The sequence below is a fragment of the Umezawaea beigongshangensis genome (genome assembly GCF_016464305.1).
GTDB lineage: Bacteria > Actinomycetota > Actinomycetes > Mycobacteriales > Pseudonocardiaceae > Umezawaea_A > Umezawaea_A beigongshangensis.
On sequence record NZ_JAEIOJ010000001.1, the window covers coordinates 674,633 to 732,303 of the forward strand.

Here is a 57,671-nt window from a genome sequence, read left to right on the forward strand (position 1 = left end):
GACTACCTTGTAGAAGCAGAAATCAAGGCAGTCGAATCGGCAGAGCCGACCCCGTTTGCTGTCCAGGTCATGCGTCACATCGTTGAGAGCGGTCGGCCTGTGGCAGTGGTTAGCAACAATTCGACAGCAGCCATCCACCGGTATCTGGTTAGGCATAACCTAGACAACATCGTCTCTTTTATATCTGGCCGCGTCCATGCCGATCCGGCTTCAATGAAACCGAACCCACTTTCCCTGACACTAGCCGCCGATCAGCTTGGTGTAAGTATTACCGACACTGTACTCATTGGTGATACTGCTACCGATATCGAGGCAAGTCACGCAGCGGGAGCCAAATCTATCGGATACGCAAACAAGCCCGGAAAACGCGAAACACTATCACGAGCTGGAGCTCATGCAATCATCGAGAGCATGACAGCCTTGCTCTGAGCGAACTACACTCCACTCTTCCATGGGCAAGTTAATCGATCCGCTTATTCATTCCCGAGCAAACTGCGCCGTTACACCGATAACCGAAGGTAGCAGATGATTGTAATCGATGCCAACGAACTGCGAGCCATTCCCAATGCGAACGACCGACGATGGCTCCTGCTTAGAGAATTGGCGCGAGAATCAGGTAACGTAATAGCCGTTCCAGATTTCACCTTCGAAGAATTTCGCGCAGGCCTTATGTCAGACATCAAGGATGCATGGCACAAGAGTGTCGAAGCGAACAGAAAACTCTCAAAGTACAGCGAATCCGCCAAGACACGCCCGCACGTAGAGAACCCCGAGCGCCCGAGCGAAACCGCCAATCGGCTAACCTCCGCTTTTCAGAGCGACATAACAGTACTGTCCACAGACGCCTCTATGCACACAGAAGGAATTTCGCGCGAAATATGGCGAAAACTGCCCGCTTCTACTTCATGGACGAAGTCGGGCTACGGGGCTCGCGACGTAATCCTATGGCTGGCGGCCAAGGACGCCTGCAGAACGAATCCCGGTAAGCTTTACTTTGTATCCAATGATGCAGCCGCATTTGGAGATAAAGAACTCCATCCCGAGCTGCGCATGGAACTTACGGAGGATCTCGGGGACCGCATCAACGACTTTATCTACTGCCGGAATGTCGGCACTCTACTAGAGCTAATTGCAGAAAAAACAGAACAAGAAGTCGGCTATCTATCGGTCGACCTGCTCGGAACTAATGATATTTTGACCTCAGCAGTTGGCCATGCATGCAAGAATACAGTTAGCAGGATGCAAAGTAACCTGGTAGGCGATTTGACTGCCGGTCTACGTATGTATCGAATGGAAACCTCCAAAAGCTTGGAACTTCTGTCTATTGATAAGGTTTCGACATACCGAATTGGTGGACGCGCATGGCTTGTAGTTGCAATGACATGGAATCTCACTGCTGCAGTACAACAAGTCTCAGCACTTACGTTCGATGAATCCGAAGACCCAGGATTGCTCGAATGGCCTATGGAGACAAAGCAGAAGCTCCACGTTACCGCCATGGTCGGGGTCCAGGATGGCAACCCTCCTGAAATCCTTACCGTAGATCTGCTTTCGGTTACTCTACCCTCAGGTCAGTAACAGGGAGCAGCAAGAGTGTCGCCCATCCGTCCTGAAGGGCGCGCCCCAAAAGTTACCGGCCTACGCGCCTCACCTCCAACCTGTCCCACCTGTCCCACCTGTCTCTCTTATGTCTCTGACCTGCTAATAGTTGATGAGACAGTACCCAGGAGAGCTGTCCCAGTGGTCTCTCTGGGCCGAGCAACCATCTTCCCCAAGGTGGCGACAATTACTCCCTACTGCGCAGTCCAACGGCCAGCCGGTTCTCCGATAGATCGACTCGATTTCCAAGCGAGGAAGTCAACTCCCACGATCGGGTGGATTATTCAAGATCATATCTCTATCGTTGATAGAATGTTATACATCATCCATCCAACAAAGGATGAAGACATGACCGAGGCAATCAACTTTCGAGAACTGCCCCACATTGATGATGTCGACAATCTGTCGTTGCAGGATGCGGACTGCCTTGCCGAGGTCGCAGCAGTTCTGAAACGGCATGGCGCATCTCAACGCTTTGGCGTCACCCTCTTGCACTCCCATTTTCCAATGGAGAATGACGAGGTGCTACTAGAGCATGTTGATGAAGAAAACCGAGTTCTCACGCATCGTGTCGTGACCCGAAGCGAGCTAGACGATGCGGAGACCATCGAAACAGCATGGCGACTGGATAGTATACCGACAGATGCAGCCCAATGGAGTGAAGAAACCATCGAGAATATGGGGAAAGTTTACTGCCGAAACGTTTGCGTCCCTGCCGAAGGCGGACACAAAGCGAAACACAAGCGTATCACTAACTAGCTGGACACCAAATTGACAGTGAATGGTCCCGTCGGACCGCGTGACGGCAAGGCCCCCGCACAGGGGTCCCGCAACCAACCACACTGCTCTTCGAGGGAGGCTGCAACAGCCTGGGATCGGGTGTACTGGTGTCCATCGACCTTCTCGCTTGCCTGGAGACCCTACTGGCTTGACGACAGCCGACTTCCATGCCGGGAAAACGAGTACACCATGTCGATCTCCGTACAGGGCCGTAAGCGCAACGCTGAGACGGCCGTAGAGCAGTGCACGGGCTACGAGTGACTGGAAGTGTCGCCCCGCAGAGGACAGCAGCGATGCCCAGGCCTCACCCCTGCTGCCCCTCCTGTTACAGCCGCTTGCGCTTGCTGGATCGACTCAAACGGCCAGCACGACGTCGACCTGCGCCAAATACGGGCCAAAGTTACTCTCACGCACAAGATCATTTTGCTGTTTACGCTGGTAGAACGCTCGGCGCGGCCGGTGACCGCACCGCCCTCCGGAGGCGGGAGCGCAGGTTCGAATCCTGCCGGGGGCACCATCCGGGAGAAGGGCCAGGAACGAGTTCCTGGCCCTTCTCCCGTTCTCGGACGTCGCCGGTCGCTGCGATCGTCTTCGCCGCCGGCACGTCCTTCGCACCGGCCGGTTCGTCCTCCACCCGCTGTTCGCGTTCCTGGCGCACCTGCCCCGTCGACAGCCCGTGCGACCAGCTCAGACCTCCGGGGTGACTGTCTCGGGGGGCGTCCCTCTCGCCCGACGACCGGTGAGCGACGTCCACGACGAGGTGCTGCGGCGGAATCCCGGCGAGGACGAGTTCCACCAAGCCGTGCGGGAGGTCCCGGACAGTCTCGGCCCGGTGGTCGCCGAGCACCCGGAGTACGCCGACGCGGCGCTGTTCCGCCGGTCGGGCGAGCCCGAACGGCAGAGCATCTTCCGGATTTCCCCCGGTGGACGACTCCGGAGCCGGGCAGATCAACCGCGGATTTCGGGTCGAGTTCGACTCGGCGCTCGGCCCCCACCGGAGTGGCCTGCGGTTTCACCCGATCGCGAACCTGGAATCGTGAAGTTCCCCGGTTTCCAGCAGATCGTCGAGAACTCGCTCACCGGAATGCCCATCGGTGGCGGCAGGGGCGGCTCGGACTTCGACCCCGGGTGCCGGTCCGACGGTGAGGTCACGCGCTTCTGCCAGACCCTCACGACGGAGTCGTCCGGGCACATCGGCGAGCACACCGGCGTGCCCGCGCGGGTGTGCACCGAGGCCACCGGCCACGGCACCGCGTTCTTCGTCGAGGAGGTGCTCAAGGTCGGCGGCGACTCGTCCGACGGCGAGAAGGTGGTGATCTCGGGCTCCGGGAACGTCGCCGTGCACGCCGCGGAGAAGGTCGCGCGGCTCGGTGACACGGTGATCACCTGCTCGGCTGCCCCGCGCGACGCAGAACGAGCTGAACGGGCGCGACGCCGTCACGCTCATGAGGAACGGGGGCGGGATCGTCGCCGAGGGCGCCACCGCGCCGTGCCCCCGGACGCCGTCCGCCTGTTCGCAGGACGGGTTCCGCGACTCGTGGAGCTTCGACCGCACCGAACGGCGGCTCGCGGACGTCGTGCACGGCATCCACGACCGCTGCCCGGAGGCGGCGGACCTGCACGGCGGGCCCGGCGACCACCTGACCGGAGCGACGTCGCCGGTTTCAGCCGGGTCGCCGACGCGATGCCCGCCCGTGGCGTGATCTGAGACGCCGGACCACGCCGAGGGCGTGGTCCGAACATCCGCGGAACAACGGTGGAACACTCCAGAACAACAGCTTGCCCCGATTGTCCGAACGAGGCCGTGTGCATCGTCCGAACCCAGCTCTTCGTTACGGCAAGAATCTTTCTTGACGCGACCTCGCGACTACTGCCAAGGTCTTTCCTCGTGCGGTTCTACCGCGCCAAATCCGTTGTGTGCAGTGGGGGAAGAGGGATTTTCGTGAAGAAGCAGTTCACTCGTCTCGCCGTCGTGGCGGCGGTCGGTTTTCTCGCGGCGAGCGGTGCGTTCTCGGCGTCGGCCAGCGCGGGGGCCCCGACGACCGGCACCGTCGACGACCCGAGGCTGTCCACCGTCGGTGAGGTTCTGGCGAAGACGGCGAAGGCCGAGCCGGGCGCGGAGTCGCAGCAGCGGTCCGCGGACGTCGAGGCGTCGGCGGCCATCACCATCATGCTGCAGAACGTCAACAGCGGGCGGTGCTTCGACGTCGTCAACGGCAGCACCGCCAACGGCACCGACGTCCAGCAGTACGAGTGCGCCGAAGTGCGTCAGCAGCACCTCACCCTGCTGACCCCGGAGCTGGAGTGGACGAGCATCCAGTTCAAGCACTCCGGCAAGTGCCTCGACGTGCGTGGCGCCGGTTTGAGCAACGGCACGCAGCTCCAGCAGTGGGACTGCGCGTCCGGCATCGCGGCCCAGCAGTTCGCGTTCTTCGAGCAGTCCAACGGCGCCCTCGCCCTGGTGTCCAGGACCGCGTGGGAGGGCAACGCCTTCCACACGAAGTGCGTCGACGTGCGCGGTGCCGGGATCGAGAACGGCGCGAAGATCCAGCAGTGGGGCTGCGGGACCACTCGTGACGACAACGAGGACGTCGTCGCCGCGCAGCAGTTCAACGCCTTCAGCGTCTGACGCTGACAGCACGAAGCCCCCGGCCCTCTTCGGGTCGGGGGCTTCGTCGTGCCGTCAGCGGCAGATGCAGGCGCGGGACAGCGCCGACGAGGTCGTGGCGGCGCAGAAGCGCCTGCCCAGGTCGTCGTGGTCGTCCAGCGGGTGGGGGCAGGCGGGGCACTCGCCGCTGCTCCTCGTGGGGGGCGCGAGATCGGTCGTGCTGCGCTCGGGTGCGGTCATCTCACCGGTTCCAACTCGTGTGGTGCAACGTGGTCGACCGGGGCTCGGGTGGTGCGCGTGAGGCGCGAATCCTGCGATCGTGCCGGAGGTGTCCGGCCCCCCGACGCTACGCCTGTCCGGCGCGGCGGGCTCGGTGGCGGTGCCTGACCGGATGCGGCCACCCCGGGCGTTGCCGGGGTCTCCCGGCCGCGGTAGAAACGACCGGCGCCGCCACGCAACGAGACATCCCCTCGTTCGTTGGAGGCTGGACAGATGCCCCTGAACCGCCGAAGGTTCGCCCGGATCGCCGCCGCGCCCGTGGCCGCGACACTGCTCGGTGTCCGTCCCGGAGCCGCCCTCGCGGCCCCGGACGTGCGCGCCGACACGATCAGCGCGATGAGACGCGCCGCCGTGCACATGGACGAACACGTGTCCTACCGCGGTGGCTACGTGTGGAACTACCTCCCGGACCTCTCCACCACGTGGGGGGAGATGGAGGCCAAGCGCACGATGTGCTGGATCCAGCCGCCGGGCACGCCGTCGGTGGGGCACAGCCTGCTCGACGCGTACCACGCCACCGGTGACGAGGCGTTCTACCGCGCCGCCGTGCGCACCGGGCTGGCACTGGTGCGGGCGCAGCTCCCGGTGGGCGGCTGGAACTACGTCCACGACTTCGCCGGGCGGGCGTCCCTGCTCGACTGGTACGAGCGGATCGGCGCGAACGGCTGGCGGCTGGAGGAGTTCCAGCACCACTACGGCAACGCGACGTTCGACGACGCGGGCACCTCGTCGGCGGCGCAGTTCCTGCTGCGGCTGCTCCTGGAGCGCGGTGACCAGCGGTTCCGGGGTCCGGTGGACCGCGCCGTCCGGTTCGTGCTCTCGGCGCAGTTCTCCGGCGGTGTCGCCGACGGCGGCTGGCCGCAGCGGTTCCCGTCGTTCGCCGGGTCGGTGAGCGAGACGCACTGGCCGGACGTGCTGCCGTCGTGGCTGCCGCCGGACGTCGCGCACGGCATGGAGGACGGCGAGTACACGCAGCACGTCACGTTCAACGACGACGTCCTCGGGGAGAACATCAAGTTCCTCCTGATGTGCGTCTCCGGGCTGGGCCGCCGCGACCTGCTGCGCCCGGTCGTCCGCGCCATGCGGTGCCTGCGCCGGATGCAGCAGCCGGGACCGCAGGCGGGCTGGGGCTTGCAGCACCTGTCGCGCGCGGCGGGCGGGCGGCCCGCCGGGGCACCGGCCGGCGCCCGCTCCTACGAGCCGCGGGCGCTCGCGACGCACACCACGCAGACCAACGTGCGGCAGCTGTTCCACTACTTCCGGCTGACCGGCGACCGCGCGTACCTGAGCCGGGTGCCGGAGGCCATCGCCTGGCTGGAGAGCTGCCCGCTGACCGCTCAGCAGATCGCGGAGAACCCGCTGCTGGCCGGGCGCACGCACCCGACGTTCGTCGAGCTGGGCACGAACCGTCCGCGCTTCGTGCACCGCTTCGGCTCCAACGTCAACAACGGCGCCTACTACTTCGACCACGACCACCGGGCCACGCTGAGCCACTACTCCGCGGGGCGGCCGATCGACGTCGCCGGTCTGCGAGCCACCTACGAGCAGCTCAGCGCGCTGACACCGGCCGAGGTCGCCGACCTGAAGGCCCGTTCGCCGCTGTACCGCGGCGAGGAGATCCCGCTGCCGCGCTACTTCTCGATCCGCGACCTGGAGCTGACCGACCTGTTCCGCGACGCGCCGTTCCCGCTGCCCGCGGTGACCGACGCCGAGGCGGCGGCGCTGGTCGCCGACCTGGGCACGAAGGACCACTGGCTCACGCCGGCCGACGCCGTCACCAACCCCTACCTCGGCCCCGGTCCGGCCACCCCGTACGACGGGAGGGCGTACGCGAGCAAGCACGTCGGCGACGTGTACGACACCTCCCCCCACGACCCGCGCACGCCTCCGGAGGAGCCGCCGTACGTGCCGCGCGACCGTCCGCTGGTGATCAGTTCGTCGGTCTTCGTGGCGAACCTCGGGAAGCTCGTCGCCCACGTGTCGCGATGAACCTCACGTGTTAGACGGGACGCCGCACGGGTAGCCGCACGGCGGCGGCGTTCGCCGGAGCACTCCGGGACGCGTCGCCGTCGTGCGCACCCGCGGGCGTCTTTCGCGAGGAGGATCGAGTGACAGAACCGGGCGACACCCCCGACGCACCCCGGGACACCGGGCTGCCGGACGCGGTCGAGCGCGACCCGGCCGCCCTCAACGCCGCGGAGGACCTCGACGAGGACCGCATGAGGATGGACCCGCTGGAAGCGGGCATGGACCCGCCGGAGCACTGGACCGGCGTGACCAAGTACGGCATGACTCCGCACGAGGAGGCAACCCCCCGGCCGCTGACCGACCGGCTGGCCGAGGAGGTCCCGGACGTCGGCCTCGAACCGCCGGTGTCGGCCGGTGAGGGCGGTCCGGACGAGCGGGACGCGCTGGACGACGAGAACGCGCCGCCCGCGGACGGGGTGGAGGAGGTCCTCGACGAGAACCTCACCCTCGGGATCGCGAGCACGTTCGACCAGGAGGTCGCGCGGGAGGCGATGGAGCGCGGTCAGCTCTCCGACGAGGCGGGCGGGTCCGTCCCGTCGGCCGTCCGGCAGCCCGGCTCGGCGTGACGCTCCCCCGTCACCCCGACGGGACAGCGCGACGCACGCGCCGCGGACGGGTCCCCGTCGCGGCGCGGCGAACGGACCGGCCCCCTACTTCCGACTGAGCCACTCGGCGGCGGCGACCACCAGGTTGACCACGCCGTCGCGGATCGTCGGGTCGAGCACGGGCGCGAAGCGCGTGTTGTGGTTGGACGCCACCCCGGCGGGCAGGACGCCGTCGTCGAGCCGCTCCAGGTCCTCCGGCGAGAACAGCGCGTGATCGGCGCCGCCGACGAACCAGTACACCGACGGGCACCCCGCCTCGGTGCCGAACAGGCCGAAGTCCTCGCTGCCCGCGAGGGGGAACCGCATCGGCCGCAGGACGCGCCCGTGCTCGCGCAGCGCGGTGACGACGCGCTCGGTCGCCCCGGTGTCGTTCACGGTGAGCGGGAAGGCGTTGAGCGGCACGATCTCCGGTTCCCGTTCCGCGCCGGACGCCCGCGCCTCGGCCAGCACGACGCGGCGCACGGCGTCGAGGACGCGCTGCCGCACGAGCGGGTCGAAGCTGCGCACGTTCACCTTCAGCTCGGCCTCGTCCGGGATGACGTTCGCGGCCTCGCCCGCGTGCAGGGAACCCACGGTGACGACGGCCTGCTCGTGCGCGCCGACCTCGCGGGACACGACGGTCTGCAGACGCAGCACGACGGACGCGGCCATCACGATCGGGTCGATCGTGCGCTCGGGCGTGGACCCGTGCCCGGCCCTGCCGAACAGCCGCACGGTGAACGTGTCGGCCGCGGCCATCATCGTGCCGGGCCGGACGGTGACGACCCCGGCCGGCAGAGGCCCGACGTGCTGCCCCAGGCACACGTCGGGGCGGGGGAAGCGGTCCAGGAACCCGTCGTCGAGCATCCAGCGCGCACCCGCGCCGATCTCCTCGGCGGGCTGGAGCACGATCAGCAGCGTCCCGCTCCAGGCGTCGCGGTGCCGCGCGAGCAGGTCGGCCGCGCCGAGCGCGCAGGTGATGTGCACGTCGTGGCCGCAGGCGTGCATGACGCCGTTGGTGGAGGCGTGCGGCAGACCGGTGTCCTCGCGCAGCGGCAGGCCGTCCATGTCGGCGCGCAGCAGCACCACGGGCCCGTCCCCGTTGCGCAGCACCCCGACGACGCCGGTGCGGCCGACGTTCTCGGTGACCTCGTAGCCCCGCTCGCGCAGCCCGGCGGCGGCGAGCGCGGCCGTGCGGTGCTCCTGCCCGCTCAGCTCGGGGTTGGCGTGCAGGTCGCGGTAGGTGTCGTGCAACTGGGGCAGCAGGTCGTCGAGCCCGTCCAGCAGCGACGTCATGTCTCACTCCTCCGGTCGTCGTCCTCGTCGCAGATCATGCCCGCGGGACAGGCCGTCCACCTCGCGGTGCGTCGGCACGCCGGCGGGCAGCGGGGTGTCGTCGCGCACCGCGAGCGCCGCCGCGGTCGTGGCGCGCAGGGCGGCGCGGAACAGCAGCGAGCCGGTGCTGATCCGCCGCACGCCCAGCGCGGCCAGGCGAGCGACGGTGGTGCGGCCGGGCAGGTGCAGCAGGTTCACCGGGACGGGCACGGCGGCGACCACGGCGCGCACGTCGCCCGGTTCGGCGAGACCGGGCACGAACACGCCGTCCGCGCCCGCCCCGGCGTAGGCCGCGACCCGGCGCACCGCTTCCGCGGTGGACGCGCCCCGGTCGCCCCAGTGGGTGTCGGTGCGGGCGTTGACGAAGAGTTCCGGCGCGCGGCGCTTCACCGCGCGGATCAGGTCGCACTGCGCGTCGACGCCGGCCAGGACGCCGCCGGGACGGCCGTCCTCCAGGTTGATCCCGGCCACGCCGAGGCCGGCCAGTTCGGCGGCCAGGGCGGCGACCTCGTGCGGGTCGTCGCCGAACCCGGCCTCGACGTCGACGCTGATCGGCACCGGCAGCCGCACCAGCCGGGCCGCCAGGGCGAGGGTCTCCGCGCGGGCCAGGCCCTCGGCGTCGGGCAGGCCGGAGGCGGCGGCGACGCCCAGGCTCGTCGTGCCGACCGCGGGGAAGCCCGCCGCCACGAGCGCGGCGGCGGAGGAGAAGTCCCAGGCGTTCGGCAGCAGCAGCGGCTCGGGGCCGTCGTGCAGGTCGTGGAACGTCACGACGTCCTCCCCAGCAGTCCCGCGGTGATGGCGAGGGCGTGCGCGCGGCCGGGGCACTCGTGCGCTCCCGCGCCGAACGGCAGCCCGGCGAGGTCGATCAGGTCGGTGCCGCGCCGGGTGTGCCGGACGGGCGGGTCGTGCGCCAGCGCCGCCTCGATCGACCCGGCGGCGCGCGCGGAGCGGACCAGTGCCGCCGTGGCGTCGCACGCCTGCACGAGCAGGCCGAGCAGGGCGGCCGCACGCTCGTCGGCCACTCCCCCGCAGGCGGCGACGAGGCGGTCCACCGCGGCGTCGGCCTCGGCGGTGATCGTGGTGTGCGGGTGGTAGGACGCGGCGACGGCGGCGACGTCCTCGGGGTCCGCGGACACCCCGAGCGCCGTCGCCAGCGCGCTCACCGGGTGGCCGCCCTCGCGGCGCGCGGTGCGGCGCAGCGCTTCCGGGTCGATCCGGGCGAGCAGGCCGACGGCGAGCGCGCGCCGCCGGACGTGGTCGTCGCCGTCGCTGAAGCGCGCCACGTGCGAGCGCAGCCACGCGACGCCGCGCGTGGCGTGCGGGACGGGGGGAACGGGCCGGTCGAGTGGGGTCACGCCGTCGATGCTGGACCCCGCACCCTTCGGCCGCGGCCGAAACGTCGTCGTGGGACTCTCCCGGCGTGAGAGGGGACGCGCTCGCCGAACTGGCCGCTCTGCTGGCCGACCGCACGCGCGCCGAGATCTGCCTGGCGCTGCTCGACGGCCGGGCCTGGACGCCGGGCGAGCTGGCCGCGCACGCGCGCGTCGCGCCGTCCACGGTCAGCGAGCACCTGAACCGCCTGGTCGCGGGCGGTCTGCTGGTGCGCCGCACCCAGGGGCGGCACCGCTACGCGCAGTTCGCGTCGCCCGGGGCGGCACAGCTCGTGGAGGACCTCGCCGCGCACGCCGACCCGGCGGCCGAGCGGCCGAGCACCCTGCGCGCGGCGACCGCCGCCACGGCGCTGGCCCGCGGCCGGACCTGCTACGACCACCTGGCCGGACGGCTGGGCGTGGGCCTCGCGGACGCGCTGATCGCGCGCGGCCTGCTCGACGACACGGCCGGGTTCGCCCTCACCCCGGCCGGAACGGCGTGGTTCGCGCAGGAGCTGGCCTTCGCTCCCGGCCCGTCGCGGCGTCCGGTCGCGCGGGCGTGCCTGGACTGGACGGAACGGCGCTCCCACCTGGCGGGGCAGGCGGGAGCGCACCTCCGGACGTGCTTCGCCGAGCGGGGCTGGATCACGGGCAGCGGCACGGGCCGCGCGGTGCGGGTGACCCCGCAGGGCCGCGCGGCCCTGTGCGACCTGCTGTCCGCGACCTGGTGAGTCAGACCGGGACGCCCGCCTGGACCACCCGGCGGAGGCGACGCGGGTCGGCCAGGACGCCGATGTCCTCCAACGGGTCGCCGTCCAGGACCAGCAGGTCGGCGTGCGCCCCCGGCTCCAGCGTGCCGATCTCGCCGGTCAGGCCTAGCAGCTCGGCCGCGTTCACCGTCGCCGCCCGGATCACGTCGATCGCGTCCTGCACCTCGCGGCGCAGCCGGAACTCGTGGCTCTGGTGGCGGTGCATCCCGCCGAGCAGGTCGCTGCCGTAGGCGAGCTTCACGCCGCCGCGCGCGGCCCGCTCCAGGCCCTCCAGACCGGCCGTGAGGACGTCGTCGACCTTGCGCCAGCTCCCCTCGGGCAGCCCGAAGTCGCGGCCCTCCTCCTTGAGCGCCCAGTACGTCACCAGCGTCGGCACCAGGAACGCGTCGTGCGCGAGGAACAGCTCCACGCTGCTGTCGTCGAGCAGGTTGCCGTGCTCGATCGACCGGACCCCCGCCTCCAGCGCGCGGTTGATGGCCCGCGCCGTGTAGGCGTGGGCGGCGGCGTAGCGGTTGGCGGCCTCCGTCTCCTGCACGATCGCCCGCAGCTCGTCCACCGAGTACTGCGTGGAGTCGATCCGGTCGGTCGGCGAGCTGACGCCGCCACCGGCCATGATCTTGATGTGGTGCGCGCCCTTGCGCAGCTCGTCGCGGGCCGCCGCGCGCACCGCGTCCACCCCGTCGGCGACGCGGCCGAGCCCGGCGCAGCACCGGTGGTCCTCCAGCGCGTTCGCCCCGGGTCCGCGCACGTCGCCGTGTCCGCCGGTCTGGCTCAGGCCCTTGCCGCAGAACAGCAGGCGCGGACCCCGGATGAGGCCCTCCGCCTGCGCGTCGGCCAGGCCGTGATCGGCCCCGGAGGCGTCGCGGACGGTCGTGAAGCCGCGGTCGAGCATCTGCCCCATCGTGCGGGCGCTGTGCGCGGCGACGTAGGACGGCGCGAACCGGGTGAGCGCGGCGAGGTCGGCGGTGGCCGCGGTGACGTGCACGTGCGCGTCGACCAGACCGGGCACCACGACCGCGCCGGCCACGTCGAGCACGCGGGCGTCCGGCGCGGACAGGCCGGGACCGGCCTCGACCACCCGGCCGTCCTCGCAGCGCAGGTCGCCCTCGGAGTAGTCGCCGCTGACGGGGTCGAGGACGCGCGCGTTGCGCACCAGCAGGCTCATGCCCGGCTCCCCTCGACGACCTCGCGCAGCGCGGGGGCGGCGAGCGGCGCGAGGCGCTGCACGGCCGCGACCGAGTCCTCGTCGTAGCTGCCCTCGGCGTCCAGGACGTTGAGCACGCCGAGCACCTCCCCGTCCTCGTCGAGCACCGGCACGTTGACGATCGAGGAGCAGCCGAGGCTCTCGATCAGCTCGTGGTCGGCGAAGATCTCCCGCACGGCGGCGGCGTCGGGACCGAAGTACGGCTCCTTCGCCTCGATGCAGCGGTTCAGCCACGCGGCGGCGACCTCGACGGTCTTCTCCCCGCCCACCGGGTACTCCTGCGGATGGCTGCTGTGCACGCGGCGCAGCGCGCGGCGCTGCGGAATCCAGGCGAGCACGGTGAACAACCGCACGCCCGTGGTCTCGCGGACCCGCTCCTCCAGCTCGGACAACGCGATCACCTCGCCATCTCCTTCGCGGTGTCGGCGGGGTCGCCCCGCTCGGTCAGGTCTTCCAGGGAACGCCCGGCCGTCGACAGGCCGAACACCACCACGCACACCACGCCGACCGTGAGCACCGCCGTGGTCAGGCCGAACACGCCCGCGAAGCCCAGGCTCGCGGCGGACAGGCCGATGATCGTGGGGGCGAGGATGCTGCCGACGCGCCCGAACGCGCTGGACAGGCCGGTTCCGCTGGCGCGGATCCAGGTCGGGAACACCTCGGGGGTGTAGGAGTAGACGCCCGCGTAGGTGCCGTTGAGGAAGAACGACAGCACCGCGCCCGCGATCGTGATGGTCAGCGGGGTGTCCATCTGGGACAGCCAGAACGCGCTGACCGCCGAGCCGGCCAGGTAGATCGCGATGGTGTTCTTGCGGTCCAGCCGCTCGCTGAGCCAGGCGGCGGAGAAGTAGCCGGGGATCTGCGCCAGGTAGATGATGATCGAGAACTCGAAGCTCTTCGTCACGGTGATGCCGCGCTGCACCAGCAGCGTGGGAATCCAGGAGAAGAAGCCGTAGTAGGAGAACGTGATGACGAACCACACCAGCCAGATCACGGCGGTGCGCTTGGCCATCGCCGGGCTCCACAGGAACTTCAGCGCGCTGACCAGCGTGACCTTCGGCGTCTCCACGACGGGCTGCGCGGCGGTCCGCGGCACCGGCGGCAGCGGCTCGCCGGTGGCCTTCTCCACGCGTCGCTCCAGGTCGGAGACGACCTTCTCGGCCTCGTCGAGGCGACCGTTCTGCACGAGGAAGCGCGGCGACTCCGGCAGCGACCGCCGCCACCACAGCAGCATCACGATCGGCAGCGCGGTGATGAGCTGCGCGATGCGCCAGCCGTCCTCGGAGATCGGCACGACGAACCGGCCGATGAGCGCGGCCATGACGAACCCGAACGAGAAGAACCCGGCCAGCGCGCCCACGAACCAGCCGCGGCGCTTGGCCGGGACGAACTCCGACAGGAACGGCGCGATGATCGCGCTCTCCGCGCCCGCTCCGGCTCCGGCGAGCACGCGGGCGCCCAGGAAGACCTCGTAGGTCGGCGAGAACGCGGCGATCACCGAGAACACGGCGTAGAAGGCCAGCGCGTACATCATGACCTTCTTGCGGCCGATGCGGTCGCCGAGCAGGCCCGCGGTGGCCGCGCCGAACAGGAAGCCGAACGGAGTCGCGGACCCGATCAGCCCGAGGTGGGCGTTGTCGAGTCCCCAGACCTGCTGCGCGCTGGGCAGCAGGAAGGCGACGACGGCGGAGTCCATGCCGTCGAAGGTGTAGCCGAGCCCGCCGATGAGCAGCAGGCCGTAGTGCGGACGACTCAGCGGGAGTCTGTCCAGTCGGGCCAACAGGGTCATGGCACACCTTCCCGTGTCTCTGACCAGCGCGGTTGATGACGGGCAACGTATAGTGCAGATTCACAGATCCGCAAGAGTCTTTGCATTTCTGTCGCGCAACGACCGCGTACCGTGTCTCCTTCGACCACTCCGGGAGGATGCGACGTGACGGACCGTGCTGCCGCCGACGGCTTCGAGGACTGGCTGCGCGACCGGGTGCCCGAACGTGGACTGCGCCCCAAGGCCGCCGCCGTGCTGGAGGTGCTGCTGACCCAGCCGCGCCGGGCGTCGTTCGGCTCCACGGTCGAGCTGGCGCAGCTCGCGGGCGTGAACATCGCGACGGTGACCCGCACGGCGCAAGCCCTGGGCTTCGCGGGCTGGCCCGCGTTGCAGCAGGAACTGCGTGCCCGCTACCTGTCCTCGCTGAGCGCGCCGCAGGTGGCGGCCGAGCACCACGGCGTCGGCTCACCGGGCGCGGCCTCGCTGCGCCGCGACCTGGACAGCCTCGCCGTGCTGAACCGCCGCTTCGACGAGAGCGTGGTGGCGACCATCGCACACGCAGTCGCGGAGGCGCGGCGCACCATCGTGATCGCCGACGGCAGCTACGCGGCGGTGGGCATCGCGCTGGCCCACAACGCCAGGCTGGCCGGTTACGACGTGCTGGCCGTGACGGCGGGCGACGCGGAGCTGGCGAACGCCGTGGCGAGCCTGGACTCGCGCGACGTGCTGATCGCGATCAGCTTCTGGCGGCTGTACGAGAGCACGGTCCTGGCCGCGAACGAGGCCCGCTCACGTGGCGCGAGGGTGTTCGCGGTGACCGACGCGGCGAGCCCGGCCCTGGCGGGCGCGGCGGAGGAGATCGTGCTGGTCCCGGCGGAGGGCGTCGCGTTCTTCCCGTCCCTCACGGCCGGAATGGCCGTGGCCCAAGCGGTGGTGGCCCAACTGGCGACCGTGGACCCGGCCCGGACAGCGGCGTCGATCGAAGCGGCGGAAGCGATGTGGTCGAAGTTCGGCCTCCTGCACCGGAGGCCGACGCAGGGGACGTGAGCGAGGTCGGGCAAAGGCATCCTGAAACGCCGGTATGCTCGGTATAGGTGCAGGTCAAGAAGTGTCTTCCCCGCGCGAGCGGGGGTGTTCCCTCCCTCCGGGACAGGCCACCGCCGACGACGTGGTCTTCCCCGCGCGAGCGGGGGTGTTCCGTCCTGCATCGTCGCCCTGCTCAAAAACCAAGCGTCTTCCCCGCGCGAGCGGGGGTGTTCCGTCCGCGTAGCCGTTGGCCTTGAGCCACGCGCGGTCTTCCCCGCGCGAGCGGGGGTGTTCCGGGTACGAGCCAGGACTCTCCGACATCCTCGACGTCTTCCCCGCGCGAGCGGGGGTGTTCCCACCCGGCCGCTGTGCGTGCGGGAGCTGCCCGAGTCTTCCCCGCGCGAGCGGGGGTGTTCCCACGCGTAACGTTCCTCTTGTCAGCAACACGCAGTCTTCCCCGCGCGAGCGGGGGTGTTCCCGCCGCCGCCACCGTGTGCCCGTCCACGATGTGGTCTTCCCCGCGCGAGCGGGGGTGTTCCTGGTTAGCGTTCATCGGCACCGCCGTTCACGCGGTCTTCCCCGCGCGAGCGGGGGTGTTCCCAGCTCGCGCTCGTCGGCGCAGACCGGCCAGGTGTCTTCCCCGCGCGAGCGGGGGTGTTCCCACCGTGTCCGTCTACCTGGACAAGCTCCGCGAGTCTTCCCCGCGCGAGCAGGGGTGTTCCCCTACGGACTCAAAATCCGTCCAGTGTGCGTTCGTCTTCCCCGCGCGAACGGGGTGGTTCGCCGCCATCGAGGAGGGCCGGAGCCCGGCCTCAATGGCGGCGCCCTGGTAGACAGCTCCTATCTTCTGCTGCTGGTCCGGGGGCCCGGCCTCACTTCAGGTGCCGGGCGAAGAACCGGTTCACCTCGTCCCCCTCGAACTGCGGGACGCCGGTGTGCCCGCCCGTGTTGGCGTGCAACGTCTTCTCCTCGGAGCCGAAGGCGTCGAACAGGTCCAGGGCCAACTGCCGGTCGTTTCCTTCGTCGTCCCACTGAAGCAGGACCAGCAGCGGAATGGCGACCTGCCGGGCCTCCTCGAACATGGTGCGGGGCACGAAACTCCCGGCGAACAGGAGGGCGGCCGAGATACGTGGCTCGACCACCGCCAGCCGAAGACCGATGGCGATCACTCCTCCTGCGTAACCGACCTGCCCGCCGATCTCGGGCAGCGGAAGGAGGGCGTTCAGGAGGGCCTGCCACTCCGGGACCGCCTTCTCGACCAGCGGGAGAACGAGTCGGTCGACGATGTCGTCGTCTACCGGCTCACCAGCCTCCAGCGCCCGGTGCAGGTCGACGCGAGCCTCCTCGGCGACAGCGGAACGGGGCCGGTCACCGCCCCCGGGAAGTTCGATGGTGGCCGCTGCGAAGCCGTCCGCTACGGAGTGCCGGGCCCGAGCTGCCAGCCGGGGGTACATCCTGTGCAGTCCGCCGGGGTGGCCGAGCAGGATCAACGGGACGGGTGCGGATGCAGATTCAGGCGTCCACAAAATGCCGGGAATCTCACCGAGGGTGAATTCGCGTTCGAGGACACCGTCATCGAGACGCTGTTCGGAAGTGAATCGCATGGTCGTGCCTTTCGGGAGTGCTCGTGAACGGCGCTCCCGGACGACCTATCGCCCGACCATGACCCCTGAGAGGAGCACCCATGTCGATACGTTCACGGGTACCACCTCCTCGATCTCTCGCACGGCCGCCGGGAAAGTAGCAGTGGTCGCCGTGGTCCACCAACAGGTTTTAGCGGAGGCTCCGAGGCTGGCGGGCGCACGGCGGAGGCGATGTGGTCGAAGTTGGGCCTCCTGCACCGGCGGCCCACGCAGGGGGCGTGAGCGAGAGGCTCTGGACGCCGGGGGCCGTCCGGGGCAGGGTCCAGCTCGGAGAGGGTCAGAATCCCTGGCCGCGCTGCTGGTTCCGGTTCGAGTTGACCGCCCACACGATGAGCCACACGATGCCCCACCACCCGCAGGAGAAGATGGTCAGAATCAGGTGCAGCACGTGGTTGGTGACGACCCTCCCCTGCATTCCGACCACGTTGACCTGGGTGAACTGCTGCGGTGGCGGGTAGCCGTACGGCGAGGGCTGCGGATATGGCGACTGCTGGACGTACGGCGGCGGCTGGACGTAGGGCTGTTGCTGGACGTAGGGCTGCGGCGGTGCTTGGTAGGGCTGCACCGGGTACGCCCCCGACTGCGGCCCGGACGGGTACTGCCACTCACTGGTCGGTTGCTGGTTAGCGGGAGGCTGCTGGGGGTACGGGCTCGACACGCGGTGCTCCTAGAGGCAAGAGGCGGCACTGCTGCATGTCGTTTCCCGCACGCTGATCGTTTCCGTCACGCTGAATTCGACGAAACCTCGCGCCTGGGCCGGGGGGTGAGGAATCGGATCCACGCGATGGCGGGGAAGTTCAGAGTCGGTCCAGCGGTGTTCTTCGAGTCGCGTACCAGGAGACGGGCGTTCGACCAGGCCAACTCGACGCAGTTGGTGCCCTCGCCCCCGCTGTAGCTGCTCTTACGCCACCTCGTGTCCTCCAGCATCGCGATCCTCCCGCAGTCGGTCGTACCTGTCCGCCCACTGGACGAACACCGACTGGGATTCTTCCCTACCGAGGGCGAGTCGAGCGAGTACGGCGAGGCTCTGTTCGTACGCCCGAGTGGCCTCCGGCGTTTCCAGGAACAGCGACACAGGACCCGTTTCGGCGTAGGTGACCGCTGGGTGCTCCAGGTAGGACATGTGGGCGAAGGAAGCCCACAAGACCGGGTCGTTGCCCGCCGAGAACGGAACGACCCGCAGTCTCAGCCGTGCCGAGTTGCTGCTCATGGCCAGACTGACCATCTGCTCGTACATCACCTGCGGCCCGCCTACCGGGCACCGCAGGGCCGCTTCGTGGATGAAGAACTCGGAGTCCGGACCGCTCGGACCGTGCAGGATCGTCTGCCTGTCCATGCGGAGCTGAACGCTCGATTCTCTGGCGTGCGGCCCGTGCACGGCTCGCGCGTACTCGCGGGTCTGCAACAGGCCCGGCACGACCATCGGCTCGTAACTGCGGATCGCGTCCGCCGTGCGTTCGTGCAGGATCAGGCAGCGCAGGCTGTCCGGCATACCCACGGCGTGCGGGCGCACCACGCAGCCGCGCTCCTGCTCGGCGGCCAGGGCCGCGATGCGCTGGAACGTGGCGTCGTCCACGCCGCAGTGGCCGGTCATCCGGCCGATGTCGAAGTCACCGGTGCGGCGCGTGCCGTGCTCCAGCTTGGAGATCTTCGCCTCGGACCAGCCGAGCACCTCCGCCATCGACGTCGCGGTGATGCCCGCGTCGCGCCGGGCGCGGGCCAGCGCGTCTCCGAGTTCTCGGCTCAGGGCCGTCGACGTCCTTCGTTGCACCCCACCACGGTACGACCCCCGAGCAGCCCCTTCCAGGATGCCGCTCGATCTCCACCCGATCGAAAATTTTGGCCAGTGGTACAGAAACGAGTACGGGTGAGGTCCGTCCACAGAGTACGTCCACTGTGGATGTAGTGGTGATCGGCGGACTTCGGTCACCGCGCGGTGTGGACCGCCCCGCACGGCACCGGGCGCAGGACCGGGCGGTACGTCCGACCGACGTGACGTGCGGGCTCTTCGCGTCCGGCGACGACGAGGAGTTCGTCCCGCACGCGCCGGGCGTCGCGGTCGACCACGCCCACGTGTCCGGCCAGGTGGGGGCGGGACCGGCGCGAGTGGTTGCGCTCCAGGCCGTAGACGACGAGGGCGACGAGGAGGAGGGGAAGAAGCGCTGCTGAGGTCATGGCAGTAAGTGTGCGCTCGTACAATTAGCGCCACGAGTGGCAGTTCTGTCGTTGTGCATCCAAATCCTGCCAGCTACGCTGCGGGCATGTTGCAGACGATCGCCGTGGTCCTGATCGACGGCATGGCGCCGTTCGAGTTCGGGGTGGTGTGCGAGATCTTCGGCATCGACCGCACCGAGGAGGGCGTGCCCGCGTTCGACTTCCGCGTGTGCGGCGAACGCGCCGGTGAACCGCTCCGGGCGAACGTCGGGGTGCAGGTGACGCCGCAGCACGGGCTGGACGCGCTGGTCGACGCCGACCTGGTGGCACTGCCCGCCGCGACCATCCGCGAGGACTACCCGCTGGCCGTGCTGGAGGCCGTGCGCGCCGCCCACGCGCGAGGCGCGACGCTGCTCACCGTGTGCAGCGGCGCGTTCCTGCTCGGAGCCGCCGGGCTGCTCGACGGCAGGCGCTGCACCACCCACTGGCGGCACGCCGACCACCTCGCGCGCCGCTTCCCCTCCGTCGTGGTCGACCCGGACGTGCTGTTCGTGGACGACGGCGACATCATCACCAGCGCGGGCACCGCGGCGGGCATCGACGCGTGCCTGCACCTCGTGCGCCGCGAACTGGGCAGTGCGGTGGCCAACGCGATCGCCCGGCGCATGGTCGTGCCGCCGCAGCGCGACGGCGGCCAGCGGCAGTACGTGCAGATGCCGGTGCCGGAGTGCAGGGCCGACGGGCTCGACCCCGTGCTGACCTGGATGCTCGACAACCTCGCCGAGGAGCACAGCGTCGCGAGTCTCGCCGCGCGCGCCCAGATGTCGGAGCGCACGTTCGCCCGCCGGTTCGTCGCCGAGACCGGCACGACCCCGCACCGGTGGCTGTCCACGCAGCGCGTGCTGCACGCGCGACGGCTGCTGGAGGAGACGCAGCTCGGGCTGGAGACCGTCGCCCGCCAGTGCGGTTTCGGCACGTCCGCCCTGCTGCGCCACCACTTCCACCGGGTCGTGGGCGTGGCCCCCAACGACTACCGCCGCACCTTCTCCTCCGTGTCCTGACGGGTCGTCAGAAGGCCGCCAGCGCACCCCGTTCCAGGTCCAGCAGGTGACGCTTGCGCTCCAGGCCGCCGCCGTAGCCGGTCAGGCTTCCGGTGGAACCGACGACCCGGTGGCACGGCACGACGATGCCGATCGGGTTGCGACCGTTGGCCAGGCCGACCGCGCGCGACGCCGCGGGGCTGCCGACGCGGTCGGCGAGCTGCCCGTAGGTGATCGTCGTGCCGTGCGGGATGTCCTGGAGAGCGCGCCAGACCCGCTGCTGGAACGGGGTGCCCACGAAGTGCAGGGGCAGGTCGAACCTCGTGAGCGCGCCGTCGAAGTAGGCGCGGAGCTGCCGCCGCGTCTCGTCGAACACCGGCGCGTCGTCGCGTTCGCCGAACGACTCCTGCGGCGGCCGGTGCCGCTGCTGCTCCATGTACAGCCCCGACAACGCGTCGTCGACGGCGACCAGGGTGAGCGTCCCGACGGGACTGTCCACCTCGGTGTGCGTGATCATCACTTCACCTCTCTGCTGGCAGGAAGTTGACGGGGTGGTCGCCGGTGGCCCACAGGTACTGCACGGCGTAGGCCCGCCACGGCTGCCACACGCGGGCGTGGGCGGTGAGCGCGGCGGGGGTGCTGGGCAGGCCGAGAGCGCGCGCCGCGACCTTGACGCCCAGGTCACCGGGGATGAACGCGTCCGGGTCGCCGAGCGCGCGCATGGCGATCGACTCCACCGTCCACGGCCCGAAACCGGGCAGTTCGCGGAGGCGCTCGCGCGCCTCCCGCCAGTCGCTGCCGACCCCGAGGTCGATCTTGCCGACCGCCAGCGCCGCCACCAGCGACGTGAGGGTCGTGCGGCGGGCGCGGGGCAGGGCGAGCGACTCGGGGTCCAGTTCGGCGAGCGCGGCGGCGTCCGGGAACAGGTGCGTCAGGCCTCCGGCCGGGTCGTCGACCGGGCACCCGTGGGCCAGCACGAGCCGCGCGGCGTGCGTGCGCGCGGCGGCCGTCGACACCTGCTGGCCGAGCACGGCCCGCACGGCGAACTCCTCGCCGTCCACGGTCCGCGGCACCCGTCGGCCCGGCGCGGCCCGCACGACCGGGGCCAGCCGCGGGTCCTCGCACAGCTGTGCGTCGACCGCCACGGGGTCGGCGTCGAGGTCGAGCGTCCAGCGGCAGCGGCTGATGGCGATGGACAGGTCGCGCAGGTCGGTCAGCGTCAGGCGGCAGGCGATGTGGTCCGGTCGTGGACTCAGCGCCACGACGGCGTGGCCGTGCGGCAGGCGCAGGGTCCGGCGGTACGCGCCGTCGCGCCACTCCTCCACCCCCGGCACGCCGGTCGCGGCGAGGTGGCCGAAGAGGTTGTCCGGGCACAGCGGCGCGCGGAACGGCAGCCGCAGCGACAGCGTTCCCGGCGCGGCCGGCGCGTCTCCGGCGCGGCGGCGCAGCTCGGTCGGCGACAGCGCGAAGACCTCCCGCACGGTGTCGTTGAACTGCCGGATGCTGGAGAACCCGGCCGCCGTCGCCACGTCGGTCATGCCAAGCGAGCTGGTCTCGATCAGCAGCCGGGCCGTCTGCGCCCGTTGCGCACGGGCGATGGCGAGCGGCCCGGCCCCGATCTCGGCCCGGAGCTGCCGCTCGATCTGCCGCGTGCTGTACCCGAGCTTCGCGGCCAGTCCCGGCACCCCGTCGCGGTCCACGACCCCGTCGGCGATGAGCCGCACGGCCCGCGCCACGAGGTCGGCCCGCTCGTTCCACTGCGGCGAGCCGGGGCTCGCGTCGGGCCGACAGCGCTTGCAGGCCCGGAACCCGGCCTGCTGCGCGGCCGCGGCGCTGGGGTGGAAGGTCATGTTCTCGACCTTGGGCGGCACGACCGGGCAGCTCGGGCGGCAGTAGATCCCGGTGCTGGTCACGCCCGTGAAGAACCACCCGTCGAACCGGGCGTCCTTGGACTGCACGGCTCGCACGCAACGTTCGACATCGGTGTGCACGCGGTCCAGCATGCTGCTCGTGGGGCGGTGACGCTGGCGGAAATCCGACGTGGGGTTCGGGCGGGCCGGAGCGTGGCGATCAGACGACCCTTCGACGTTCACCTCGCGAGAGCGGGGGGAACGGCCGAGTCGTCACACGGGCGTCGTCAATCGTCAACTTGTCCGTTCTCCCGCGTCCATCCGGCCACAACGGCCGCACGTGGACTTCCCGTGGCCGTGTAGAGCTCGACGAGGCGGCCCGCGCAGGCCGTCAGGAGTTCCACATCGCTCGCACTTCGGGCGACATCCGCCAGTGCTTCGAGAGCCTGCGCCTCTTTGACGGGCTGGTGACGCCGACGCGCGACCGCCACCGCTGACACGAGCACGTCTTGCGCCTCGGGAAGCCTGCCCATCACCTGGTAGGCACGACCCCGTACGACGTCGACCTTCGCCGCCGACATCTCGTCACCGAGACCCTGCAACTGCCGCAGAGCCTCTTCCAGGACGACAGCGGCACCGACCGGATCACCGCCGCGGAGCAGGACGTCGCCGAGGTGGTAACCCTGCAGGGCGATTCCCCGCTCGTCCCCGATGGTCTCGTTCGCAGCGAGAGACGCTCTGAAGTGGTCGGCCGCCTCGGAGTAGCGGTGCTCGTCCCGTCTGAGCACGCCGAGCGACTCCAGGACCACCGCTTCCGCACGCGGTTCTCCCGATTCCACCGCCAGACGTCGAGCCGCTTCCAGTTCCCGGTCAGCCCGATCGAACTCACCCGTCTCGATGTGAGCACGTGCCAACTGGTTCCGCATGCGCGCTTCGGCCACGAGCGATCCTTCACGCAGTGCCGACTCGACGCCCATCCGGTGGGAGCTCTTCCAGTCCTGGTAGTGCTTGTGGCCGTGGTAGAACGGCCAGAGGGCCTCGCACAAGCGCAGGACCAGGTCGTGCCACTCGCGACGGAACGCTTCCTCCACGACCGCCAGCAGGTTCTGCTTCTCCGATCCCAGCCAGTCCGCGGCCTCCGCAGGAGAGAACGTCGGCGAGTCCACTCCTGCGTACTGTCCGTACAACCTCCACCGAGCAGGACCGGCGACGGCGTGGTCGGCGGACGAGGCTGCGGCCAGGTACCAGTGCGAGATCCTTCGCACGACGTCATCGCGGACAGCGGCTACCTCGTCCTGCTCGGCACGACGTCGAGCGTGCAACCGCACGAGGTCGTGGAAGCGAAAACGCTCCTGGCCCACCTCTCCCACGAGGTTGGCTTCAACGAGTTGTTCCAGCACTTCTTCCGCATCGTCGACCGGGACGTCCATCGCGATCGCGGCGACAGGAGCGCTGAAGAACGGACCGGGATGCAGACCGAGGCGCCGGTAGAGCTGGCGCACCAGCGGGGGCAACTGCTCCACCACGGCGTCGAACACCGGTTCCACGGCGATGCGCTCTCCCATCGACAGTCGACCGAGCCTGCGTTCCTCATCCGCCAGGTGCTCGACGAGCCTGCTCGGCGACCAGCGTGGCCGCTGTGCCAAGCGCGCCCCGACCACTCGCAGCGCCACCGGCAGGCCACCACACAGCCGGACGAGGTCCTCCGCCTCCTGGGACCCCGCCCTCAACCGGCCTTCGGGAAGCATCCGCGCGACGAGCGCTGAACTCTCGGAATCGTCGAGCGGTCGCAGGTGCAGCAGGTGCGCACCCTCGTAGACCAGACCGCTCAACCTGCGGCGGCTCGTGACCAGGACGACGCTGCCCGGCGAGCCCGGCAGGAGCGGTGCGACCTGCTCTTCGCCGTCCACGTCGTCGAGCACGACCAGCACGGGAGCGTCCGCTGTCCTCGTCCGGAACATGGCGGACCGCTCAGCGGGTTCGGACGGAACGTACTCCTTGTGAACTCCCAGAGCTCGCAGGAAGCCCGCCGCCACTTCATCGACCGACGTCCTGCCGCGGAACCTCGGGTCACCGATGTCCGCGTAGAACTGCCCACCGGTGAAACGCCCGCGGTTGGCGTACGCCCACCGCAGGACGACCGCTGATTTGCCCACACCGCTCATCCCGCTGACGACCACCACGAGAGGAGGGGCGTCCGCCTCGACCGCCGACGTGAGGCGGTCGAGCGCGCCGAGCGCGTCGACCCTGTTCACAAACTGCCCCGGCGGGGGAGGCAACTGCTTCGGCTGGTGGAACGCGCCTGGTGAGCAGGGGTGAGACCCGGTCATCACGATCGTGTCGACCGAACCGACCTGCAGCACCTGGCCGTTCACGGTTCCGTGCACCTGGTTGATCGTGGACGGCCCATCGTGCGCGGGAGCGCCCGGATCACGACGAGCAGCGGCACCGGGATCGCTCCGCCGGTCCAGCTCCATTCGCCCACCCCCTGGCGACTCGTCGAGTCGCTAGCAGAACCCCGACACTCCCAGGTTGATCATCTTGCAGCAAGGCAGCAGACGAGCGGTCTTCTCAGCACCAGTTCACCCGGGTGAACGAGAGCGGACATGTCTCCTCGACTCGCGAAACGTCCACGTGAGGACGACTGGCAACCGGGTGTCACCACCGTGCACGTGAACTCACACGGAACCACTACTCCATTCGAGTGACCTCAGTGGTCTAGACCTTGACCTGCATGAGGTCTGGACCACATGTTTCTCCCAACCTCGCTGTCCCTGTCACGCGAAGGAGCAAGATGCGCAAGATCAGATGGCACGTCGCGACACTGTTCGCGGCTGTCACGGCCCTGGGAATGGGCCTGGTCGTCGCCGCACCCGCCAGCGGCGCCGGCGGTGTCGGCGCCGCGTTCACCAAGTCCTCCGACTGGGGAACCGGTTACGAGGGCAAGTACGTCATCACGAACAACTCCACGAGCCCCCTGACCTCGTGGACCGTCGAGTTCGACCTCCCCGCCAACCACAAGATCAGTTCTACGTGGGACGGCGTCCAGAGCACCAGCGGTCAGCACGTGACCGTGAAGAACACGTGGAACGGCACCGTCGCGGCCGGTGGCACGGTGAGCTTCGGCTTCAACGTCGCCTACTCCGGCGCCTACTCCGCGCCGAGCGGCTGCAAGGTCAACGGCGGTTCGTGCGACGGCGGCGCGCTGCCGACGACCACGACCAAGCCCACGACGACCACGACCACCACGACGCCGCCCACCACCAACCCTCCCGGTGGCAACGGCAAGATCAACCTGGGCTACTTCGCCCAGTGGGGCATCTACTCCAAGAACTACCAGGTCAAGAACATCGTCACGAGCGGTTCCGCCTCGAAGCTGACGCACATCAACTACGCGTTCGGCAACGTGCAGAACGGCCAGTGCACCATCGGTGACTCCTTCGCCGACTACGAGAAGACCTTCGACGCCGCCACCAGCGTCGACGGCGTGGCCGACACGTGGGACCAGCCGCTCAAGGGCAACTTCAACCAGCTGCGCAAGCTGAAGAAGATCAACCCGAACATCAAGATCCTGTTCTCCTTCGGCGGCTGGACCTGGTCCGGCGGCTTCGGCCAGGCGGCGCAGAACGCGGCCGCGTTCGCCGACTCCTGCTACAAGCTGGTCGAGGACCCGCGCTGGGCGGACGTCTTCGACGGCATCGACATCGACTGGGAGTACCCGAACGCCTGCGGCCTGAGCTGCGACACCTCGGGCTTCAGCTCGTTCAAGACGCTGTCGCAGGCGCTGCGCGCCCGCTTCGGCAACGACTACCTCGTCACCGCGGCCATCACGGCCGACGGCAGCAACGGCGGCAAGATCGACGCGGCCGACTACGGCGGCGCGGCGCAGTACCTCAACTGGTACAACGTCATGACCTACGACTACTTCGGCGGTTTCAGCCCGCAGGGCCCGACGGCCCCGCACTCGCCGCTGACGTCCTACAACGGCATCCCGGCCGCCGGCTTCAACTCCGACGCCGCGATCCAGAAGCTCAAGAGCAAGGGCGTGCCGGCGAGCAAGCTCCTGCTGGGCATCGGCTTCTACGGCCGCGGCTGGACCGGCGTCACGCAGGACGCCCCCGGCGGCACCGCCACCGGCCCGGCGCCCGGCAGCTCGGAGGCGGGCATCGAGGACTACAAGGTCCTCAAGAACACCTGCCCCGCCACCGGCACGATCGCCGGCACGGCCTACGCCAAGTGCGGCAACAACTGGTGGAGCTACGACACCCCCGCCACCATCGGCGGCAAGATGTCCTACACCAAGACGCAGGGCCTGGGAGGCGCGTTCTTCTGGGAGCTGTCCGGTGACACCACCGACGGCGAGCTGATCACGGCCATCAGCAACGGCCTGAAGTAACCAGCAGCACGACCACGAGTGCCCCCTTCCGGGACCGGGAGGGGGCACTCGTGCGTCGTGAACGCTCACCTCGTGCGTCGTGAACGCTCACCTCGTGCGTCGTGAACGCTCAACTGGGCGTGCTCGAACGCTCAACTCGGCGGGTCAGGACGTCAGGCGGTGGGACAGGGCCGTGTGGCGGCGGCCCGCTCCCACCGTGCGGACGGCCTGGCCTATCGCGCGCTGGGAGCCGACCAGGACCACCAGCTTCTTCGCCCTGGTCACGGCCGTGTAGAGCAGGTTGCGCTGGAGCATCATCCACGCGCTGGTGGTGATCGGGAGGACCACGCACGGGTACTCGCTGCCCTGGGAGCGGTGGATGGTCATGGCGTAGGCGTGGGTCAGCTCGTCCAGCTCGCCGAACTCGTAGTCGACCTCCTCGTCCTCGTCCGTGCGGACGGTGAGCTTCTGCTCGTCCGGGTCGAGGCCGACGACGACGCCGAGGGTGCCGTTGAAGACGCCGTTGGCGCCCTTGTCGTAGTTGTTGCGCATCTGGGTGACCTTGTCGCCCAGCCGGAACACCCGGCCGCCGAAGCGCCGCTCCGGCAGGTCGGGGCGCGGCGGTGTGAGCGCCTCCTGCAACAGCGAGTTCAGCGCTCCCGCCCCGGCCGGGCCGCGGTGCATCGGGGCGAGGACCTGCACGTCGCGGCGCGGGTCCAGGCCGAACCTGCGGGGGATGCGGTTCGCGACCACGTCGACCGTGGTGGTGGCGGCGTCCTCGGCCTCCTCCACGGAGAACAGGAAGAAGTCCGGCAGGCCCTTGACCTGCGGGTAGTCCCCGGAGTTGATGCGGTGGGCGTTGGTCACGACGCCGGACTGCTGGGCCTGCCGGAAGATGTGGGTCAGCCGCACGCTCGGGACCGGGCTGCCGGTCGCCAGCACGTCGCGCAGCACCTCGCCCGCGCCGACGGACGGCAACTGGTCGACGTCGCCGACGAGCAGCAGGTGCGCGCCGGGCGCGACGGCCTTGACCAGCTTGTTGGCGAGCAGCAGGTCCAGCATGGACGCCTCGTCGACCACGACGAGGTCGGCGTCCAGCGGCCGGTCGCGGTCGAACGCGGCGTCACCGCCGGGCTTGAGCTCCAGCAGGCGGTGCACGGTCTTCGCCTCGTGGCCGGTCAGCTCGGTGAGGCGCTTCGCGGCACGCCCGGTGGGCGCGGCCAGCACGACCTTCGCGCCCTTGGCGGTGGCGAGCGCGACGACGGAGCGGACGGTGAAGCTCTTGCCGCACCCCGGACCGCCGGTGAGCACGGCGACCTTCTCGGTCAGCGCGAGCCGCACGGCGTCGCGCTGGCTGGGCGCCAGCTCGGCCGGTTGCCGCTTCGCGAGCCAGCCGAACGCGCGGTCCCAGTCGACCGCGCCGAACGCGGGCATCCGGTCCTCGCGCCCGCGCAGCAGCCGGACGAGCTGCCCGGCGAGGGAGACCTCGGCGCGGTGGAACGGCACGAGGTAGATCGCGCCGATCTTCTCGCCGTCGTCGCCGGGCAGGTCCTCGCGGACGACGCCCTCCTCGGTGACGAGCTCGGCGAGGCAGTCGATGACCAGGCCGGTGTCGACCTGGAGGATCTTGATGGCGTCGGCGATCAGCTCCTGCTCCGGCAGGTAGCAGTTGCCGTTGCCGGTGGCCTCGGACAGCGTGAACTGCAGGCCCGCCTTCACCCGCTGGGGGCTGTCGTGCGGGATGCCCACGGCCTTCGCGATCACGTCGGCGGTGCGGAACCCGATGCCCCACACGTCGGCCGCCAGCCGGTACGGCTCGTGCCGCACCACGTCGATCGACCGGTCGCCGTACTGCTTGTAGATGCGCACGGCCAGCGAGGTGGACACCCCGACGCCCTGGAGGAAGACCATCACCTCCTTGATCGCCTTCTGCTCCTCCCACGCGTCGGCGATGAGCTTGGTGCGCTTCGGGCCGAGGCCCGGCACCTCGACCAGCCGCTTCGGCTCGGTCTCGATGACGTCCAGCGAGTCGACGCCGAAGTGCTCCACGATGCGGTCGGCGATGCGCGGCCCGATGCCCTTGACCAGGCCGGAGCCGAGGTAGCGGCGGATGCCCTGGATCGTCGCGGGCAGCACGGTCGTGTAGTCGTCGACGTGGAACTGCTTGCCGTACTGGGGGTGCGAGCCCCACCGGCCGCGCATCCGCAGGCTCTCGCCGGGCTGCGCGCCCAGCAGCGCTCCGACGACGGTGACCAGGTCGCCCGCCCCGCGCCCGGTGTCGACCTTGGCGACGGTGTAGCCGGTCTCCTCGTTGGCGAAGGTGATGCGCTCCAGCACCGCGTCCAGCACGGCGCCGCCGCCCACCTGACCGTTCACGCCTCCGAGTATCCCCGTCGCGCGCGGGACGTCTGCACGGGACGTTCACAACTTCTCGATCTCCTCTGCACGGGCCGCGCCTACAGTCGGCCGCATGACCGGGGGACAGCAGCGGCGGGTGCTCGTCGTCGAGGACGATCCGACGATCGCCGAGTCCGTCGCCGCGAGGTTGCGGGCCGAGGGGTTCGCCGTGGACCTGGCGCACGACGGGCCCGGCGCGGTGGCGGCGGCGGCCGAGATCGAGCCGGACCTGCTGGTGCTGGACGTGATGCTGCCGGGCTTCGACGGCCTGGAGGTGTGCCGCCGCGTGCAGCAGCGCCGGCCGGTCCCGGTGCTGATGCTCTCCGCCCGCGACGAGGAGACGGACCTGCTGGTGGGGCTGGCCGTGGGCGCGGACGACTACCTGACGAAGCCGTTCTCGCCGCGCGAGCTGGTGGCGCGGGTGCACGCCCTGCTGAGACGGGTGGACCGGGAGCGGCAGAGCACCGAGCGGCGCATCGCGCTGGGCGATCTGGAGATCGACCTCGTGGAGCGGCGGGTGCGCCGCGGCGACGAGCTGGCGCACCTGACGCCGACGGAGTACGAACTGCTGGTGCACCTCGCGGAGCGGCCGCGGGCCGTGCTGCCGCGCGAGCGGTTGCTGAGCGACGTGTGGGGCTGGCAGGACACCGCGAGCGCCCGCACGGTCGACAGCCACGTGAAGGCGCTGCGCCGCAAGCTGGGCGCGGACCTGATCCGCACGGTGCACGGGGTCGGCTACGCGCTGGAGGTGCCGAGGTGACCTGGCTGGGCGCACCTCCCCGGCCGCTCGACCCGGTGCGGTCGATCAAGGTCAAGCTCGGCGCGGTGCTCGTGCTGTCGTGGGCCACGGCGTTCGCGGTGTTCTGGTGGAACATCGGCTGGCTGCCACCCACGACGACGGCGACGGCGCTGCTGCTGGCCCTGCTGACGACGCAGGTGTTCGCGCACGGCATGACCCGTCCGCTGCGGGAGATGACGGCGGCGGCGCGGGCGATGGCGCGCGGCGACTACACGCTGCGGGTGCGGGCGACGGCGCGGGACGAGGTCGGGCAGCTCGCGGAGGCGTTCAACCAGATGGCGGCCGACCTGGCGGCGTCGGACCAGCAGCGGCGGGACCTCATCGCGAACGTGTCGCACGAGCTGCGCACACCCATCTCGGGCCTGCGGGCGGTGCTGGAGAACGTCGTGGACGGGGTGGAGCAGCCGGACGCGGCGACCATGCGGACCGCGCTGGCGCAGACCGAGCGGCTGGGCCGCCTGGTGACCGAGCTGCTGGACCTGTCCCGGATCGACGCGGGCGCGCTCGTGCTGGAGCGCGACGAGGTCGGGCTGGGGCCGCTGCTCGCGGACGTGGTCGCCGAGGCGGAGGTGGCGTCGGCGGCGCAGCGGCGCGACGTGCGCTTCACCGTCGACGTGCGCCCGCCGGACGCGACGGTCGTGGCCGACGGCGAGCGGCTGCACCAGGTCGTGGTGAACCTGGTGGACAACGCGGTGCGGCACGGTCCGCGCGGCGGCGAGGTGCGCGTGCTGGCCCGCACCGGGCCGGACGGCACCACGATCGAGGTGCGCGACGAGGGCCCCGGCATCCCCCGCGAGGACCGCGACCGCATCTTCGACCGCTTCGCGCGCGGCGAGCGCGCGGGCGACGGCGGCACGGGGCTCGGCCTGGCCATCGCGCGCTGGGTGGTGGACCTGCACGGCGGCGCGATCACCGTCGTCGACCCGGAACCACCCGCGGCCACGGGCAGTCGCATCCGCGTCACCCTGCCCTGATCCCACCTCCGGACCACCCCGCGCGCCACCCGGTCGCGGGGCGATGACGCACACCCGAGGAGCACCGTGCCCGACGAGGTCAGATCCCGCCGTCCCGCTCCGGACACCGCAGCCCTGCCACCGCCGCGCCGGAAGAGGGCCGCGAACCGGCCGGAGCCCCCTCCCGTCGCGGAGCCCCCTCCCGTCGCGGAGGCTGCGATCACCGCGCCGGTCCGGACCGAGCCCGCGCCGGTCGCTCCGCGCGACGTGCTCGTGGCGACGGGCGTCACCGGGATCGGCGGGGCGGTGTTCGTGCCGCTGAGCGGTCCGGGGGTCGGCTGGTTCGCGGCGGCGGTGATCGCGGTGGTCGCGGTGGCGGTCGTCGTCCACCGGTCCGCCGAGCGCCTGCCGCGCGCGTCGGCGGCGTGGGCGGTGCTCGCGCTGGCGCTGCTGGGGACGGCCGCGCTGCGCGCCGCGGAGTGGCTGTTCGTGCTGTGCCTGCTCGGGGCGTGCGCGGCGGCGTCGCTCGCCGTGTCGCGGTGGTGGTCGGTGCTGGCCCTGCCGCGCAACGTGCTGGCCTCCCCGCCTTGGATCGGTCGCGCGCTGGCGCGCCTGCCCCTCGGTTCGCCGGCGCGGCTGGGCGTGCCGGTCGTGGCGAGCGCGCTGCTGCTGGCGGTGTTCACCCCGCTGCTGGCGTCGGCGGACGCCGCGTTCGCCGACGCGCTGTCCGCCCTCGTGCCGGACCTGGACAGCGGGACGGTCGTCCGCTGGGTCGTCCTGTTCGTCCTGTCTGCGCCGATCACGGCCGGTGCCTGCCGCGAGGTGCTGCTCCGCAGGTCACCGCCCCCGCGGCCGGCTCCAGCGAGGTCGGCGCGGCGCGTGGAGTGGGTCGCTCCGATCTTCGTGCTGGTGCTGCTGTTCGCCGCGTTCGTCGGCGTGCGGCTCGTGACCCTGTTCGGCGGCAGCGAGCACGTCGTGCGCACCGAGGGCCTGACCTACGCCGGGTACGCCCGCAGCGGGTTCTGGCAGCTCCTCGTGGTGTCGGTGCTGACGCTGGGCGTCGTCGGCGTGGTGCTGCGGACCGCGCGGCGCGACACCCCGGCCGACCGGACGTGGCTGCGGGCGCTGATCGGCGCGCTGACCGTGCTGTCGCTGGTGATCGTGGCCTCCGCGCTGAGCCGGATGGTGACCTACCAGCAGGCGTACGGGTTCACGGTGCTGCGGCTGCTCGTCACGGCGTGCGAGCTGTGGCTGGGACTGCTCTACGCGATGGTGCTGGTGGCGTGCGCGCGGCTGCGCGCGGGGTGGCTGCCGCGCGCGGGCCTGGTGACCGGGCTGGGCGCGCTGCTGGTGCTGTCGCTGGCGGACCCCGAGCGGATCGTCACCGAGCAGAACGTGGCGCGCTGGCGGCACACCGGGCAGATCGACGTGCGCTACCTGGGGGAACTGTCCACCGACGTCGTGCCCGCCCTCGACGGGCTGCCGGAGCAGGAGCGGCTGTGCCTGCTGTCGCGGGTGGTGATCGGCGTGCACACCCCGGAGTGGCGGGCGTGGAACGCCAGCACGGCGCACGCCCTGCGCGCCGCGGCGGTGGCACCCGAGGTCGCCTCGCTCTCCTGCGTCGAGGCGCACGGCTACTGACGCGACGCCTGTGAGAGCAGCCACTGCGTCCGCCAGGGGCATTACGGCACTGTAACGTTGCAGGTCCACGATCTGACGATCGTGAGCGTGGATGCGATCACCCGGCGGTTTCCGGGTGCGGGCAACGGCGGTCGAACGGGCATCCACACCTGGCGAGAGGTGAGATGTGCTGCTGCGCGTGGATCGTTCGTGACCGCTGTTCACGAGGCGGTGCGGGCGGTGTTCCCCGTCCGGCCCGCCCCTGCGGAACGCACCCTGCTGGACGTCCTGGACGACACGGCGCACCACTTCCCGAACGCGCTGGCCCTCGACGACGGGGTGACGCCGCTGACCTACCGCGCGCTGCTGCGCGAGGTCGACGGGCTGCGCCGGTCGCTCGCCGCGCTCGGCGTCGGCGTCGGTGACCGGGTCGGTGTGCGCGCCCCGTCCGGGACCGCCGACCTGTACGTGAGCGTGCTCGGCGTGCTGGCGGCCGGTGCCGCGTACGTGCCCGTCGACGCCGACGACCCCGACGAGCGCGCCGACCTGGTGTTCACCGAGGCCGACGTGTGCGCCGTCGTCGGAGCGGGCCGCGAGATCGTCCTCCGCGGCACCCCCGCCGGCACCCCCGGCGAGCCCGGCCCGGACGACGACGCCTGGATCATCTTCACCTCCGGTTCCACCGGCAGGCCGAAGGGCGTGGCGGTGTCGCACCGGTCTGCGGCGGCGTTCGTGGACGCCGAGGCGGCCCTGTTCCTGGCCGAGGAGCCCATCGGCACCGAGGACCGGGTGCTGGCCGGGCTGTCCGTGGCGTTCGACGCCTCCTGCGAGGAGATGTGGCTCGCGTGGCGGCACGGCGCGTGCCTGGTGCCCGCGCCGCGCTCCCTGGTGCGCACCGGCGCCGACCTGGGGCCGTGGCTGGTGGAGCAGGAGGTCACCGTCGTGTCAACGGTGCCGACGCTCGCCGCGCTGTGGCCGGCCGACTCGCTGCACGACGTGCGGCTGCTGATCTTCGGCGGCGAGGCGTGCCCGCCGGAGCTGGCCGAGCGGCTGGCGATCGACGGCCGCGAGGTGTGGAACACCTACGGCCCCACCGAGGCCACGGTCGTGGCGTGCGCGGCGCGGCTGACCGGCGAGGGCCCCGTGCGGATCGGGCTGGCGCTGGACGGCTGGGAGCTGGCCGTCGTGGACACCGCGGGCGAGGTCGTGCCGATGGGCGGGACCGGCGAGCTGGTGATCGGCGGCGTGGGCCTGGCCCGCTACCTCGACCCGGCCAAGGACGCCGAGAAGTTCGCTCCCCTGCCGTCGCTGGGCTGGGAGCGCGCCTACCGCAGCGGTGACCTCGTGCGGGCCGAGCCGGAGGGGCTGCTGTTCCTCGGCCGGGCCGACGAGCAGATCAAGCTGGGCGGACGGCGGATCGAGCTGGGCGAGGTGGACGCGGCGCTGCAGGCGCTGCCCGGCGTCGCCGGTGCCGCCGCCGCCGTGCGCACGACCAGGGGCGGCAACCAGGTCCTCGTGGGCTACGTCGCGGTCGCCGGGGACGAGCCGTTCGACCAGGCGGAGGCCGTGGCCCGGCTGCGGTCGGCGCTGCCCGCCCCTCTCGTGCCGCTGATCGCCGTCGTGGACACGCTGCCCACCCGCACCTCCGGCAAGGTCGACCGGCACGCGCTGCCGTGGCCGCTGCCCTCCCTGGACACCTCGTCCGCGCCCGAGTTCGAGGGCACCGAGGCGTGGCTCGCCGCCCGGTGGGCCGACGTGCTGGGCACTCCCCCGGCCGACCGCGAGGCCGACTTCTTCGCCAGCGGCGGCGGCAGTCTGGCCGCTGCGCAGCTCGTCTCGCTGATCCGCGCCCGCTGCCCCGGCGTGGGCGTCGGCGACGTCTACCAGTACTCGACGCTGCGGGCGCAGGCCGCGCGCGTCGACGAGTTCGACCGCACGTCCGACGCGGTGCGCGTCGTGGAGCCGACGCCGCGCCGCGCCGCGGTGGTGCAGACGCTGCTGACGATCCCGCTGCTGACCGTCGTGGGGCTGCGCTGGAGCGTGCTCGCCGCCGCGGCGGGCAACGTCCTCGCGCTCACCGGCACGCACCCGTGGGCGCCGACCGCGTCGTGGTGGTGGATCGCCGCCGGGTGGCTCCTGCTGTTCAGCCCGCCGGGACGGATCGCGCTGGCCGCGGGCGGGGCGCGCGTGCTGCTGCGCGGCCTGCGTCCCGGCACGTACCCGCGCGGCGGGAGCACGCACCTGCGGCTGTGGGCGGCGGAGCGGCTGGCCGAGCACAGCGGCGCGACGAACCTGACCGGCTACTGGGTGACGGCCTACGCGCGAGCGCTCGGCGCGAAGATCGGCGACGGCGCGGACCTGCACTCGCTGCCCCCGGTGACCGGGATGCTCAAGCTGGGCAAGAACTGCGCGGTCGAGCCGGAGGTCGACCTGTCCGGGCACTGGCTCGACGGCGACGAGCTGCACGTCGACCGCATCCGGATCGGCGCCGGCGCGGTCGTCGGGGCGCGCAGCACGCTGCTGCCCGGCGCGTGGATCGGCAAGCGCGCCGAGATCGCGCCCGGTTCGGCCGTGACCGGCTCGGTGCCGACGCGCCAGCGGTGGTCCGGCGTGCCGGCGGCCCGCGACGGGAAGGCGGGGCGGCGCTGGCCGTCGGCCCGCCCGCCGCGCGTCCGCCGCTGGACGTTCGTCTACGGCCTCACGTCGTTCGCGCTCGGCCTGCTGCCCGTCGTGGCCGTCGTGCCCGCGCTGCTCGTCGTCGCCGCGTTCACCAGCGGCAGCACCACCCTCGGCGCGGCGCTGGGCGGTGCGCTGCTCGCCGCGCCGCTGGCCGCGCTCGCCCGGCTCGTCACGCACGCGCTGCTCGTGCTGGTGTCCGTGCGTGCGCTGGCCGCGGGCCTGCGCGAGGGCCACCACCCCGTGCACAGCCGCGTGGCGTGGCAGGCGTGGACGACCGAGCGGCTGATGGACTCCGCGCGCACCGACCTGTTCCCGCTGTACGCGAGCCTGGCGACGCCGGTGTGGCTGCGCGCGCTGGGCATGAAGGTGGGTCGCCGGGTCGAGGCGTCCACGGTCCTCGCGCTGCCGTCGATGACCACGGTCGCCGACGGCGCGTTCCTGGCCGACGACACGCTGATCGCCTCCTACGAGCTGGGCGGCGGATGGCTGCGCATCGCGGCGGCGAGCATCGGCAAGCGCGCGTTCCTCGGCAACTCCGGCATGGCGTCGGCCGGTCGTTCGGTGCCGAACCGGGGCCTCGTGGGCGTGCTGTCCATGGCGCCCAGGCGGGCCAAGGCGGGCAGCTCCTACCTGGGGATGCCGCCGATGAAGCTGCCGCGCTCCGCGGAGAGCGGCGACCTGAGCCGCACGTTCGACCCGCCGACGCGCCTCGTCGTGGCGCGGGCGCTGGTCGAGCTGTGCCGGATCGTGCCGGTGGTGGTGTCGACCGCGCTGGCCGTCGGCGTGGTGGCCGCGCTCCTCGCGCTGGGCCCGGTGGCCGGGACGCTGCTCAGCGGCGTGGTGCTGCTGGCGACCGGCGTGCTGGCCTGCGGGATCTCCGCCGCGGCGAAGTGGCTGCTGGTGGGCCGGTTCCGCGCGGTGGAGCACCCGCTGTGGAGCTCGTTCGTGTGGCGCAACGAGCTCGCGGACACGTTCGTCGAGGTGCTGGCCGTGCCGTGGCTCGTCAGCTCGCTCGGCGGCACTCCGCTGATGAACCTGTGGCTGCGGTCGCTGGGCGCGCGGATCGGCCGCGGCGTGTGGTGCGAGACGTACTGGCTGCCCGAGGCGGACCTCGTGCGGCTCGGTGACGGGTCGACCGTGAACCGGGGGTGTGTGGTACAAACCCACCTCTTCCACGATCGGATCATGCGCATGGACCGCGTCACCCTCTCGTCCGGTGCCACGCTGGGCCCGCACGGCATCGTGCTGCTCGGCGCGACCCTCGGCGAGGCCGCCACCGTCGGCCCCGCGTCGCTGGTGATGCGCGGCGAGGACGTCCCGGCCGGCACGCGCTGGCTGGGCAACCCCATCTCGGCCTGGAACCGCACCGGGTGAAGGACTCCTACCTCCCCCAGCACGGCAGCACCGGGTACCGCGTGACGCACTACGACCTCGACCTGGAGCACCGGCCCTCGTCGGGGCGGCTCTCCGGCCGGGCGACGCTGTCGGCCGTGGCCGGTGAGACGCTCAAGAGCGTCGTGCTGGACCTGGGCGTGTTCCGGGTGGACCGGGTGCTCGTCGACGGTCGCGCGGCGCGCTGGACCCACGGGGACGGCTCGCTGCGCGTGCGCCCGGGAAAGCCGCTCGCCGCGGGTGCCGTGTTCACCGTCGAGGTCCGCTACTCGGGCGTGCCGCGGCCGGTCCGCGGCATCTGGGGCGACCTGGGCTGGGACCAGCTCACCGACGGCGTGATCGTGGCGAGCCAGCCCCTCGGGGCGCCGTCGTGGTTCCCGTGCAACGACCGGGTGAGCGACAAGGCGAGCTACACCATCACGGTGACCGCGCCGTCGTCCTACGCGGTGCTGGCCAACGGGTCCCTCGTGGACAGGCGCGTCGGCGGGAGCGCGACGCGGTGGGTCTACGAGCAGCGCGAGCCGATGGCGACCTACCTGGCGACCGTGCAGATCGGCCGGTACGAGCTGGTGCCGCTCCCGGCGGGGCAGGCCGTGGCCGCGCCGGCGCGGCTGGCGGCGCACGCGGCCCACGACTTCGCCCGGCAGCCCGCGATGACGGCGCTGTTCGTCGAGCTGTTCGGCCCGTACCCGTTCGCCGAGTACGCGGTGGTCGTCACCGACGACGAGCTGGAGGTGCCCGTCGAGGCGCAGGGGCTGTCGGTGTTCGGCGCGAACCACGTGGACGGACGGCGCGGCTCGGAGCACCTCGTGGCGCACGAGCTGGCGCACCAGTGGTTCGGCAACAGCGTCGGTCTGGCGGACTGGCGGCACATCTGGCTCAACGAGGGCTTCGCCACCTACGCCGAGTGGCTGTGGCACGAGTTCGCCGACCGGGTGCCGGCCGGGGTGTCGGCGGCCCGTGCGCACGCCGCGCTGTCCCGGCTGCCTCAGGACCTCGTCGTGGCCGATCCCGGCGTGCGGCGGCTGTTCGACGACCGCGTGTACCAGCGGGGCGCGCTGGCGCTGCACGCCGTGCGCACGACGGTCGGCGACGAGGCGTTCTTCGTGGTGCTGCGGGAGTGGACGGAGAAGTACCGGCACGGCACGGCGACGACGCTCGACTTCGCCGCGGTGGCGCAGTGGCACGGCGTCGTTCCGCTGGACGGCGTGTTCCGGGACTGGCTGTTCTCGGCCGCGCTGCCCCCGCTGACGTCCTGAACGCTCCACTCGCGGTGCTCGAACGCTCCACTCGTGGTGCTCGAACGCTCCACTCGCGGGTCAGGGGGTCAGGGCTTGGCCCGCTCTGCGGGCCGCCGCTCGCACCTCGGCCCACTCCGGGGTCGTGGCCAGGGCCTCGTCGGTCCACAGGGCGGGGTCGGGGTCCAGGGCCGACAGGAGGTCGTCCAGGGCGCTCAGGGCCGTCAGGGCAGCGGGGGACATCACGATCCGCTCGTCCGGCGAGGTCACGGGGCGGAACGCCGCGTCGAACGCCAGGGCGAGCTCGTCGAGGTGCACGCCGTTGCGGCGCAGGTGGGTGATCTGGACGTGAGCGGGTGACGCCAGCAGTTCGACGGAGTGGCGCAGCTCCGCCAGCCACCACCGTCCGCCGTCATCGGCGAAGGTCATGAACGACATTCTGCTCTCCCGCTGCGGGGTGAACTCCACCACCGGCGGGTCACGTGTCCCCGAACGTGTGAGCGGGTAGTGACGGAAAGAACGCTTCCGAGCACGAGGAGGATCGTGGTTCCCCGCAGCGGGTCGGACTTGACCTACCTGGCAGGCGCTGTGCTGACGTCCGCGCTGGTCGCGCTGCTGATCGTCGCACTGCTGCACCGCGTCGTCCGCAAGCTGGGCAGACGTTCCGCGATGATGGCCGAGCTGTCCGTCCAGGCCCACCGGCCGACGCAGGTCCTGGCCGTCCTGCTCTCGGTCGACGTCGCCCTCCAGCTCGGCACGCGCGGGGTGAGCTGGCGCGGTCCCGTGCTGCACGTGCTGGGCATAGCGCTCATCGCGGCCGGCGCGTGGCTGCTGGTGTCGCTGCTGACGGTGATCGAGGACGCGGCGCTGTCCCGGGTGCGGGTCGACGTGTCCGACAACCGTCACGCGCGCCGCGTGCACACGCAGATCACGCTGGTCAGGCGGATCACGGTGGTCGTCGTGTCGATACTGGCCTTCGGCGCTGCGCTCATGACCTTCCCCGGCGCTCGCGCGGCCGGCACGTCCGTGCTCGCCTCGGCCGGTGTCATCGGCGCCATCGCCGCCCTGGCCGCGCAGTCGCTGCTGGGCAACGTCTTCGCGGGCCTCCAGATCGCCTTCAGCGACGCCGTCCGGCTCGACGACGTGGTGGTCGTGGAGGGCCAGTGGGGCCGGGTCGAGGACATCACCCTCACCTACGTCGTCGTGCACCTGTGGGACGACCGCAGGCTGATCCTGCCCACCTCCTACTTCATGTCCAAGCCGTTCGAGAACTGGACGCGGACCCAGTCGGCGCTGCTCGGGACCGTGGAGCTGGACCTGGACTGGACCGTTCCGGTGGAGCCGATGCGCCAGGAGCTGCGGCGCGCGCTGGAGAGCACGGACCTGTGGGACGAACGGGTGTGCGTGCTCCAGGTGACCGACGCGGTGGACTCGTTCGTGCGGGTGCGCGCCCTGGTCAGCGCCGCCGACGCCGGGCAGCTGTGGGACCTGCGGTGCCTGGTGCGCGAGCACCTCGCGGGGTGGCTGCGCGAGCGCCACCCCGAGGCGCTGCCGCGCGTCCGGGTCACCGACACACCGCACACCACCCGCCGGGCCGCCCGTCCGGCGATCACCAGCACCGAGCACCACGACGACGCGCGGGTGTTCGGCGAGAGCGAGGACGGCCAGGAGCGCGTGCAGAACTTCAGCGGGCCCGCGCGGGACTGAGCGTGCAACCGCGACGCCGTCGGGTCCGTCCTGGCAGCGGAGGACGGGAGGAACCGCGGTGAGAAGATCTGGTGCGGGCGCGCTGGTCTGCGCCCTGGTGCTGGCGGGCTGCGGATCGCCGCAGGAGGTGCCGCTCACGGCGCCGGCGTCGTCGTACGAGGCGCCGGTGTCGTCCGCGCCATCCCCGGCGCCCGCGACGACACCGGGATCGGGGGACGTGGTGAGCAAGCTCGGCGAACGCGGTGCGGTCCTGCTGGAGCGGGCGCGGGCGGACGGCGCGACCGAGGTGGTGCTGATGATCTCCACCACGCGGGGTGCGGCGGAGGGGACCGCGAGCGCCGTGCGCGACCTGGGCGGCGAGGTGCAGTCGTCCGACGTGCCGCTGGACTTCCTCCGGGCGTCGGTGCCGACCGACCGGGTGGAGGCGGTGACGGCGCTGCCGGAGGTCTCGAAGGTGGACCTGGAGGAGCCCGCGACCAACTGGGACCCGACCCCGTAGAACGCGCCGGAGGGCGTGAGCGACGGGATCGCTCACGCCCTCCGGCGGGTCGGGACCGCGGGACTCAGCCGGTGATCGACTCCACGATCACGGCACCGCGGCCGATGACCGCGCTGTCGACCGTCTTGACCAGCAGCTCACCGCGCAGCACGCGGCCCGCGCCGGGCGAGGCGCTCGGCGTGATCGTCGCGGACGCGGTCCACGTCGCGCCGTTCTGGCGTTCGGCGTTCGCGTCGGCCACGGTGAGCGTGCCCAGCGTGTCCGACGTGAAGAGGTCCACGTAGTCGTACTCCGTGGTGCCGGCCGGAACGGCGTACCCGTCGACCACGACCTTCCAGGGGCCACCCGCCGGAGCGGACACCGTGACCGACTCCTCCGAGTCGCCGTCGGCCGACGAGCCGGCCAGCGCGCAGGTGCCCGTCGAGCAGTCGTAGACCGACAGGTCGAGGTCGGCGGAGACGTCGGCCGGGTTGCCGATGGTGGCCGTCAGCGTCGTGGCGCCCGCGGGGACGGTCACGTCGTAGCTCTGCTGGCCACCGTCGGCGATGCTCGGCCGCGCCACCTTCGCGCTGCCCAGCGCACCGGCCGCGAGCGCACCGGTGAACGTGCCGAGCGAGTTGGTCACCGAGTACTGGCGGGTCAGCGCCGCACCGGTCTGGCCGGACGGGACGACGTCCGGGTTCGGGCTGATCGTCGCGCCGAGCACGGAGGCCGTCACCGAGTACGGAGCGCTCAGCACGTCGGAGGTGCGACGGGCCTCGACCACGATCTCCCACACGCCCGGCAGCGGGTTGCTGGTGGTGCGGCTCGTGGCCGTGCCGTTGCCGCAGCTGGCGCCCGCGTCCGGGTTGTAGCAGGAGATGGTGTCGGCCGGGAGGCCGTACGGGTCGAAGCGCAGGAACCGGACCTGGCCCTTGCCCTTCTCGGCGCCACCGGCGACCATGTCGACCTTCAGCGCGGTGGTGCCCTGCGGCACCCGCACGAACAGGCTGGTCGACTGGCTGCGCTCGATCGTGCCGGTCTTGGTGACCGCGTACTTGCCCGCGGCGGTGAAGTCCTGCGCCGCGAACACGGCGTTGAGCGTGCGCAGGTCGACGCCCCTGGTGCGCGGGTTGTCCAGGGTCAGCACCGCGGAGTGCACGCCCTCGGACCTCGGGTTGACCTTGACCTCCAGCGCGACCGGCCGGTTCAGCGGCAGCGTCACCGAGGAGGCCGACCGGAAGGTGCCGTCGTTGCCGGTCCAGTTGACCCGGTAGGTCTGGTCGCGGTCCGAGCCGGTGGTGCGGGTGAGGGTGTAGGTGCGGGTGTACTCGCGACCCACCACGGCGCCTTCGCGATCGTGGATGCCGACGCCGGTGTTGGGCGTGCCCAGCAGCGGGGACAGCGCCGTGCTGACCGGCACCGAGGCCGAGACGGCGTCGGTGGCGAGGTCGCTGCCGAGCAGCAGCTTCGCCGCCGCCGGGACGTCGAACAGGCCGTTGCCCTGCTCGTAGGCGCCGAGCGTGGAGACCCAGTCGGCACCGGTGTAGATCGCGTTACGCAGGGCGGCCACGTTCGGGCGCTCGCCGCCGTGCTTCGCCTTGTACGCGCTCACCAGCAGCGCCGCGGCACCGGTCGCCTGCGGGGCGGCCATCGACGTGCCGTTGAGCTGGGCGTAGCCCGGCGGCAGGTCGTAGGTGCCGGGCACCGGACCGCCCGGCTGCCAGCGCGGGACGGAGGAGACCGCCGAGCCGGGGGCGACGATGTTGGGCTTGAAGCCGCCGTCCTCGGCCGGGCCGCGCGAGGAGAAGCCGTGCAGGCTCTCCTTCTGCTTGACCTCGGAGCCGTAGTTGGACAGCCAGGTCTCCCTGGTGATGTAGGAGCCGACGCTGACCGCGTTGGTGACGACCGACGGGTCGCCCACGGTGTTCGCGCCCGCGCCGCTGTTGCCCGCGGAGATGAAGAGCTGGACGTTGTACTCGGCGATGACGCGGTTGTAGATCTCCGCGCGCGCGTTGTTGCCGTCGTTGAGCGGCGGCAGGCCGCCGATGGAGATGTTGACGACGTCGGCGCCGTTGCGGGCGGCGTAGACGACGCCGTCGATCAGGCCGCTGGAGGTGCACGACGGGGTCGATAGGCACGCCTTGACGGCCAGCAGCTTCGCGCCGGGGGCCGCGCCGGAGACCGCGCCGCCGAAGAGCTGGTTGCCGGAGGTGATGCCCGCCACGTGGGTGCCGTGGGCCGTGCCGGAGATGCCCAGGCCGACGTGGGCGGTGCCGCCGTTGTCGTAGATCGAGCGGTCGGTCTGCACGACGAACGCCATGCGCTCGGCCACCGGGGTGGCCGGGTCGTCGGTGCCGAAGAAGCCGACGTCCTGCTTCACCTTGTAGTCGATCATCGACTTCTCGTCGGTGAGGTCGCCGTCCTGGTCGAGGTCGACGCGGACGTCCTTGGTGTTGACGTCCTGGAGCACCGCGAAGGTGTCGGTGCGGTCGCCGTCCCGGTTGATGTCGCCGCCGGTCTCGCTGTTGGCGAGGTTCAGGTCGCCCGCGGTCTCGCGGAACAGGCCGATGGTGAAGTCACCGGTGGCGGGAGCCTTGTACTGCACGCCGCCGTGGGAGAACGTGCCGCGCCGCCTGGCGGGGTCCATCGCGACCCAGGTGCCGTCGCCGGAGTTCACCGCGTTGGCGTTGTACCAGTCGACGATCTTGCGCTCGCCGGTCGAGGTCTTCGCCAGCGCCGGGTGGTCCAGGTCGATGCCCGAGTCGACGATCGCGATGGTCGTGCCGCGGCCGTCGTGCTTCGGGTTCTTCTTGGTGAACTCCGCCGCGCCGGTGTCGCGGACCGGCATGTAGGGGTTGTCGCGCGGCGTCCTCGCCGTGGGGGCGGGCTGCGGGAGCGGGGTGCCGACGCCCTCGGGCCGCGGGTCGTCGAGGTCGATCAGGCCGTCGACGTCGACCACGTTCACCGAGCCGAGCTTCGCCGCCTTCTCCGCGTTGACGCGCGGGAGGGTAACCTTGACGTAGCCGATCTCGGCGTCGGTCTTCTCGACCACGGCGCCGAGCGAGCGCAGCTCGTCGGCCGCGGCGTCCGTCTCCCCCTGCTCGGCGGCGACGAGGAGGGTGACGTTCTGCTGTCCGTTGCGCTCGGCGTCCGCGAGGAGGTCGCGGTCGCGCTTGTCGAGCTGCTTCTCGGCGTCGGGCGTGGAGGGCTGAGCTTCCTGCGCGACGGCCGGGGTGGCGGCGAAGCCGAAACCGGAGGTGCCCAGCACCGCGGCCAGCAGGGCCGCGCTGGTGCGGTGTCTCCACCGAGTTCTCGTGTTGGTCACGGCGCAAACCCTTCGTGGGGAAAGAATGCCCGAAGCACATCTCTCCACGAGGGCCGCGACAATAGTGCGTTCAGCCCATCCTGCACGTCCACATTGGACTGTCCGGAGGCTTGCGCGAACGCGCGAAGCGGTGTCCGCACCACTCGCCGGGGTGTGGACACCTCCACCGCCCACCAGTCAAGGGCCGTCCGGCGGGAATGTCAACACCGTCAACGGTGAAAGCGCAGGTCACGCCGACACGTGCACCGCGGTGACATCTGCCGCCACCGGTGTCGTCGCGGGGCGCGGAGACCTCGGCGCACGGCCGCGCGGGACGACCCGTCGGCACCGGTCCGGCGGCACCGGTCCGGCGGCACCGGTCCGTCGGCACCGCGACGCGCTGGCCCGCGCCGGGGCGGCCGGTGCTCGACCCGGCAGGCACGAAGACGGAGGCGTGTGTCGACCACGTCACAGTGCCGTAGCCCCTGACCTGGGAACACCCTCTGTTCACCGCACGTTCTACCAGGTGTCGGCAGCAGAGCGGCACGCGACGTCGGCGTCACCGGACACCCCCCTCGTCCGCCGTGGCGCCGGACCCCGAGACGCCAGCTGTGCGCCTGCACCGATCGCCGTCGGCCGGACGGAATCCCCCCTCTCCGACACCGGCCGGCGGCCCCGCACCTCCGAGAAATGAAATGTTTTCAAGTCTCGTGCCCGCCGGTGATCGGGTCCTAGACTCGTGCGATGGAACACGACGCGGACGTCATCGTCGTCGGAGCGGGACTCGCGGGGCTGGTCGCGACCGCGGAGCTCGCCGACGCGGGACGCAGGGTGGTCCTGGTCGACCAGGAGCCCGAGGCGTCGCTGGGCGGCCAGGCGTTCTGGTCCTTCGGCGGCCTCTTCCTCGTGAACTCCCCCGAGCAGCGCAGGCTGCGCGTGCGCGACTCCCGCGACCTCGCCCTCCAGGACTGGTCGGCCGCCGCCGGGTTCGACCGCGACAGCGACCACTGGCCGCGCCGGTGGGCCGAGGCGTACGTCGACTTCGCCGCCGGGGAGAAGCGCGCGTGGCTGCACGCGATGGGGATGCGCTGGTTCCCGCTCGTGCAGTGGGCCGAGCGCGGCGGCGGCCTGTCCAGCGGCCACGGCAACTCCGTGCCGCGCTTCCACATCACCTGGGGCACCGGCCCCGGCGTCGTCGCGCCCTTCGAGCGGCGCGTCCGCGAGGCCGTGGCCAAGGGGCTCGTCGAGCTGCGGTTCCGGCACCGCGTCACCGCCCTGAGCAGCACCGGGGGTGTCGTGGACGGCATCACCGGCGAGGTGCTGGAACCCAGCGACGCCGTGCGCGGCGCGAAGAGCTCCCGCACCGTGGTCGGCGACTTCGCGCTGCGCGCGCAGGCCGTCGTGGTCACCTCCGGCGGCATCGGCGGCAACCACGACCTCGTGCGCGAGAACTGGCCCGCCCGCATGGGCACCCCGCCCGAGCGGATGCTCTCCGGCGTGCCGGACCACGTGGACGGGCACCTGCTGGGGGCGGTGACGGCCGCCGGTGGCGAGATGATCAACGCCGACCGCATGTGGCACTACCCCGAGGGCATCGCCAACCACGACCCGATCTGGAGCAGGCACGGCATCCGCATCCTGCCCGGACCGTCGCCGCTGTGGCTCGACGCCACGGGCCAGCGGCTGCCGGTGCCGCTGTTCCCCGGCTTCGACGCGCTCGGCGCGCTGGAGCACATCGTGCGCGGCGGGCACCAGCACTCCTGGTTCCTGCTCAACCAGCGGATCATCGGCAAGGAGTTCGCGCTGTCGGGCTCCGAGCAGAACCCCGACCTGACCGGCAAGGACGTCCGCGCGGTGCTCCAGCGCGCGCTGCCGGGCGCGGTCACCCCGGTGGAGCGGTTCGCGAAGCTCTCCGACGAGTTCGTCCACGCCGACGACGTGCGCACCCTCGCCCACCGGATGAACGCCCTGGTGGGCGGTGACCCGCTGATCGACCCGGACGCGCTGGAGCGGCTGGTCGTGGAGCGCGACCGGCAGGTGCGCAGCGGTCTCGGCAAGGACGCGCAGATCAACGCCGTCCTGGCGGCCCGCCGCTTCACGACCGACCGGCTGATCCGCGCGGTCGAGCCGCACCCGCTGCTCGACCCGAAGGCCGGTCCGCTGATCGCCGTGCGGCTGTCCGTGCTGACCCGCAAGAGCCTCGGCGGCCTGCACACCGACCTGTCGGCCCGCGTGCTGCGCGCCGACGGGACGCCGCTGCCCGGCGTGTACGCGGCGGGCGAGGCGTCCGGCTTCGGCGGCGGCGGCGTGCACGGCTACCGCTCGCTGGAGGGCACCTTCCTGGGCGGCTGCATCTTCAGCGGCCGGGTGGCCGGTCGGGCTGCTGCCGCCGCCGTCTCCTGACGCGCGTGTTCTGACGCGGGCTACGCCGTGAGGCTGTGCAGGCGCTGCGGGGTGTCGACCCCGGAGGCCGACAGCTTCGCGCGCAGCTCGTCCGCGTCGGGCAGGCCCAGGTCGGCGTAGCGCTGCAGCGCCGCGAGCCAGTGCGGCGCGGCCTCCTCGACCGTGCCGAGCTGCTCCAGGACATCGCCGACGGCGCGGTGGCACAGCGCCTCCTGGTACCGGTCCCCCAGCCGCTGGGCCAGGAGCAGGCCGTTGCGGTAGGACTCCAGCGCCTCGTCCAGCTCGCCGAGCTGCTGGAGCGCCGTGCCGACGGTGTGCAGCGTGCCGATGTGCGCCTTCGACGGGGCCACGGCGGTGAACAGCCGCAGCGCCTCCTTGGCGTAGCGCAGCGCGCCCTCCGGGTCCTCCTTGCCCAGCAGCACGTTGGCCAGGTTGTTCAGCACGTTCGCCTGCGAGCGCGGGTCGCCGACCTCGCGGGCGACCTCCAGCGCCTCGGCCAGCCGCGCCTCGGCCTCGTCGAGCTGGCCGTCGGCCATGAGGCAGTAGCCGAGGTTGGCGAGCGCCGCGAACTCCAGGTGCCGGTCGCCGCGCGCCAGCTCGACGGCGAGGGCGCACTGCTCGATGGCCTCGTCCACGTGACCGATCTCGGCGAGCGTGGAGCCCAGGCGCATCAGCAGCGTCGCCTGCGAGTGCTCGTCGCCCAGCGCGCGGGCCGCCGTGAGGCCGACCCGGCACACGGCGAGCCGGTTCGCGCGGTTGCCGCGGCGGAAGTGGAACGCGTCCAGGCACAGCGCGAGCTGCCAGGTGCGGCGGTACTCCTCGCGGGTGACGGCCAGCTCCAGCGCCATGCCGAGGTTGGCCTCCTCCCGCGTGAACCACTCCAGCGCGGCGGAGTGCGAGGACAGCTCCGGGAACGTCGTGGGCGGGTGCTCGGGGGTCTCGAACGGCCGCACGTGGTCGGACAGGTGGGTCCGCGCCGCGTCGGCCACGCGCAGGTAGTAGTCGAGCAACCTCGCCGTGCCGACGGCGTTGTCCTCCCCGGACTCCGTGTCGGCGAGCTGCCGGGTGTAGAGGCGCACGAGGTCGTGGCGGGTGTAGCGGTCGGGGCTGGACTCGTGCAGCAGGTGGGCGCCCGCGAGGGTCTGGAGGTGGGCGCGCGCGGTCACCAGGTCCACGTCGGACAGCGCGGCGGCGGCGTGGCCGTCGAGGTCGGTGCCGGGGTGCAGGCCGAGGCGGCGGAACAGCCGAGCGGCGCCGTCGGGGAGCTGCCGGTAGCTCAGGGCCAGCGCGGCGCGCACGGCGCGGCCACCCTCGGGCAGCGACAGCGCGCACAGCCTGCTCTGCTCGTCGGCCAGCTCCTCCACCAGCGAGCGGACCGGCCAGTGCGGCCGGAATGCCAGCCGCGCGGCGGCGATGCGCAGCGCGAGCGGCAGCCGGTCGCACAGCTCGACCAGTTCCTCGACCGCGGCCGGGTCCTCCTCCAGGCGGTGCCGGCCGAGCACCCCGGCGAGCAGGGCCGTCGCGCCCTGCGCGTCGAGGGTGTCCACGGCCACGGACGACGCGCCCTCGGTGACGACGAGGTCGTCCAGCCGGTGGCGGCTGGTCACCAGGACCAGGCTGTGCGCCGACCCCGGCAGCAGCGGTCTGACCTGCTCCGCCGAGCGGGCGTTGTCGAGCACGACGAGGACGCGGCGACCGGCGAGCAGCGAGCGGTACTGCGCGGCCTGCTCGTCGACCTCCACCGGGATCTGCGCGTCGGGCACGCCGAGCGCGCGCAGGAAGCCGGTGAGCGCGGCGCGGGAGCCGACGGGCTCGGTCTCGTCGAAGCCGCGCAGGTTCACGAAGAGCTGGCCGTCGGGGTAGGACTCGGCCATCCGGTGCGCGTGGTGCAGGGCCAGGGCGGTCTTGCCGACGCCCGCCGGTCCGACGAGCAGTCCGATGCTGGCCCCGTCCTCGTCCAGGGCCCGCTCCAGCTCCCACAGCTCACCGGTGCGGCCGACGAAGCCGCGGTGCTCGCGCGGCAACTGCGCCGGGACCGGCACGGACGGCGCCGCGACCCGCTCCGGCAGCGGCTCCACCACAGGTCCGGGAGCGCTCTCACCCGCGAGCACGGCCTGGTAGGCGTTGCTCAGGTCGGGTCCGGGGTCCACCCCCAGCTCCTCGGCGAGCCGCACGCGGGTGCGGTGGAACAGGTCGAGCGCCTCGGCCTGCCGACCCGTCCAGTGCAGGGCGAGGACGAGCTGCGCCACCAGCGACTCGCGCAGCGGCTGCTCGTCCAGCGCCTGCTGGAGACGCGGCACGGCCTCGCGCACCCGGTCCAGCCGGAACAGCCGCGAGGCCAGCTCCTGCACGGCGACGAGGCGGATCTCGTCCAGCCTGGTGACGACGGCCTCGCGGAACTGGTCGCCGGGCACGTCGGCGAGCGCGGGACCGCGCCACAGCCGCAGCGCCTCGGCCAGCAGCTCGGCGGACGGCTCGTCCGGCTGGTCGCGTGCCGCCAGCACGAGGTCCTCGAAGTGGAAGACGTCCACCAGCGAGCGGTTGCCGGCGAGCATGTAGCCGGGAGCGCGGGTGATCAGCTCGACGCCGGGACCGAGCACCTTGCGCAGCTGCGCCACGTGCCCCTGGAGCGCGGCCTTGGCCTGCGGGGGCGGCGCACCGTCCCAGACCAGGGACATCAGGCGGTCGCCGGAGACCACGCGGTTCAGCTCCAGGGCCAGCACGGCGAGCACCGTGCGCCGCTTGGTGGCACCCAGCCGAATCGTCTCTCCACCCGACGAGACCAGCTCCACCGGTCCAAGCAGGTGAACCCGCATGAATCGACCCCTCGTCACCCGACGAACGCACTCCCGTGCCCCGCAAGTCTGGCACAGGCGTTCTCGCGCCCACGGCCGGGACGAGACGCATTGGCACCGCGTTGGCCGGGCGTTGGCGGCGGGGTGGACGATTGCACAAGTAAAGAGCCGACCCGTCCAGCCGGAACCCACCCCCGGGTGGCCAGCCCCAGGGAATACCGATGTACGTCGAACAGGTCGAACAGCCAGGAACGCCGGAGAACGGCAAGCGTCCGATCGTCATCAGCGTGAACGGCAAGCCGGTTCCGCCGCTGGGTCTCGGCGTCGGCAACGGCACCGTGTCCCTGGAGCCCGGCAGCGGCGAGAAGCTGCGCGCCATGCTCCAGGAGCAGATGGACAAGGTGGACGCGTGGCTCAGCGGCTCCGGTCACCTGGTCCGTCAGCCCCCGCTCGGCACCAACGAGGTGGCCTGGGCGATGTCGACCAAGTTCGAGTCGCGGGCCGAGGGCGAGCCCAACTCGTTCGTGAGCGTCGTCAGCTCCTACCGCACCGTGCTCCAGCAGACCTACGACTCCGTCGTGGGCGCGATCGAGAACTACCAGCGCCTGGACGAGACGCACCGCGAGTCCCTGCGCAGGAGCGGCAAGCAGTAGCGCACGATCCGTCATCGACAAGCACGACCGAACCAGCGAGAGGCGAGTAGGGGTCATGGCAGAAGAACCCGACGTCGTTGAGATCATGCCGGCACCGGGGAACGAGGGTGTGGACCCGCTGCTGACCACCCAGCTCGCCATGCTGGACGCCGGTCTCAACCAGCCCAAGGACATCGTTCTCACGGGTGAGCAGAACTGGGCCGCCCGGTCGCACCGCGAGCTGTACGACACGGTGCACTGGAACAACGACCCCGGCACCAGCGGTCAGATCGGCATGGACTGGACGACGTTCAGCGACGATCTGCACGAGACCGCCAAGACGTTCACCGACGGCGTCAAGGCGAGCGAGGCGGCCTGGACCGGCGCCGGTGGCGACAGCGCCCGCCTGGCGATGAACGTGCTGTCCGCGTGGGTGCTGACCACGTCGGTCACCGCGTGGAAGGTCGGCTCCAAGGTCCAGGAGCAGAGCTCCGTCATGGAGGCGGCGCGGGCGAACATGCCAGCGCCGGTCGAGTTCAACTACGACGCGGCCTCCGGCCAGCTCAGCAAGCCCGGTCTGGCCTCGTTCCAGGCGTCCACCGAGGACGTCAAGGCCCTCTCCGACGGCTCGCGCGCCGCTCACGAGCAGGCCGTCGCCGTCATGAAGGCGATGGAGGACCAGTCCAAGCAGATCGACCAGGACACGCCGCAGTTCCTCGCGCCCTTCAACCCGGTCACCGGGAAGCTGGAGGTGCCGCAGACCGTCGTGATGCACGCCAGCGGCAGCGGTGGCGGCGGCGTCGAGCCGCTGCTGGCGCGCTCGGAGGCCCTGCCGGGCACGCCGGTCTCCGCGGTCGAGGGCGGCAGCGCGCTGCAGCCCTTCAGCAGCGCGACCGCGATGCAGGCCGAGGCTCCCGGCTCGCCGGTCCTCAGCGACGGCGGTGTGATCGGCGGCGGCGGCGAGTACGGCTCCGGCGGCGGCCCCGGCAGCGGTGGGTACGGCGGCGGCACCATCGGCTCGGGTGGCGGCACCGTCGGCTCGGGCTACGACTCCGGCACGACCGGCACGTCCGGCACCGGCGTGCTCACCCCGCCGCAGACCAGCGGCGGCGCGCCGATCACGACGACCCCCGGCTCCCCGGTCGGCGGCGGTTACGGCGGCGGCAGCGGCAGCGGCTCGGGTTCCTTCCCCGGAGGCTTCGGCGGAGTGCCCTCCCTCGGCGTTCCCGGCTCGACGAACGGCCGCTCCAACGGCGACACGCACACGTCGGCCGGTGGCACGCGCCAGCCCTCGATCGGGCTGCCCGACGTGGACGGCGCGGCGTCCGGCGGCGGTGGCACCGGCGGCAGCATCGGCGGCGGTTCGGGCTTCGTCCTCCCGCCGGTCGCCTCCGGCGGTGGCGCCAACAAGGGCACCGGCGGCACGACCGGCGGTGCGACCGGCGGCTCCGGGACGGGTTCGGGCTCCGGCTCGGGCTCCGGGTCCGGCTTCACCCCGCCCGGCGTGCCCAAGCCCGGCGGCTTCGGCGCCGACGACGCGCACAACCCCAATCGCACGCGGCTGCCCAACGTGCCCCTCCCCGGTGTGGGCGGCGCGGGCGGGTACGGCGCCGGCAGCGGTGGCGGCTACGGCGGCGGGGCCGGTGGCTTCGGCGGCGGTGCCGGCTCCGGCGGCTTCGGTTCCGGCTCCGGCGGCTTCGGCGCCGGCTCGGGCTCCGGCGGCTTCGGCGGCGGTGCCGGTGGCGGTTCCGCCTTCGGTGGCGGTTCCGGCAGCGGCGCCGGTGGCGGTCTCGGTGGTGGCCTCGGCGGCGGTGCCGCCGGCACGGGCGGCGGCACGGGCGGTTCGGGCGGTTCGACCGCGAACGGCGGTTCGAGCGGTGTGGCGGGTCAGCGCGCGACGGACCCCCACGCCTTCGGTCCCGGCGGTGGTCCCGCGAACGGCAAGGGCGCTCCCGGTGCCGGCGGCGCCCCGATGGGCGGCATGCCGCCGACCGCGGGCCAGAACGGCGAGGAGGACAAGGAGCACAAGACGGCCTCCTACGTCATCGGCGACAAGGTCTTCGAGGTGCCGGGCGAGAACCTGCCCCCGTCGGTGATCGGCGGGGCCAAGCCCAAGAAGAAGGCCGCGGACGAGTCGTGATCACGCCGGACTTCCTGCTCACCCCGCAGCAGCTCGACGTGCTGTGGTCGGACCTCGGCCTGCACCACCTGCCCTACCCGCTGGACGTTCCCAGCGTGGGCAGGACGCGCGAGGAGCGGCTGCGCATCCGGGAAGAGGTCTACGCGGAGCTCCAGCGCAACGACCTGGCCCACAACGGGCGGATGGACGCTGAGCTGGAGGGCCTGCTGCGGCTGCTGGACGACCACGCGGTGTCCGTGGACGCGGTGGCGCACGTGCAGCGGTCGATCAGGGCGCTGGCGGCGTCGGACGGCAAGCGCGCCGTCCTCGCCGTCGTCGACGACGGCAAGGTGGGACTGCTGGAGATCCGGCCCACCTCGCTCGCCTGGTCGATCACGCAGGTGCTGCCGGACGGCAACGCGGGTCCGGGGCACTCGATCTCGATGCGCGCGGAGACCCTCGAGAAGGCCGTGGAGTTCCAGAAGAACCCCCCGGAGGCCGACGAGGACGACCCGTGGGGCGACGACGAGATGGACGAGCGCGAGGCGCTGATGAAGGCCGGGTTGTCCTCCGACGACGCGACGTTCGTCAGCGAGCTGGCGACCGGTCGCGTCGCGGGCGGCCAGTTCGGCGTCTCCCGCGGTGGGGGCGGCGGTGTGCGCAGTGAGCGCGCCAAGGTCCTCATCACCTGGTTCGACACGAGCCAGGGGCGCTACATCATGGTCAACGACGGCGAGTGGCTGAGCCTGGCCCCGACCGACAACGACCGCATCGCGAACCGGATCGGCACCCTGCTGGAGGCCGTTCCCGCCTGATCGGCCCTCGTCGTCCGCGCCCCGGTCGTTCCCGGCCACCGGGCGGATCGGTCCACACCGGACCGTCGCGCGTTCTGGTGATCGGCCGCGACGGCGGTCGCCCGGTCCCCGACGCGCGGTCGCCCGTCTCGGAGGGCCGGGCGTCGGGCAGCGGCGCGGCGGGCAGCGCCGGCATCGGCTCCTCGATCCCGGCCGACCGGCCGGAGCGGATCGCCTCGCGGCTCGCGGCGCGACGGCGGGGCGTGTGCGGCGCCTCCCCCGCGCCGCACACGGTCCGCTCAGGCCAGGGCCGCCACCGGCGCCAGCCGCGCGGCGCGGGAGGCCGGGTAGGCACCCGCGACCGCCCCCACCAGCACGGCCAGGCCGATCCCCCCGGCCAGCGTCTGCACCGGGAACACCGCCGGCCAGCCCCGGCTCAGCGCGTAGCCCGTCGTGACGAGGACACCGGCGAGCACCCCGCACAGCCCGCCGAGGCCCGACAGCAGCACGGACTCCGCCAGGAACTGCCCGCGCACCTGCCGCCGCGTCGCCCCGAGCGCGCGGCGCAGACCGATCTCGCGGCGGCGCTCCAGCACGGAGATCACCATGGTGTTGGCCACGCCGACCCCGCCCACGAGCAGCGCGACCGCGCCCAGGCCGAGGAACAGCGCGCTGTTCGCGCTCTCGGTGATCTCCTGCGCCTTCAGCGCCTCGGACGGGCGCACCACCTCGACCTCGCCGGGGTTCGCCGGGTTGAGGGTCCGCGCGAGCACCCCGCGCACCTCCTCCACCGAGTCCTCCCGCGCCCGCAGGTACACCGTGGACGGGTGCCCGTCGAAGCCCAGGTGCTCCTTCGCCGAGTCCCACCCGACGAGCGCCGAACGCTCGACCTCCGGCGCGAGCGGCATCGGCCCGAGCACACCGACCACCGTGAACCGGGTGTCGCCGATCAGCACCTGGCGGGTGGTGCCCGGCTCGACGCGGTCGACGCCCAGCCTGGCCGCGGCCACCGAGCCCAGCACGACCACGGGATGGGCACCCGCGTCGCCGAGGAACGTCCCGCTGCGCACCTCGCCGCCCAGGACGCCGAGCAGGTCCGGCGTGGCCGCGTACGCGGCGAGCCCGGACGTCTCGGACCTCGGCACGAGGTCCGAGCGGCGCACCGGCTGTCCCGTGCTGCCCACCGCCGTGCTCGCGGTCACCGGGGCGATGCGCTTCGACATCGGCACGGCCGTGTCCGGCAGCACGGACGGTGCGCCGGTGAGCGTCTTGCCCGGCCCCGCGGTGAGCAGGTTGGTGCCCAGCGCGGCGAGCCGGTCGTGCAGCGCCCGCGCGCTCGACGCCGGGACGGCCAGCACGGCGACCATCGCGGTGATCCCGATCGCGATGCCCAGCGCGGACAGCGCGACCCTCGCGGGCCTGGTGCGCAGGCCGTGCGCGCCGAGGGCGAGCACGTCGGCCGCGGCGAGGCGGCCCGGTCGCGGCAGCGGCGTCACACGACCACCCCCGCGGTCGTGCGTCCGGTGTCCAGCCGCACCTCGCCGTCGAGCAGCTCCACCCGGCGCGGCAGCCCGGCCGCGATCTCGCGGTCGTGGGTGATGAGCACGACGGACGTGCCGTCCGCGGTCAGCTCCCCGAGCAGCCGCAGCACCGACGCGCCGTTCTCGCTGTCCAGCGCGCCGGTCGGCTCGTCGGCGAGCAGCAGCGCCGGTCGGTTGACCACGGCCCGCGCGATGGCGACCCGCTGGCGCTCACCCCCGGACAGCTCGCCGGGCCGGTGGTGCACCCGGTGCCCGAGCCCGACCCGCTCCAGGGCCGCGAGCGCCCGCGCGCGGCGCTGGCGGCGCGGCACACCGGCGTAGAGCAGGCCGGTCACCACGTTGTCCACGGCGCTCTGCCCCTCGTCGAGGAAGAACTGCTGGAACACGAAGCCGATCCAGCGCGAGCGCAGCGCCGACAGCGCCCGGTCGGACAGGAGCGCCACGTCGTGCCCGCGCACCTCGACGCGGCCGGTGGTCGGCCGGTCGAGCGTCCCCACGAGGTTCAGCAGCGTGGACTTGCCCGAGCCGGACGGGCCCACGACGCCGACGACCTCGCCCTCGTCCACGGTCAGCGACACGTCGCGCAGCGCCCGCACGTTCCCCGGATGGGTGCGCGACACCCCGATCACCGCCACCACGGGAGCGGTCACGAGGTCGTCACCACCCGCTGGCCCTCGCGGACGCCGTCGCCGGAGACCTCGACCCGGCCGCCGCTGAACACGCCGGTCGTCACGGCGGTGAGGGTGCGCTCGCCGCCGTCGCCGACGACCTCCACCCCGTAGCCGCCCTCGGCCAGCGCCAGCAGCGCCCCGACCGGCACCGCGAGCACGTTCTCGTGCTGCTCCCTGGTGAGGGTCACCTCGGCGGGGGCCGAGTCGAAGGGACCGGCCGCCGCCGGGTCGTCCAGGACGACCTCCACGGCGACGGTCGCCCGCCCGCTCTCCGACAGCTCCGCCACGGTGCTCACCGAGCGCACCGTGCCCGTGGTCGGCGTCCCCCCGACCACCGTCACCGACGCGCTCGCGCCGACCTGCGCGAGCTTCTGCTTCGTCGCGTCCAGCTTCACGGTCACGACCCGGTCGGTGCTGCTGAGCCGCAGCAGCTCGCCCGCGGCCGGAGCGCCCGGCCTCGCCAGGACCGAGACGACCCGGACCGGCGTGGGCTCCACCACCACGTCGGCGGGCTCGACCGCGCCGGTCCGCTCCAGTCCCAGCGACTTCTGCCACGCGCTCACGGCCGTGGCCGTGTACCCGGTGAACACGTCGTCCGGCTCACCGAACCCGGAGTGGCCCAGCGCGGCGAGGTTCTCCTCCAGCACCCGCACGTCCGGGCCGCGCTCCACCCCCCAGAACAGCTTCCGGTAGAGCGGCACGCCGCCGAGCAGCAGCGGCACCGGCTTCGCGTCGACCCGGTAGAGCACCTGGCCGCGGTCGACGACCGCGCCCTGCGCGGGCAGCTCGGTGACGACGCCCGGCTTCGCACCGGCCAGCGCGTGCTCCGGTCCGTGCCCGAGGGTGCCGGTCTCCGTCTCCTCCTCCCGCAGCGTCGTGCGCTCCACGAGCGCGGTCTCCACCTGCGGCGACGCCTCCGCCTCCTGCTCCTGGCCGCCCGCCGTCCTGCTGCCCGCGACCGCCGTCGCCACGCCGAGCGCGACGACGACCACCGCCGCTCCGATCAGCACTCCCGTGCGCCGCGCGGTCACTTCGCCGGAGCCGGAACCGCCGGGACGGCCGCGCCCTCGCCGTCGCTGCACTTCTCCAGCACGCGCGTCAGCTCCTCCTCCGGCACGCCGGCGGTGTCCATCTGCCCCGGCTGGCCGGTGTCGGGGTTCGGGTCCTGCGCGTCGATCCCGTTCTCCCGCAGGCACTTGGCCATCTCGCGCATCCGGTCGAGCTGCTCGGCGCTCGGCTTGCGCAGCTCACCGCCGTTGGGCAGCAGCGGCCGGCACTCCTCGTCGGCCTTCCGCATGCCCTCGTCGTTCTCGGGGGGCGCCGCCGCCACGGCCACGCCGTCCTCGCCCCGCGGGTCCGGCACGTCCACGCCGTTGTCCCTCATGCACTTCGCCCACTCGCGCATCTTGTCCCCGTCCGACTTCTCGTCCCCCTTCCCGGCGGCCTGCTCCGCGCTCCCCGGCGAGTTCAGCGAGGCCACGCCGCCACCGCCGTCGTCACCCCCGCACGCCGTGAGCAGCAGCGCGGCCGCTCCGACCACCGCGGCGAACTGGTGTCGCACCCTCATGTCCACTCCTTCGTCGTGTGCACCGGTGGCGGGTCCGGACCGCCCCGACCCGGCCGGACCCGCTCGGTGCACAGGTCTACGCAGCAGGCGGTTCGGAGCCGTTAAGCGAAGTCGCTTATCCGGCGCTTATGCCCGCTCCTGGAGACTCGCGCCGACACCGATCTGGAGGCTTCGCGTGCGCGTGCTGGTCGTCGAGGACGAGAGACTGCTGGCGGACGCCGTCGCGGAGGGGCTGCGGCGGTTCTCCGCCGCCGTGGACGTCTGCTACGACGGCGGCGCGGCGATGGAGCGGATCGGCGTGCACGACTACGACGTGGTGGTGCTCGACCGGGACCTGCCCGCCGTGCACGGCGACGTCGTGTGCCGGTCGCTGGTGGACGCGGGCGGCACGACGCGGGTGCTGATGCTCACCGCGGCCGGGGAGGTGGGCGACCGGGTGCACGGACTGGGGCTCGGGGCCGACGACTACCTCACCAAGCCGTTCGCGTTCGCCGAACTGGTGGCGCGGGTGCAGGCGCTGGCCAGGCGCGCGGCTCCCGCGCTGCCGCCGGTGCTGGAGCGGGCGGGGGTGGTGCTGGACGTGGCGCGGCACCAGGTGTCGCGCGACGGGCGGTTCCTGGCGCTGTCGCCGAAGGAGTTCGCGGTGCTGCGGGTGTTCATGGGCGCGCGGGGCGCGGTGGTCAGCGCCGAGGAGCTGCTGGAGAAGGCGTGGGACGAGCACGCCGATCCGTTCACCAACGCCGTCCGGGTCGCCGTGATGACGTTGCGGCGCAAGCTCGGCCCGCCACCGCTGATCGAGACCGTGCCCGGCGCGGGATACCGTTTCGCGACATGAAGCGGATTCGGCTGTCGGTCCGCACGCGGCTCACCGCGCTGTACGGCGGGGCGTTCCTCGTCGCCGGAGCGGTGCTGCTCGGCGTGGAGTACGTGCTGGTCCAGCAGGCGCTACCGGACTCGGACACCTTCGTGGTGGCCGCCGTGCGGGCGATCCCGCCCGCCGGGCCGACGCCACCGCAGCCCTCCGGGGTCGCCGCACGGCCCGCCGTCGTCCCCGCGGAGGAGCTGTCCGGCGGGACGACGGCCACCGAGGTGGCGCGGACGCTGGAGCTCTCCCTCGACGACTACCGGTCGTCCGCGCTGTCCACGCTGCTCACCCAGTCCGCCGTGGCGCTGGTCGTCACCGCCGGACTGGCGGTCCTGCTGGGCTGGCTGCTCGCGAGCCGCGTGCTGCGGCCCCTGAACGAGATCACCGCGACGGCCCGCAAGCTGGGCGCGGAGGACCTGGACCGGCGGATCGGCATGTCCGGGCCGCACGACGAGCTGCGGGAGCTGGCCGACACCTTCGACGGGATGCTCGACCGGCTCGCCGCGGCGTTCGACAGCCAGCGCCGGTTCGTCGCCAACGCCTCGCACGAGCTGCGCACCCCGCTGGCGGTGCAGCGCACCCTGGTGGAGGTGGCGATGGCCGATCCGGCGGCGCGGCCCGAGCTGCGCAGGCTCGGCGAGCACCTGCTGCACACCAACGAGCGCAGCGAGCGGATGATCGAGGGCCTGCTGGTGCTGGCCCGCAGCGACCGCGGGCTCGCGTCCACCGGTGACGTCCGGCTGGACGAGGTGGTCGAGCGGGTGGTGCGGGCCACGGCGGCGCGCGCGGCGCGGCAGGACGTGACCGTGCTGAGCCGCACGCGCGAGCGCACCGTGCGGGGCGACGCGGAGCTGCTGGAGCGGCTGGTGGTGAACCTGCTGCACAACGCGGTCGACCACAACGCGCCGGGCGGCCGGGTGGAGGTCGAGATCGGCGACGATCCGGCGCTGGTGGTGCGCAACTCCGGTCCGGACGTGCCCGCCGACGTCGTGGACTCGCTGTTCGAGCCGTTCCGCCGGCACGGCGGGGAACGCACGGGCGACTCGCGCAACGCCGGGCTGGGTCTGTCCATCGTGGACTCGATCGTCCGCGCGCACGGCGGCTCGGTGCGCGCGGAACCCCGCGAGGAGGGCGGACTCGTCGTCAGCGTGTCGCTGGGCGATCCCCGGCGTCCGTGACCGGGACCGTCGTGCTCCTGTCCGAGGTCGGCAGGCCGGCGGAGGCCAGCAGGGCCAGCTTGTCCGCGTCGCTGGAACCGGCGTCCGGGTGGTACACGACGAGCATCAGGCCCTCGGTGCCGC

General features: G+C 71.9%; 48 protein-coding genes, 1 tRNA gene, 1 pseudogene and 1 CRISPR repeat array (2 of these 51 running past the window's edge). Of the genes and pseudogenes, 26 read left to right on the top strand and 24 right to left on the bottom strand.

Annotated elements, in window-relative coordinates:
- From IMZ35_RS03185 to IMZ35_RS03210, 7 genes and pseudogenes are all read left to right on the top strand, one after another.
- A protein-coding gene (locus IMZ35_RS03185; protein WP_199439308.1) for an HAD family hydrolase crosses the window boundary here: on the top strand, positions 1 to 429 show its 3' portion. Its footprint begins 237 nt before the window's first position; the window shows 429 of its 666 coding nt (coding positions 238-666); the start codon falls outside the window, past its left edge; it ends in the stop codon at positions 427 to 429.
- A gap of 96 nt (positions 430 to 525) precedes the next feature.
- Positions 526 to 1,578 carry a PIN domain-containing protein gene (locus IMZ35_RS03190; protein WP_199439309.1) on the top strand — a complete coding sequence of 351 codons (1,053 nt, stop codon included), beginning with the start codon at positions 526 to 528 and terminating at the stop codon, positions 1,576 to 1,578.
- 333 nt (positions 1,579 to 1,911) lie between these two features.
- Positions 1,912 to 2,358, top strand: coding sequence for a hypothetical protein (locus IMZ35_RS03195; protein ID WP_199439310.1), 447 nt, complete (start codon positions 1,912 to 1,914; stop codon positions 2,356 to 2,358).
- Positions 2,359 to 2,828: 470 nt separating this feature from the next.
- Positions 2,829 to 2,896 (top strand) — tRNA-Arg (locus IMZ35_RS03200).
- A 406-nt stretch (positions 2,897 to 3,302) separates the two neighbouring features.
- Positions 3,303 to 3,712: pseudogene (locus IMZ35_RS32215) on the top strand (Glu/Leu/Phe/Val dehydrogenase dimerization domain-containing protein); the annotation flags it as partial.
- Positions 3,713 to 3,824: 112 nt separating this feature from the next.
- Positions 3,825 to 4,082, top strand: coding sequence for a hypothetical protein (locus IMZ35_RS32220; protein WP_438816823.1), 258 nt, complete (start codon positions 3,825 to 3,827; stop codon positions 4,080 to 4,082).
- A gap of 239 nt (positions 4,083 to 4,321) precedes the next feature.
- A complete protein-coding gene (locus tag IMZ35_RS03210; RefSeq protein ID WP_199439311.1) occupies positions 4,322 to 5,008 on the top strand; it encodes an RICIN domain-containing protein in 687 nt (228 codons plus the stop codon).
- 54 nt (positions 5,009 to 5,062) lie between these two features.
- Here IMZ35_RS03210 and IMZ35_RS03215 read toward each other — a convergent pair whose 3' ends face one another.
- Positions 5,063 to 5,227, bottom strand: a complete 165-nt coding sequence (locus IMZ35_RS03215; protein WP_199439312.1) for an RGCVC family protein — start codon at positions 5,225 to 5,227, stop codon at positions 5,063 to 5,065.
- Positions 5,228 to 5,479: 252 nt separating this feature from the next.
- Here IMZ35_RS03215 and IMZ35_RS03220 point away from each other — a divergent pair, with 252 nt between their 5' ends.
- Both IMZ35_RS03220 and IMZ35_RS03225 read left to right on the top strand, forming a co-directional pair.
- On the top strand, positions 5,480 to 7,255 hold the full coding sequence (locus IMZ35_RS03220; RefSeq protein ID WP_199439313.1) for a pectate lyase: 1,776 nt from the start codon (positions 5,480 to 5,482) through the stop codon (positions 7,253 to 7,255).
- Between the two features lie 119 nt (positions 7,256 to 7,374).
- Positions 7,375 to 7,860: a hypothetical protein gene (locus IMZ35_RS03225; RefSeq protein WP_199439314.1), complete on the top strand. Its 486-nt coding sequence runs from the start codon at positions 7,375 to 7,377 to the stop codon at positions 7,858 to 7,860.
- Between the two features lie 84 nt (positions 7,861 to 7,944).
- Here IMZ35_RS03225 and IMZ35_RS03230 read toward each other — a convergent pair whose 3' ends face one another.
- From IMZ35_RS03230 to IMZ35_RS03240, 3 genes are read right to left on the bottom strand one after another with little or no spacing between them, the layout of a single operon-like run.
- Entirely contained in the window at positions 7,945 to 9,174 is a 1,230-nt protein-coding gene (locus IMZ35_RS03230; RefSeq protein WP_199439315.1) for an amidohydrolase, read from the bottom strand.
- A gap of 3 nt (positions 9,175 to 9,177) precedes the next feature.
- The gene (locus IMZ35_RS03235) at positions 9,178 to 9,981 is read right to left on the bottom strand and encodes an isocitrate lyase/PEP mutase family protein (protein ID WP_199439316.1); all 804 of its coding nucleotides are present in this window, start codon (positions 9,979 to 9,981) and stop codon (positions 9,178 to 9,180) included.
- Positions 9,978 to 10,568 carry a hypothetical protein gene (locus IMZ35_RS03240; protein ID WP_199439317.1) on the bottom strand — a complete coding sequence of 197 codons (591 nt, stop codon included), beginning with the start codon at positions 10,566 to 10,568 and terminating at the stop codon, positions 9,978 to 9,980. Before IMZ35_RS03240 ends, IMZ35_RS03235 begins: the two co-directional genes overlap by 4 nt.
- 65 nt (positions 10,569 to 10,633) lie before the next feature.
- On the opposite strand from IMZ35_RS03240, the gene IMZ35_RS03245 reads away from it, so the two are divergent.
- Positions 10,634 to 11,314 (top strand): ArsR/SmtB family transcription factor, encoded by a 681-nt coding sequence (locus IMZ35_RS03245; protein ID WP_199439318.1) that lies wholly within the window; start codon positions 10,634 to 10,636, stop codon positions 11,312 to 11,314.
- A 1-nt stretch (position 11,315) separates the two neighbouring features.
- On the opposite strand, the gene IMZ35_RS03250 is transcribed toward IMZ35_RS03245, so the two are convergent.
- Genes IMZ35_RS03250 through IMZ35_RS03260 form a run of 3 tightly spaced genes read right to left on the bottom strand, consistent with a single transcriptional unit; the run spans position 11,316 to position 14,346 of the window.
- A complete protein-coding gene (locus IMZ35_RS03250; RefSeq protein WP_199439319.1) occupies positions 11,316 to 12,518 on the bottom strand; it encodes a metal-dependent hydrolase family protein in 1,203 nt (400 codons plus the stop codon).
- A complete protein-coding gene (locus IMZ35_RS03255) occupies positions 12,515 to 12,955 on the bottom strand; it encodes a GAF domain-containing protein (RefSeq protein WP_199439630.1) in 441 nt (146 codons plus the stop codon). Before IMZ35_RS03255 ends, IMZ35_RS03250 begins: the two co-directional genes overlap by 4 nt.
- Positions 12,955 to 14,346: an MFS transporter gene (locus IMZ35_RS03260; protein ID WP_199439320.1), complete on the bottom strand. Its 1,392-nt coding sequence runs from the start codon at positions 14,344 to 14,346 to the stop codon at positions 12,955 to 12,957. The genes IMZ35_RS03255 and IMZ35_RS03260 overlap by 1 nt, the downstream gene beginning before the upstream one ends.
- A gap of 144 nt (positions 14,347 to 14,490) precedes the next feature.
- On the opposite strand from IMZ35_RS03260, the gene IMZ35_RS03265 reads away from it, so the two are divergent.
- Positions 14,491 to 15,372 (top strand): MurR/RpiR family transcriptional regulator, encoded by an 882-nt coding sequence (locus tag IMZ35_RS03265; protein ID WP_199439321.1) that lies wholly within the window; start codon positions 14,491 to 14,493, stop codon positions 15,370 to 15,372.
- 63 nt (positions 15,373 to 15,435) lie between these two features.
- A CRISPR array of direct repeats spans positions 15,436 to 16,134; the repeat unit is 28 nt; unit sequence GTCTTCCCCGCGCGAGCGGGGGTGTTCC.
- Positions 16,135 to 16,223: 89 nt separating this feature from the next.
- Here the strand turns inward: IMZ35_RS03265 and IMZ35_RS03270 are convergent.
- The 5 genes from IMZ35_RS03270 to IMZ35_RS03290 form a co-directional block, all read right to left on the bottom strand.
- On the bottom strand, positions 16,224 to 16,955 hold the full coding sequence (locus IMZ35_RS03270; protein ID WP_199439322.1) for a dienelactone hydrolase family protein: 732 nt from the start codon (positions 16,953 to 16,955) through the stop codon (positions 16,224 to 16,226).
- A 316-nt stretch (positions 16,956 to 17,271) separates the two neighbouring features.
- Positions 17,272 to 17,652 (bottom strand): hypothetical protein, encoded by a 381-nt coding sequence (locus tag IMZ35_RS03275; RefSeq protein ID WP_199439323.1) that lies wholly within the window; start codon positions 17,650 to 17,652, stop codon positions 17,272 to 17,274.
- Positions 17,653 to 17,717: 65 nt separating this feature from the next.
- The gene (locus tag IMZ35_RS03280) at positions 17,718 to 17,921 is read right to left on the bottom strand and encodes a DUF397 domain-containing protein (protein ID WP_199439324.1); all 204 of its coding nucleotides are present in this window, start codon (positions 17,919 to 17,921) and stop codon (positions 17,718 to 17,720) included.
- The gene (locus IMZ35_RS03285; protein ID WP_199439325.1) at positions 17,896 to 18,765 is read right to left on the bottom strand and encodes a helix-turn-helix domain-containing protein; all 870 of its coding nucleotides are present in this window, start codon (positions 18,763 to 18,765) and stop codon (positions 17,896 to 17,898) included. The genes IMZ35_RS03280 and IMZ35_RS03285 overlap by 26 nt, the downstream gene beginning before the upstream one ends.
- A 155-nt stretch (positions 18,766 to 18,920) precedes the next feature.
- On the bottom strand, positions 18,921 to 19,169 hold the full coding sequence (locus IMZ35_RS03290; RefSeq protein ID WP_199439326.1) for a hypothetical protein: 249 nt from the start codon (positions 19,167 to 19,169) through the stop codon (positions 18,921 to 18,923).
- Between the two features lie 86 nt (positions 19,170 to 19,255).
- Here IMZ35_RS03290 and IMZ35_RS03295 point away from each other — a divergent pair, with 86 nt between their 5' ends.
- Positions 19,256 to 20,209, top strand: a complete 954-nt coding sequence (locus IMZ35_RS03295) for a helix-turn-helix domain-containing protein (protein WP_199439327.1) — start codon at positions 19,256 to 19,258, stop codon at positions 20,207 to 20,209.
- A gap of 7 nt (positions 20,210 to 20,216) precedes the next feature.
- Here the strand turns inward: IMZ35_RS03295 and IMZ35_RS03300 are convergent, their stop codons facing one another.
- From IMZ35_RS03300 to IMZ35_RS03310, 3 genes are all read right to left on the bottom strand, one after another.
- Positions 20,217 to 20,705: a methylated-DNA--[protein]-cysteine S-methyltransferase gene (locus IMZ35_RS03300; RefSeq protein ID WP_199439328.1), complete on the bottom strand. Its 489-nt coding sequence runs from the start codon at positions 20,703 to 20,705 to the stop codon at positions 20,217 to 20,219.
- Between the two features lie 4 nt (positions 20,706 to 20,709).
- Positions 20,710 to 22,179, bottom strand: a complete 1,470-nt coding sequence (locus IMZ35_RS03305; RefSeq protein ID WP_199439329.1) for an AlkA N-terminal domain-containing protein — start codon at positions 22,177 to 22,179, stop codon at positions 20,710 to 20,712.
- A 146-nt stretch (positions 22,180 to 22,325) separates the two neighbouring features.
- Entirely contained in the window at positions 22,326 to 24,413 is a 2,088-nt protein-coding gene (locus IMZ35_RS03310) for a tetratricopeptide repeat protein (RefSeq protein ID WP_199439330.1), read from the bottom strand.
- Between the two features lie 419 nt (positions 24,414 to 24,832).
- Here IMZ35_RS03310 and IMZ35_RS03315 point away from each other — a divergent pair, with 419 nt between their 5' ends.
- Positions 24,833 to 26,434: a glycosyl hydrolase family 18 protein gene (locus IMZ35_RS03315; protein WP_199439331.1), complete on the top strand. Its 1,602-nt coding sequence runs from the start codon at positions 24,833 to 24,835 to the stop codon at positions 26,432 to 26,434.
- Positions 26,435 to 26,578: 144 nt separating this feature from the next.
- On the opposite strand, the gene recD2 is transcribed toward IMZ35_RS03315, so the two are convergent.
- Positions 26,579 to 28,789, bottom strand: a complete 2,211-nt coding sequence (gene recD2 / locus IMZ35_RS03320) for an SF1B family DNA helicase RecD2 (RefSeq protein ID WP_307867701.1) — start codon at positions 28,787 to 28,789, stop codon at positions 26,579 to 26,581.
- A 94-nt stretch (positions 28,790 to 28,883) separates the two neighbouring features.
- On the opposite strand from recD2, the gene IMZ35_RS03325 reads away from it, so the two are divergent.
- From IMZ35_RS03325 to IMZ35_RS03345, 5 genes are all read left to right on the top strand, one after another.
- On the top strand, positions 28,884 to 29,570 hold the full coding sequence (locus IMZ35_RS03325) for a response regulator (RefSeq protein ID WP_199439332.1): 687 nt from the start codon (positions 28,884 to 28,886) through the stop codon (positions 29,568 to 29,570).
- A 5-nt stretch (positions 29,571 to 29,575) separates the two neighbouring features.
- Positions 29,576 to 30,583, top strand: a complete 1,008-nt coding sequence (locus IMZ35_RS03330; RefSeq protein WP_199439632.1) for a HAMP domain-containing sensor histidine kinase — start codon at positions 29,576 to 29,578, stop codon at positions 30,581 to 30,583.
- Positions 30,584 to 30,649: 66 nt separating this feature from the next.
- On the top strand, positions 30,650 to 32,203 hold the full coding sequence (locus IMZ35_RS31620; protein ID WP_199439333.1) for a DUF4153 domain-containing protein: 1,554 nt from the start codon (positions 30,650 to 30,652) through the stop codon (positions 32,201 to 32,203).
- Between the two features lie 189 nt (positions 32,204 to 32,392).
- Complete coding sequence (locus IMZ35_RS03340) at positions 32,393 to 36,235, top strand: Pls/PosA family non-ribosomal peptide synthetase (protein ID WP_307867702.1); 3,843 nt, start codon at positions 32,393 to 32,395, stop codon at positions 36,233 to 36,235.
- Positions 36,232 to 37,512 (top strand): M1 family metallopeptidase, encoded by a 1,281-nt coding sequence (locus tag IMZ35_RS03345; RefSeq protein ID WP_199439335.1) that lies wholly within the window; start codon positions 36,232 to 36,234, stop codon positions 37,510 to 37,512. Before IMZ35_RS03340 ends, IMZ35_RS03345 begins: the two co-directional genes overlap by 4 nt.
- 60 nt (positions 37,513 to 37,572) lie before the next feature.
- On the opposite strand, the gene IMZ35_RS03350 is transcribed toward IMZ35_RS03345, so the two are convergent.
- Entirely contained in the window at positions 37,573 to 37,920 is a 348-nt protein-coding gene (locus tag IMZ35_RS03350) for a hypothetical protein (RefSeq protein ID WP_199439336.1), read from the bottom strand.
- 114 nt (positions 37,921 to 38,034) lie between these two features.
- On the opposite strand from IMZ35_RS03350, the gene IMZ35_RS03355 reads away from it, so the two are divergent.
- Positions 38,035 to 39,198, top strand: coding sequence for a mechanosensitive ion channel family protein (locus IMZ35_RS03355; protein ID WP_307867704.1), 1,164 nt, complete (start codon positions 38,035 to 38,037; stop codon positions 39,196 to 39,198).
- Between the two features lie 58 nt (positions 39,199 to 39,256).
- On the top strand, positions 39,257 to 39,697 hold the full coding sequence (locus IMZ35_RS03360) for a hypothetical protein (RefSeq protein WP_199439337.1): 441 nt from the start codon (positions 39,257 to 39,259) through the stop codon (positions 39,695 to 39,697).
- 64 nt (positions 39,698 to 39,761) lie between these two features.
- On the opposite strand, the gene IMZ35_RS03365 is transcribed toward IMZ35_RS03360, so the two are convergent.
- Complete coding sequence (locus tag IMZ35_RS03365) at positions 39,762 to 43,004, bottom strand: S8 family serine peptidase (protein ID WP_199439338.1); 3,243 nt, start codon at positions 43,002 to 43,004, stop codon at positions 39,762 to 39,764.
- Between the two features lie 723 nt (positions 43,005 to 43,727).
- Between IMZ35_RS03365 and IMZ35_RS03370 the strand changes: the two genes are divergently transcribed.
- Positions 43,728 to 45,386: an FAD-binding dehydrogenase gene (locus tag IMZ35_RS03370; protein ID WP_199439339.1), complete on the top strand. Its 1,659-nt coding sequence runs from the start codon at positions 43,728 to 43,730 to the stop codon at positions 45,384 to 45,386.
- Positions 45,387 to 45,406: 20 nt separating this feature from the next.
- On the opposite strand, the gene IMZ35_RS03375 is transcribed toward IMZ35_RS03370, so the two are convergent.
- Positions 45,407 to 48,202, bottom strand: coding sequence for an AfsR/SARP family transcriptional regulator (locus IMZ35_RS03375; RefSeq protein ID WP_199439340.1), 2,796 nt, complete (start codon positions 48,200 to 48,202; stop codon positions 45,407 to 45,409).
- 200 nt (positions 48,203 to 48,402) lie between these two features.
- Here IMZ35_RS03375 and IMZ35_RS03380 point away from each other — a divergent pair, with 200 nt between their 5' ends.
- Genes IMZ35_RS03380 through IMZ35_RS03390 form a run of 3 tightly spaced genes read left to right on the top strand, consistent with a single transcriptional unit; the run spans position 48,403 to position 51,747 of the window.
- Entirely contained in the window at positions 48,403 to 48,834 is a 432-nt protein-coding gene (locus IMZ35_RS03380; RefSeq protein WP_199439341.1) for a hypothetical protein, read from the top strand.
- A 55-nt stretch (positions 48,835 to 48,889) separates the two neighbouring features.
- Complete coding sequence (locus IMZ35_RS31260; RefSeq protein WP_199439342.1) at positions 48,890 to 50,953, top strand: hypothetical protein; 2,064 nt, start codon at positions 48,890 to 48,892, stop codon at positions 50,951 to 50,953.
- On the top strand, positions 50,950 to 51,747 hold the full coding sequence (locus IMZ35_RS03390; protein WP_199439343.1) for an ESX secretion-associated protein EspG: 798 nt from the start codon (positions 50,950 to 50,952) through the stop codon (positions 51,745 to 51,747). Before IMZ35_RS31260 ends, IMZ35_RS03390 begins: the two co-directional genes overlap by 4 nt.
- Before the next feature lie 278 nt (positions 51,748 to 52,025).
- Here the strand turns inward: IMZ35_RS03390 and IMZ35_RS03395 are convergent, their stop codons facing one another.
- The 4 genes from IMZ35_RS03395 to IMZ35_RS03410 are packed head-to-tail and all read right to left on the bottom strand — an operon-like array spanning position 52,026 to position 55,505.
- Positions 52,026 to 53,222, bottom strand: a complete 1,197-nt coding sequence (locus IMZ35_RS03395) for an ABC transporter permease (RefSeq protein ID WP_199439344.1) — start codon at positions 53,220 to 53,222, stop codon at positions 52,026 to 52,028.
- A complete protein-coding gene (locus IMZ35_RS03400) occupies positions 53,219 to 53,917 on the bottom strand; it encodes an ABC transporter ATP-binding protein (protein WP_307867706.1) in 699 nt (232 codons plus the stop codon). Before IMZ35_RS03400 ends, IMZ35_RS03395 begins: the two co-directional genes overlap by 4 nt.
- Positions 53,914 to 54,969, bottom strand: coding sequence for a peptidoglycan-binding protein (locus IMZ35_RS03405; protein WP_199439345.1), 1,056 nt, complete (start codon positions 54,967 to 54,969; stop codon positions 53,914 to 53,916). The genes IMZ35_RS03400 and IMZ35_RS03405 overlap by 4 nt, the downstream gene beginning before the upstream one ends.
- Positions 54,966 to 55,505, bottom strand: coding sequence for a hypothetical protein (locus IMZ35_RS03410; RefSeq protein WP_199439346.1), 540 nt, complete (start codon positions 55,503 to 55,505; stop codon positions 54,966 to 54,968). Before IMZ35_RS03410 ends, IMZ35_RS03405 begins: the two co-directional genes overlap by 4 nt.
- Before the next feature lie 175 nt (positions 55,506 to 55,680).
- Here IMZ35_RS03410 and IMZ35_RS03415 point away from each other — a divergent pair, with 175 nt between their 5' ends.
- A complete protein-coding gene (locus IMZ35_RS03415) occupies positions 55,681 to 56,340 on the top strand; it encodes a response regulator transcription factor (RefSeq protein ID WP_199439347.1) in 660 nt (219 codons plus the stop codon).
- Positions 56,337 to 57,548 (top strand): ATP-binding protein, encoded by a 1,212-nt coding sequence (locus tag IMZ35_RS03420; protein ID WP_199439348.1) that lies wholly within the window; start codon positions 56,337 to 56,339, stop codon positions 57,546 to 57,548. The genes IMZ35_RS03415 and IMZ35_RS03420 overlap by 4 nt, the downstream gene beginning before the upstream one ends.
- Here IMZ35_RS03420 and IMZ35_RS03425 read toward each other — a convergent pair.
- Positions 57,514 to 57,671, bottom strand: the final stretch of a protein-coding gene (locus IMZ35_RS03425) for a helix-turn-helix domain-containing protein (RefSeq protein ID WP_199439349.1). Its footprint extends 724 nt past the window's final position; the window shows 158 of its 882 coding nt (coding positions 725-882); its start codon lies beyond the right edge, outside the window; the stop codon is at positions 57,514 to 57,516. The genes IMZ35_RS03420 and IMZ35_RS03425 overlap by 35 nt on opposite strands.

What these genes read in the sequence shown, in the direction of transcription:
- IMZ35_RS03190 (WP_199439309.1), top strand. Translation starts at nt 526, where the DNA reads ATGATTGTAATCGATGCCAACGAACTGCGAGCCATTCCCAATGCGAAC.
- IMZ35_RS03220 (WP_199439313.1), top strand. Translation starts at nt 5,480, where the DNA reads ATGCCCCTGAACCGCCGAAGGTTCGCCCGGATCGCCGCCGCGCCCGTG.
- IMZ35_RS31260 (WP_199439342.1), top strand. Translation starts at nt 48,890, where the DNA reads ATGGCAGAAGAACCCGACGTCGTTGAGATCATGCCGGCACCGGGGAAC.
- IMZ35_RS03230 (WP_199439315.1), bottom strand. Translation starts at nt 9,174, where the DNA reads ATGACGTCGCTGCTGGACGGGCTCGACGACCTGCTGCCCCAGTTGCAC.
- IMZ35_RS03375 (WP_199439340.1), bottom strand. Translation starts at nt 48,202, where the DNA reads ATGCGGGTTCACCTGCTTGGACCGGTGGAGCTGGTCTCGTCGGGTGGA.
- IMZ35_RS03195 (WP_199439310.1), top strand. Translation starts at nt 1,912, where the DNA reads ATGTTATACATCATCCATCCAACAAAGGATGAAGACATGACCGAGGCA.
- IMZ35_RS03270 (WP_199439322.1), bottom strand. Translation starts at nt 16,955, where the DNA reads ATGCGATTCACTTCCGAACAGCGTCTCGATGACGGTGTCCTCGAACGC.
- IMZ35_RS03380 (WP_199439341.1), top strand. Translation starts at nt 48,403, where the DNA reads ATGTACGTCGAACAGGTCGAACAGCCAGGAACGCCGGAGAACGGCAAG.
- IMZ35_RS03350 (WP_199439336.1), bottom strand. Translation starts at nt 37,920, where the DNA reads ATGACCTTCGCCGATGACGGCGGACGGTGGTGGCTGGCGGAGCTGCGC.
- IMZ35_RS03280 (WP_199439324.1), bottom strand. Translation starts at nt 17,921, where the DNA reads ATGCTGGAGGACACGAGGTGGCGTAAGAGCAGCTACAGCGGGGGCGAG.
- IMZ35_RS03290 (WP_199439326.1), bottom strand. Translation starts at nt 19,169, where the DNA reads ATGACCTCAGCAGCGCTTCTTCCCCTCCTCCTCGTCGCCCTCGTCGTC.
- IMZ35_RS32220 (WP_438816823.1), top strand. Translation starts at nt 3,825, where the DNA reads ATGAGGAACGGGGGCGGGATCGTCGCCGAGGGCGCCACCGCGCCGTGC.
- IMZ35_RS03370 (WP_199439339.1), top strand. Translation starts at nt 43,728, where the DNA reads ATGGAACACGACGCGGACGTCATCGTCGTCGGAGCGGGACTCGCGGGG.
- IMZ35_RS03420 (WP_199439348.1), top strand. Translation starts at nt 56,337, where the DNA reads ATGAAGCGGATTCGGCTGTCGGTCCGCACGCGGCTCACCGCGCTGTAC.
- IMZ35_RS03315 (WP_199439331.1), top strand. Translation starts at nt 24,833, where the DNA reads ATGCGCAAGATCAGATGGCACGTCGCGACACTGTTCGCGGCTGTCACG.
- IMZ35_RS03215 (WP_199439312.1), bottom strand. Translation starts at nt 5,227, where the DNA reads ATGACCGCACCCGAGCGCAGCACGACCGATCTCGCGCCCCCCACGAGG.
- IMZ35_RS03250 (WP_199439319.1), bottom strand. Translation starts at nt 12,518, where the DNA reads ATGAGCCTGCTGGTGCGCAACGCGCGCGTCCTCGACCCCGTCAGCGGC.
- IMZ35_RS03295 (WP_199439327.1), top strand. Translation starts at nt 19,256, where the DNA reads ATGTTGCAGACGATCGCCGTGGTCCTGATCGACGGCATGGCGCCGTTC.
- IMZ35_RS03325 (WP_199439332.1), top strand. Translation starts at nt 28,884, where the DNA reads ATGACCGGGGGACAGCAGCGGCGGGTGCTCGTCGTCGAGGACGATCCG.
- IMZ35_RS03410 (WP_199439346.1), bottom strand. Translation starts at nt 55,505, where the DNA reads ATGAGGGTGCGACACCAGTTCGCCGCGGTGGTCGGAGCGGCCGCGCTG.
- IMZ35_RS03300 (WP_199439328.1), bottom strand. Translation starts at nt 20,705, where the DNA reads ATGATCACGCACACCGAGGTGGACAGTCCCGTCGGGACGCTCACCCTG.
- IMZ35_RS03260 (WP_199439320.1), bottom strand. Translation starts at nt 14,346, where the DNA reads ATGACCCTGTTGGCCCGACTGGACAGACTCCCGCTGAGTCGTCCGCAC.